This window comes from Micromonospora sp. NPDC047134, assembly GCF_040643455.1.
In the GTDB taxonomy this organism is placed as follows: domain Bacteria; phylum Actinomycetota; class Actinomycetes; order Mycobacteriales; family Micromonosporaceae; genus Micromonospora.
The window spans coordinates 1-56,748 of the sequence record NZ_JBEYUI010000030.1 but is presented as its reverse complement, the minus strand read 5'-3'; the positions used below and the strand labels follow the sequence as shown (position 1 = coordinate 56,748).

General features: G+C 71.1%; 52 protein-coding genes (1 of these 52 only partly in view). 31 read left to right on the top strand and 21 right to left on the bottom strand.

Annotated features, from left to right (window positions below; genetic code table 11):
• On the top strand, positions 1–1,540 hold the 3' portion of the coding sequence (locus ABZ795_RS25800) for an acyl-CoA carboxylase subunit beta (protein ID WP_357532215.1). Its footprint begins 44 nt before the window's first position; the window shows 1,540 of its 1,584 coding nt (coding positions 45–1,584); its start codon lies beyond the left edge, outside the window; the stop codon is at positions 1,538–1,540.
• Between the two features lie 123 nt (positions 1,541–1,663).
• On the opposite strand, the gene ABZ795_RS25795 is transcribed toward ABZ795_RS25800, so the two are convergent.
• From ABZ795_RS25795 to ABZ795_RS25785, 3 genes are all read right to left on the bottom strand, one after another.
• Positions 1,664–2,533, bottom strand: coding sequence for a hypothetical protein (locus ABZ795_RS25795; protein WP_357532214.1), 870 nt, complete (start codon positions 2,531–2,533; stop codon positions 1,664–1,666).
• Positions 2,526–3,026, bottom strand: a complete 501-nt coding sequence (locus ABZ795_RS25790; RefSeq protein ID WP_327022747.1) for a SigE family RNA polymerase sigma factor — start codon at positions 3,024–3,026, stop codon at positions 2,526–2,528. Before ABZ795_RS25790 ends, ABZ795_RS25795 begins: the two co-directional genes overlap by 8 nt.
• 89 nt (positions 3,027–3,115) lie before the next feature.
• A complete protein-coding gene (locus ABZ795_RS25785) occupies positions 3,116–3,859 on the bottom strand; it encodes a M50 family metallopeptidase (protein WP_327022748.1) in 744 nt (247 codons plus the stop codon).
• A 100-nt stretch (positions 3,860–3,959) separates the two neighbouring features.
• Here ABZ795_RS25785 and ABZ795_RS25780 point away from each other — a divergent pair, with 100 nt between their 5' ends.
• A complete protein-coding gene (locus tag ABZ795_RS25780) occupies positions 3,960–4,511 on the top strand; it encodes a Uma2 family endonuclease (RefSeq protein ID WP_357532213.1) in 552 nt (183 codons plus the stop codon).
• A 118-nt stretch (positions 4,512–4,629) separates the two neighbouring features.
• On the top strand, positions 4,630–5,382 hold the full coding sequence (locus ABZ795_RS25775; protein ID WP_357532212.1) for a GH25 family lysozyme: 753 nt from the start codon (positions 4,630–4,632) through the stop codon (positions 5,380–5,382).
• A 75-nt stretch (positions 5,383–5,457) separates the two neighbouring features.
• On the opposite strand, the gene ABZ795_RS25770 is transcribed toward ABZ795_RS25775, so the two are convergent.
• Together ABZ795_RS25770 and ABZ795_RS25765 are read right to left on the bottom strand one after the other, a co-directional pair.
• Positions 5,458–5,685: a hypothetical protein gene (locus tag ABZ795_RS25770; protein ID WP_327022751.1), complete on the bottom strand. Its 228-nt coding sequence runs from the start codon at positions 5,683–5,685 to the stop codon at positions 5,458–5,460.
• 64 nt (positions 5,686–5,749) lie between these two features.
• Positions 5,750–7,906 (bottom strand): protein kinase, encoded by a 2,157-nt coding sequence (locus tag ABZ795_RS25765; protein ID WP_357532211.1) that lies wholly within the window; start codon positions 7,904–7,906, stop codon positions 5,750–5,752.
• A gap of 92 nt (positions 7,907–7,998) precedes the next feature.
• On the opposite strand from ABZ795_RS25765, the gene ABZ795_RS25760 reads away from it, so the two are divergent.
• The 5 genes from ABZ795_RS25760 (at position 7,999) to ABZ795_RS25740 (ending at position 12,713) form a co-directional block, all read left to right on the top strand.
• Positions 7,999–8,211, top strand: a complete 213-nt coding sequence (locus tag ABZ795_RS25760; protein ID WP_357532210.1) for an acyl-CoA carboxylase subunit epsilon — start codon at positions 7,999–8,001, stop codon at positions 8,209–8,211.
• Positions 8,212–8,319: 108 nt separating this feature from the next.
• Positions 8,320–8,781 (top strand): hypothetical protein, encoded by a 462-nt coding sequence (locus tag ABZ795_RS25755; protein ID WP_357532209.1) that lies wholly within the window; start codon positions 8,320–8,322, stop codon positions 8,779–8,781.
• Positions 8,782–10,297: 1,516 nt separating this feature from the next.
• Entirely contained in the window at positions 10,298–11,323 is a 1,026-nt protein-coding gene (locus ABZ795_RS25750) for a S8 family serine peptidase (RefSeq protein WP_357532219.1), read from the top strand.
• A gap of 70 nt (positions 11,324–11,393) precedes the next feature.
• Entirely contained in the window at positions 11,394–12,050 is a 657-nt protein-coding gene (locus tag ABZ795_RS25745; RefSeq protein WP_357532208.1) for a nucleoside triphosphate pyrophosphatase, read from the top strand.
• Between the two features lie 9 nt (positions 12,051–12,059).
• Positions 12,060–12,713 carry an O-methyltransferase gene (locus ABZ795_RS25740; RefSeq protein WP_327022757.1) on the top strand — a complete coding sequence of 218 codons (654 nt, stop codon included), beginning with the start codon at positions 12,060–12,062 and terminating at the stop codon, positions 12,711–12,713.
• A 26-nt stretch (positions 12,714–12,739) separates the two neighbouring features.
• Here the strand turns inward: ABZ795_RS25740 and ABZ795_RS25735 are convergent, their stop codons facing one another.
• The 3 genes from ABZ795_RS25735 to ABZ795_RS25725 all read right to left on the bottom strand — a co-directional run bounded on the left by ABZ795_RS25735 (position 12,740) and on the right by ABZ795_RS25725 (position 14,571).
• Entirely contained in the window at positions 12,740–13,393 is a 654-nt protein-coding gene (locus ABZ795_RS25735; RefSeq protein ID WP_357532207.1) for an NAD(P)-binding domain-containing protein, read from the bottom strand.
• A 93-nt stretch (positions 13,394–13,486) separates the two neighbouring features.
• Positions 13,487–13,879, bottom strand: coding sequence for an ester cyclase (locus ABZ795_RS25730; protein WP_357532206.1), 393 nt, complete (start codon positions 13,877–13,879; stop codon positions 13,487–13,489).
• A 5-nt stretch (positions 13,880–13,884) separates the two neighbouring features.
• Entirely contained in the window at positions 13,885–14,571 is a 687-nt protein-coding gene (locus ABZ795_RS25725) for an SDR family NAD(P)-dependent oxidoreductase (RefSeq protein WP_357532205.1), read from the bottom strand.
• A gap of 104 nt (positions 14,572–14,675) precedes the next feature.
• On the opposite strand from ABZ795_RS25725, the gene ABZ795_RS25720 reads away from it, so the two are divergent.
• Entirely contained in the window at positions 14,676–15,278 is a 603-nt protein-coding gene (locus ABZ795_RS25720) for a TetR/AcrR family transcriptional regulator (RefSeq protein ID WP_357532204.1), read from the top strand.
• A gap of 1 nt (position 15,279) precedes the next feature.
• Here the strand turns inward: ABZ795_RS25720 and ABZ795_RS25715 are convergent, their stop codons facing one another.
• The 3 genes from ABZ795_RS25715 to ABZ795_RS25705 form a co-directional block, all read right to left on the bottom strand.
• A complete protein-coding gene (locus ABZ795_RS25715; RefSeq protein ID WP_357532203.1) occupies positions 15,280–16,470 on the bottom strand; it encodes an MFS transporter in 1,191 nt (396 codons plus the stop codon).
• Positions 16,471–16,601: 131 nt separating this feature from the next.
• Entirely contained in the window at positions 16,602–17,357 is a 756-nt protein-coding gene (locus tag ABZ795_RS25710; RefSeq protein ID WP_327022763.1) for an ABC transporter permease, read from the bottom strand.
• A gap of 17 nt (positions 17,358–17,374) precedes the next feature.
• Positions 17,375–18,334 carry an ATP-binding cassette domain-containing protein gene (locus tag ABZ795_RS25705; protein ID WP_357532202.1) on the bottom strand — a complete coding sequence of 320 codons (960 nt, stop codon included), beginning with the start codon at positions 18,332–18,334 and terminating at the stop codon, positions 17,375–17,377.
• A gap of 183 nt (positions 18,335–18,517) precedes the next feature.
• On the opposite strand from ABZ795_RS25705, the gene ABZ795_RS25700 reads away from it, so the two are divergent.
• Positions 18,518–20,266 (top strand): biotin carboxylase N-terminal domain-containing protein, encoded by a 1,749-nt coding sequence (locus ABZ795_RS25700; protein WP_357532201.1) that lies wholly within the window; start codon positions 18,518–18,520, stop codon positions 20,264–20,266.
• Positions 20,267–20,374: 108 nt separating this feature from the next.
• On the opposite strand, the gene ABZ795_RS25695 is transcribed toward ABZ795_RS25700, so the two are convergent.
• Positions 20,375–21,271, bottom strand: coding sequence for a LysR family transcriptional regulator ArgP (locus ABZ795_RS25695; protein ID WP_357532200.1), 897 nt, complete (start codon positions 21,269–21,271; stop codon positions 20,375–20,377).
• Between the two features lie 70 nt (positions 21,272–21,341).
• Here ABZ795_RS25695 and ABZ795_RS25690 point away from each other — a divergent pair, with 70 nt between their 5' ends.
• The 7 genes from ABZ795_RS25690 (at position 21,342) to ABZ795_RS25660 (ending at position 29,458) form a co-directional block, all read left to right on the top strand.
• Positions 21,342–21,938, top strand: coding sequence for a LysE/ArgO family amino acid transporter (locus ABZ795_RS25690; RefSeq protein WP_357532199.1), 597 nt, complete (start codon positions 21,342–21,344; stop codon positions 21,936–21,938).
• 59 nt (positions 21,939–21,997) lie between these two features.
• Entirely contained in the window at positions 21,998–23,437 is a 1,440-nt protein-coding gene (locus ABZ795_RS25685) for a GuaB1 family IMP dehydrogenase-related protein (RefSeq protein WP_357532198.1), read from the top strand.
• A gap of 57 nt (positions 23,438–23,494) precedes the next feature.
• A complete protein-coding gene (locus ABZ795_RS25680; protein WP_357532197.1) occupies positions 23,495–23,962 on the top strand; it encodes a MarR family winged helix-turn-helix transcriptional regulator in 468 nt (155 codons plus the stop codon).
• A complete protein-coding gene (locus ABZ795_RS25675) occupies positions 23,956–25,689 on the top strand; it encodes an ABC transporter ATP-binding protein (protein ID WP_357532196.1) in 1,734 nt (577 codons plus the stop codon). The genes ABZ795_RS25680 and ABZ795_RS25675 overlap by 7 nt, the downstream gene beginning before the upstream one ends.
• Positions 25,686–27,716: an ABC transporter ATP-binding protein gene (locus tag ABZ795_RS25670; protein WP_357532195.1), complete on the top strand. Its 2,031-nt coding sequence runs from the start codon at positions 25,686–25,688 to the stop codon at positions 27,714–27,716. Before ABZ795_RS25675 ends, ABZ795_RS25670 begins: the two co-directional genes overlap by 4 nt.
• A gap of 290 nt (positions 27,717–28,006) precedes the next feature.
• Positions 28,007–28,621 (top strand): DedA family protein, encoded by a 615-nt coding sequence (locus ABZ795_RS25665; protein WP_357532194.1) that lies wholly within the window; start codon positions 28,007–28,009, stop codon positions 28,619–28,621.
• 117 nt (positions 28,622–28,738) lie between these two features.
• A complete protein-coding gene (locus tag ABZ795_RS25660) occupies positions 28,739–29,458 on the top strand; it encodes a DUF998 domain-containing protein (RefSeq protein ID WP_357532193.1) in 720 nt (239 codons plus the stop codon).
• Here ABZ795_RS25660 and ABZ795_RS25655 read toward each other — a convergent pair.
• Positions 29,415–30,818 carry an NAD(P)H-quinone dehydrogenase gene (locus tag ABZ795_RS25655; protein WP_357532218.1) on the bottom strand — a complete coding sequence of 468 codons (1,404 nt, stop codon included), beginning with the start codon at positions 30,816–30,818 and terminating at the stop codon, positions 29,415–29,417. The genes ABZ795_RS25660 and ABZ795_RS25655 overlap by 44 nt on opposite strands.
• A gap of 106 nt (positions 30,819–30,924) precedes the next feature.
• Here ABZ795_RS25655 and ABZ795_RS25650 point away from each other — a divergent pair, with 106 nt between their 5' ends.
• Positions 30,925–31,380, top strand: coding sequence for a gamma-glutamylcyclotransferase (locus tag ABZ795_RS25650; protein WP_327022773.1), 456 nt, complete (start codon positions 30,925–30,927; stop codon positions 31,378–31,380).
• A gap of 128 nt (positions 31,381–31,508) precedes the next feature.
• Here the strand turns inward: ABZ795_RS25650 and ABZ795_RS25645 are convergent, their stop codons facing one another.
• From ABZ795_RS25645 to ABZ795_RS25635, 3 genes are read right to left on the bottom strand one after another with little or no spacing between them, the layout of a single operon-like run.
• A complete protein-coding gene (locus ABZ795_RS25645) occupies positions 31,509–32,246 on the bottom strand; it encodes a hypothetical protein (RefSeq protein WP_327022774.1) in 738 nt (245 codons plus the stop codon).
• Positions 32,247–32,305: 59 nt separating this feature from the next.
• Complete coding sequence (locus tag ABZ795_RS25640; RefSeq protein WP_357532192.1) at positions 32,306–33,238, bottom strand: hypothetical protein; 933 nt, start codon at positions 33,236–33,238, stop codon at positions 32,306–32,308.
• A gap of 4 nt (positions 33,239–33,242) precedes the next feature.
• Positions 33,243–33,875 (bottom strand): MBL fold metallo-hydrolase, encoded by a 633-nt coding sequence (locus tag ABZ795_RS25635; protein WP_327022776.1) that lies wholly within the window; start codon positions 33,873–33,875, stop codon positions 33,243–33,245.
• A gap of 116 nt (positions 33,876–33,991) precedes the next feature.
• Here ABZ795_RS25635 and ABZ795_RS25630 point away from each other — a divergent pair, with 116 nt between their 5' ends.
• On the top strand, positions 33,992–34,972 hold the full coding sequence (locus tag ABZ795_RS25630) for a DUF4349 domain-containing protein (protein ID WP_357532191.1): 981 nt from the start codon (positions 33,992–33,994) through the stop codon (positions 34,970–34,972).
• Here ABZ795_RS25630 and ABZ795_RS25625 read toward each other — a convergent pair.
• Entirely contained in the window at positions 34,929–36,173 is a 1,245-nt protein-coding gene (locus tag ABZ795_RS25625; protein ID WP_357532190.1) for an amidohydrolase, read from the bottom strand. The two genes, ABZ795_RS25630 and ABZ795_RS25625, sit on opposite strands and share 44 nt — an antisense overlap.
• A 453-nt stretch (positions 36,174–36,626) precedes the next feature.
• A complete protein-coding gene (locus ABZ795_RS25620) occupies positions 36,627–38,210 on the bottom strand; it encodes a methylmalonyl-CoA mutase family protein (RefSeq protein WP_327022779.1) in 1,584 nt (527 codons plus the stop codon).
• Between the two features lie 210 nt (positions 38,211–38,420).
• Between ABZ795_RS25620 and ABZ795_RS25615 the strand changes: the two genes are divergently transcribed.
• Together ABZ795_RS25615 and ABZ795_RS25610 are read left to right on the top strand one after the other, a co-directional pair.
• Positions 38,421–40,481: a protein kinase gene (locus ABZ795_RS25615; RefSeq protein WP_357532189.1), complete on the top strand. Its 2,061-nt coding sequence runs from the start codon at positions 38,421–38,423 to the stop codon at positions 40,479–40,481.
• A 48-nt stretch (positions 40,482–40,529) separates the two neighbouring features.
• On the top strand, positions 40,530–42,194 hold the full coding sequence (locus ABZ795_RS25610; protein WP_357532188.1) for a phospho-sugar mutase: 1,665 nt from the start codon (positions 40,530–40,532) through the stop codon (positions 42,192–42,194).
• A 120-nt stretch (positions 42,195–42,314) separates the two neighbouring features.
• Here ABZ795_RS25610 and upp read toward each other — a convergent pair whose 3' ends face one another.
• Positions 42,315–42,947 (bottom strand): uracil phosphoribosyltransferase, encoded by a 633-nt coding sequence (gene upp / locus ABZ795_RS25605; RefSeq protein WP_327022782.1) that lies wholly within the window; start codon positions 42,945–42,947, stop codon positions 42,315–42,317.
• A gap of 123 nt (positions 42,948–43,070) precedes the next feature.
• Between upp and deoC the strand changes: the two genes are divergently transcribed.
• The 8 genes from deoC to ABZ795_RS25565 all read left to right on the top strand — a co-directional run bounded on the left by deoC (position 43,071) and on the right by ABZ795_RS25565 (position 52,023).
• A complete protein-coding gene (gene deoC, locus ABZ795_RS25600) occupies positions 43,071–44,066 on the top strand; it encodes a deoxyribose-phosphate aldolase (RefSeq protein WP_357532187.1) in 996 nt (331 codons plus the stop codon).
• Positions 44,067–44,075: 9 nt separating this feature from the next.
• Complete coding sequence (locus tag ABZ795_RS25595) at positions 44,076–45,500, top strand: aldehyde dehydrogenase family protein (RefSeq protein ID WP_357532217.1); 1,425 nt, start codon at positions 44,076–44,078, stop codon at positions 45,498–45,500.
• Positions 45,493–46,317, top strand: coding sequence for an aldehyde dehydrogenase family protein (locus ABZ795_RS25590; RefSeq protein WP_357532186.1), 825 nt, complete (start codon positions 45,493–45,495; stop codon positions 46,315–46,317). Before ABZ795_RS25595 ends, ABZ795_RS25590 begins: the two co-directional genes overlap by 8 nt.
• Positions 46,318–46,731: 414 nt before the next feature.
• A complete protein-coding gene (locus ABZ795_RS25585) occupies positions 46,732–47,193 on the top strand; it encodes a BlaI/MecI/CopY family transcriptional regulator (protein WP_357532185.1) in 462 nt (153 codons plus the stop codon).
• 10 nt (positions 47,194–47,203) lie between these two features.
• Positions 47,204–48,109, top strand: a complete 906-nt coding sequence (locus ABZ795_RS25580) for a M56 family metallopeptidase (protein ID WP_327022786.1) — start codon at positions 47,204–47,206, stop codon at positions 48,107–48,109.
• A gap of 212 nt (positions 48,110–48,321) precedes the next feature.
• On the top strand, positions 48,322–49,992 hold the full coding sequence (gene cydD / locus ABZ795_RS25575; protein ID WP_357532184.1) for a thiol reductant ABC exporter subunit CydD: 1,671 nt from the start codon (positions 48,322–48,324) through the stop codon (positions 49,990–49,992).
• The gene (gene cydC / locus ABZ795_RS25570) at positions 49,989–51,761 is read left to right on the top strand and encodes a thiol reductant ABC exporter subunit CydC (protein WP_357532183.1); all 1,773 of its coding nucleotides are present in this window, start codon (positions 49,989–49,991) and stop codon (positions 51,759–51,761) included. Before cydD ends, cydC begins: the two co-directional genes overlap by 4 nt.
• Before the next feature lie 46 nt (positions 51,762–51,807).
• On the top strand, positions 51,808–52,023 hold the full coding sequence (locus ABZ795_RS25565) for a hypothetical protein (protein ID WP_357532182.1): 216 nt from the start codon (positions 51,808–51,810) through the stop codon (positions 52,021–52,023).
• A 38-nt stretch (positions 52,024–52,061) separates the two neighbouring features.
• Here the strand turns inward: ABZ795_RS25565 and ABZ795_RS25560 are convergent, their stop codons facing one another.
• Entirely contained in the window at positions 52,062–52,403 is a 342-nt protein-coding gene (locus ABZ795_RS25560) for a helix-turn-helix transcriptional regulator (protein WP_357532181.1), read from the bottom strand.
• A gap of 115 nt (positions 52,404–52,518) precedes the next feature.
• Between ABZ795_RS25560 and ABZ795_RS25555 the strand changes: the two genes are divergently transcribed.
• Together ABZ795_RS25555 and ABZ795_RS25550 are read left to right on the top strand one after the other, a co-directional pair.
• On the top strand, positions 52,519–53,499 hold the full coding sequence (locus ABZ795_RS25555) for a DNA primase (protein ID WP_327022791.1): 981 nt from the start codon (positions 52,519–52,521) through the stop codon (positions 53,497–53,499).
• 41 nt (positions 53,500–53,540) lie between these two features.
• Positions 53,541–55,907 (top strand): transposase, encoded by a 2,367-nt coding sequence (locus ABZ795_RS25550; protein ID WP_357532180.1) that lies wholly within the window; start codon positions 53,541–53,543, stop codon positions 55,905–55,907.
• A 315-nt stretch (positions 55,908–56,222) separates the two neighbouring features.
• On the opposite strand, the gene ABZ795_RS25545 is transcribed toward ABZ795_RS25550, so the two are convergent.
• On the bottom strand, positions 56,223–56,748 hold a 526-nt coding region (locus ABZ795_RS25545; protein ID WP_357532179.1), incomplete at its 5' end, for an ATP/GTP-binding protein.

Sequence of the window (56,748 nt, the reverse complement as noted above, 5' to 3'; positions counted from 1 at the left end):
GCTGGCGGACCTGGCCCGACGGGTCGACGAGGCGGTGCACGCCGGGTCGGCCCGAGCGGTGGAGAAGCAACACGCCAGGGGTAAGAAGACCGCCCGTGAGCGGATCGAACTCCTGCTCGACGAGGGCTCCTTCGTCGAGTTGGACGAGTTCGCCCGGCACCGGTCCACCAACTTCGGGCTGGACCGCACCCGCCCGTACGGCGACGGGGTGATCACCGGCTACGGCACCATCGACGGCCGGCAGGTCTGCGTGTTCGCCCAGGACTTCACGGTCTTCGGCGGCTCCCTGGGCGAGGTCTTCGGCGAGAAGATCGTCAAGGTGATGGACCTCGCCATGAAGATCGGTTGCCCGGTCATCGGCATCAACGACTCCGGCGGGGCCCGCATCCAGGAGGGTGTGGTCTCCCTCGGCCTCTACGGCGAGATCTTCTTCCGCAACGTACGGGCCAGCGGCGTCATCCCGCAGATCTCCCTGATCATGGGCCCGTGCGCGGGCGGCGCGGTGTACTCCCCCGCGGTCACCGACTTCACCGTGATGGTCGACCAGACCTCGCACATGTTCATCACCGGTCCCGACGTCATCAAGACGGTCACCGGTGAGGACGTCGGCATGGAGGAGCTGGGTGGGGCCCGCACCCACAACAGCCGCAGCGGCAACGCGCACTACCTCGCCAGCGACGAGGAGGACGCGATCGACTACGTCAAGGCCCTGCTGTCCCACCTGCCGTCGAACAACCTCGACGAGCCGCCGGTCTTCCCGGTCGAGGCGGAGCTGGACGTCACCGACGCCGACCGGGAACTGGACACCCTGATCCCGGACTCGGCCAATCAGCCGTACGACATGCACCGGGTCATCGAGCACGTGCTCGACGACGGTGAGTTCGTGGAGGTCCAGCCGCTCTTCGCGCAGAACATGGTGGTCGGCTTCGGTCGGATGGAGGGTCGGCCGGTCGGTGTGGTTGCCAACCAGCCGATGCACTTCGCCGGCACCCTGGACATCGCCGCCAGCGAGAAGGCGGCCCGCTTCGTGCGTACCTGCGACGCCTTCAACATCCCGGTGCTGACCTTCGTGGACGTGCCCGGCTTCCTGCCCGGCACCGGCCAGGAGTGGGACGGCATCATCCGCCGGGGTGCCAAGCTCATCTACGCGTACGCCGAGGCCACCGTGCCGAAGGTCACCGTGATCACCCGCAAGGCGTACGGCGGGGCGTACGACGTGATGGGCTCCAAGCACCTGGGGGCCGATCTCAACTTCGCCTGGCCGACCGCCCAGATCGCGGTGATGGGCGCCCAGGGGGCGGTGAACATCCTCTACCGGCAGGAGCTGGCCGCCGCCGAGGACCCGGCCGCCGTCCGCGCCGAGAAGATCGCCGAGTACGAGGACACCCTGGCCAACCCGTACGTCGCCGCCGAGCGCGGGTACGTCGACGCGGTGATCGCGCCGCACCAGACCCGTACCCAGATCATCCGAGGGCTGCGGGTGCTGCGTACCAAGCGGGAGACCCTGCCGCCGAAGAAGCACGGCAACATCCCGCTCTGACCCCCCTCCCCACCCACCCCAAGCGCTGTTGATCATGAGGTTGGCGGCGGTAGTTGATCTCCACGATGCCGCCAACCTCATGATCAACGCGGCTCGATGGGGGTGGGTGGGTTAGGGAGGGGGTTAGCAGGGGGGGTTGGCGGCGGGGCAGAGGCGGGTGGCGGCGAGGGTGGCGACGCGGCGTAGTTCCGCGTCGGTGGTGTCGCGGCCCAGGGCCAGCACCGTGACCAGGTCGCCGACGCGTACCACGGCTCTCGTGTCCGGGCTGGTCGGTCCCCGGCTCTCCCCGGTGTCCAGGTTGCGGGCGGTCACGACGAGGTGCCTGATCAGCATCCCCTCGTCACCGGCCAGGGCGCGGTCGGTCACCTCCCAGCGGTGCTCCACCTCGGCCCGCGCGATCCGGTCCTCCCATGACACCTCGCCGGTCACCCGCCAGCTGGCACACGGTGCGATCAGCACGTCGAGCCGCTGGAGGAAACCGGCGGCGGTCTCCGGGGCCAGCCGGTAGACGGCCTGATTGAGCACCACGTCGGCCGGCCGGCGGGCACCGTCTGCGCTCGCCCGTAGCAGGGTCTGTGACCGGGAGTACCGGGACACCTCCCAGGCGTCGGTCTGCCCCTGGTCGGTGAGGCAGGCCAGCAGCAACTCGTCGACCCGCACCGGCTCACCGAAGCCCGCATGACTCAGTGGAGGGTCCGTCTTCGTCGTCAGGTCCTCCGGCTGCACCAGCGCCTCGTGGGGGATCTCGGCGTACACCGGCAGCGAGGTCTGCGGCTGGGAGTCCGCCGACTGCGGCGGGGCCGACTGAGGGGCGGCCAGGCGTACCCCGGCGATCGCGGGCCCGGCGGCCAGGAGCACCACCGCGGTCGCCGCGCTCAGCATGGCCCGGCGGCGCCGACGGCGGGCCCGTTCACGCAGTACGGCCGGTTCCGGCCAGCGGACGTCCCGCAACTCGTTGTGGAGCCGCTCGACGAACATCATCTCGTCACGCACCGGGTGCCTCCTCCAGGTCGGTGACGGCGAGCAGTCCGGCGAGCGCGGTACGCCCCCGGGACAGGCGGGCCTTGACCGTGCCGACCGGAGCTGAGGTCTGCCGCGCGACCTCGGCGACCGGCAGGCCGACCAGGTAGTACAACGCGATCGCCACCCGCTGCTCCTCGGGCAGGCGACGCAGGGCGGCGACCACCTCGACGGTCTCCGTCCCCGGCGCGGGAACACTCTCCACCGCGCCGTGTCGCAGGTAGGCCCTAGCCCGGCTGCGCAGACTGCGCCACCGGCTCACCGCCAGCCGGCTGGCCACCACCCGTACCCAGGCCTCGGGGTCGTCGTAACGCCCCACCGTGGACCAGCGTTGCCACGCCCGCACGTACGCCTCCTGGACGGCGTCCTGGGCCTCGCCCAGGTCACCGGTGAGCACGTAGACGAAGCCGAGCAGCCGTTGTCGACTGCCCCGGTAGAACTCGTCGAACCCGTCGACGTCCGGCACCTGCCACCTCCTGCGGGTCGTAGACAACACGCACCAGGAGGCCATGCGGTTGCCGCCAGGCCCCAGGCAGGCCAGGCCGCAGGCTCAGGTCACCAGGTGATGCCCGCTTCGGTCAGCAGCGGGCCGGCCAGCATCAGCCCGCCGACGAGCAGCACGGCACAGTTGGCCAGGCCGAACAGGACGACCCAGAAGAAGGCCGGAAGTCCGGTGATGCCGGCTAGTTGGTCGGCGTCGGAGGCAGGCATCCCCCGCCGGGTACGCAGCCGTTGCAGCTCGATCACCGGGCGTACCCCGCCGAGCAGCAGGAACCACACACTGGTCCAGGCGAAGGCGGCCTGCACCTGCGGGCTGGCGTACCACGAGACGGCGAGCACCACCCCGCCGGTGACCAGCAGCGACAACACCCCGAACAGATTGCGGATCATGACCAGCATGGCCAGCAGGAGGAGCACCGCCAGCCAGAGCAGCAGGGTGATCCGGTTACCGGCCAGCAGCCATGCCCCGCCCAGGCCGACCAGCGGCGGCGCCAGGTAGCCGGCCAGCAGGGTGAGTACCATCCCCGGGCCGGTGGGGCGACCGGCGGAGAGGGTCAGCCCCGAGGTGTCCGAGTGCAGTCGGATGCCGCGCAGTTTGCGTCCGGTGAGCAGCGCGGCCAGGGCGTGACCGCCCTCGTGCGCGATGGTGATCGCGTTGCGGGCGATCCGCCAGGGCAGTCGGGTGCTGACCACCAGCAGCGCGGCCACCCCGGTGAGCAGCACCAGCAGCGGGGGCGGGTCGGGCTGCGCGCCGACCAGGCGGTCCCAGAACTCCGTCATGCCCTCGATCGACACCATGGGGCGCGAGCCTACCGTCCGTGTTCCGGTGTCACTGCCGGGCCAACCGCCCGTATCGTGTGACTGATCGGGTGGCGATCGGATCGGGAGGTGTACGCCGGTGAGCGCAGCCCCTCTGGAACCCCACGTCGGCCTCTGGACGGAGGACGACTACTTCGCCATGGGCGAGACCCATGACCGGATCGAGTTGCTCGACGGGAGCCTGATCGTGAGCCCTGCACCGAGCAAGCGACACCAGCTGGTGTCGTGGAATCTTGTCGCCTCGTTGCGACCAGCGGCACACCCGCACGACCTTCTTGTGTTCGAGGCGGTCAATCTTCGTCTCGGCCCCGACCGGATCGTCATTCCGGATGTGGTCGGGGCGGACACCGACGACGAGGGCACCGTCGTAGAGTCGGCCGAGGTCGCGCTCGTCGGCGAGATCGTCTCGCCGGGCAACGCGGCCGCCGACCGGGTGCTCAAGATGCAGCTCTACGCGATCGCCCAGATTCCCTGGTACCTGCTGGTGGAGCAGGACGGTGACACCCATTCGCTGCGGCTGTACCGGCTCGACGGCGGGCACTACGTCGAGGACCGGGTGGCCAAGGCCGGGGAGACGTTGACTCTCGCCGAGCCGTTCCGGTGGCAGATCGATCCGGCCACCCTGCGCTGATCGCCAGGTGGGCTGACGCCACAAGCCCGACATCGAAAGTTATCTCTACCTCTATTGCCTGACCCAGCGGCCCCACCCAAAGATGGCTGTCAATTGACTGTCGTCTCAGGAGGGCGCCATGGGTCAGGTCAGGTCATCGCTGCGTCGGCTGACCGCCGCCGCACTCACCATGCTCGCCACCGCCGCCGTCGGGCTCGTCGCCACCGCGACCCCCGCCGCGGCGGCCACCGTGCCCGGCATCGACGTCTCGCGGTACCAGGGCACCATCAACTGGACCAGCGTCCGCAACGCCGGCATCCAGTTCGCCTTCATCAAGGCCACCGAGGGTACGAGCTACAAGGACCCGAACTTCAACACCAACTACGTCAACGCGTACCACGCCGGGGTGATCCGGGGGGCGTACCACTTCGCCCGGCCCAACATCTCCTCCGGCGCGGTCCAGGCCAACTACCTGGCCTCCAACGGCGGCGCCTGGTCTGCGGACAGCCGTACCCTGCCTGCCGCCCTGGACCTGGAGGCCAACCCGTACAGCGGCGGCTACTGCTACGGCCTGAGCACCACCGCGATGCGCAACTGGGTGCAGGACTTCCTGAACACCTACCGCTCCCGCACCGGCCGCTACGCGGTCATCTACACCACCACCAGCTTCTGGAACCAGTGCACCGGTAGCTGGAGCGGCCCCTGGAACAACCACCCGGTCTGGATCGCTCGCTGGTCGTCCTCCGTGGGTGCCCTGCCAGCCGGGGCGCCGTTCTGGAGCTTCTGGCAGTACACCGACTCCGGCCGGGTCGCCGGCATCAGCGGAGCCGTGGACCGCAACTACTGGAACGGTGACCGCAGCCGGCTGATCGCCCTGGCCAACAACACCTGACGTACGCCGCGACGGCGGGCCGGGCTCCCCTCACGGACCCCGGCCCGCCGTCGGTGGCGCTCGTCGTCGTGGGGCTCAGGCCCGGCGTCGGGAGGTCAGGACGACCGGCACGGTCATGCCACCACTGCGGGTGACGCTTCCTCGGCGGGTCAGGTGCCAGCCGGTCAGCGCGGCCCCGGCCAGCAGCATCAGGCTCATCAGCATCGCGACTCCGGCGGCGGCGACCAGCAGTACGACGCTGCCGAGCACCGCGAGTGTCCACAGTGCCAGCCGGGATCGGGTGTCCGTTCCTCGGTAAGCCATCTCGGGCCTCCCTTCCGTCGTCGGAGATCAGATACCCCGATCGGCGAAGGGTCATGCCTGTCGATCAGTCCTGACGGTCGGGTACGAACTCCCGGAAGGCGGTCTCGAAGTTCGGCAGCTGGGCTTCCCACTCGCTGTTCGGCACTTCCCAGCGCAGGGCGAAACCCCGGTTGCTGGCGGTGACGAAGCCACGGTTACGGACTCGGAGCTCGACCCCGTTGCGGGTCTGGTACCAGTCCCAGTCGCCGCAGGTCCGCCACTTGCAGTCGAACGACCAGATGTCGATCAGCCGGTAGTTCTGCACGCCCCTGACGTTCCGCCGACCCGGCTCAAGCTCACGCCAGGTGGCAGCCGCGTCCCGCCCCGGGCGATCCGTGCGGTCGATGGTCAACTCGCTGACGCCGTTGGGGTCCCGGTACTTCACCCAGGTGCTGCCGGAACTGCGCCGCCAACCTTCCGGCACGGGCACCTTGAAGCCGACCGGATCGTTGCGCATCGTCCAGCCGGCCGGCAGCCCGCCGCTGGTCGGCTCTGCCGTGCTGGGCGAGACCGAGGGGCTGGGCGGGGCGGCGCTGGTGGGTGGGGCGTCGCTGGTGGGCGGCGGTGCAGCCGGTTCACTGCTCGCCGGGGCCGAGGCTGTCGGGCTGCCGGTCGAACCCTGCGGAGTGCCACCGTCCTTGCCGTCGTCGCCGGTCAGCAGCGGCACCGCCACCACCAGACCGACCACCAGCAGCGCCACCAGAGCGCCGACGAGCAGCCCACGTCGGTTGCGCTCCGAACGCAGGAAGCCCGAGGTGAAGACCGCACCACGGGCCGGTTCCGAGTCTGCCGGAGCCGAGGGCACCTGCACGGTCCCCTGCGGTACGACCCGGGTGGGGTCCCCGGTCGACCCGGAGGTCACCCGACGGGTGGGTTCGGCATCCGCTGCAGCCGCACTGTCGTCGTTGGACGGCGTCGGGTCAGGGGTCGCGGTCGCGCGACCGGCGCCCACCCGATCCGTCGGTCCCGCTTCGACGGAAGTCTCCCCCTCGGACCCGGACCCCTCAGTGGCCTGCGAGCCCGTCGGCTCGACAGCCTCCTCGCCCGCCGCCGAATCGCGCCCCTCCACCTGGGCTGAGCTGCCCGGACCGGAGGCGATCAGAGCGGTAGGTGCGGCGTCCGAACTCGTCGACTCCCCCCGGTCGGAACCGGTGTCGCCGGCGTCCATTCTGGCCGTCGCCGCGGCGTCCACGCCGGTCGATCCGGCGGCCAGCGGCGTACGCGGAGCGGGTGGGCTGACCGGGGCGGACGGCTGTTCCCCGGACGGTCGGGGCGCCGGCACCAACGGCGGGCGGGGCTCCCGCGGACCGTTCGGCCCCGGCCGGCGTACGCCATCCAGCAGTGAGATGGTCCGGACCCGCCGGCCGCTGGCCTTACGCAGCATGCGCTCGGCGGAGTCGGCCGTGATGCGCTCCTGGGGGTCCTTGCGGAGCAGCCCGTTGAGCACGGACTTGAGTGGGCCGGCGTTACGCGGGTGCGGCATCGGCTCGGTGGCCAGCGCGGCCAGGGTGGCGATCGCCGAGGGCCGGGCGAACGGGGACTTGCCCTCCACGGCGGCGTAGAGGGTGGCGCCCAGCGACCACAGGTCGGCCTCCGGCCCGGCGGTGCCGTCGCGGGCCCGTTCCGGCGCGATGTAGGCCGGTGACCCGAGCACCATGCCGGTACGGGTGACGTTCGGGTCCCCCGGGATGGTGGCCAGCCCGAAGTCCGTCAACACCACCCGACCGTCCGTGCCGAGGAGCACGTTGCCGGGCTTGACGTCGCGGTGCATGATGCCGGCCCGGTGCGCCGCCTTCAGGGCGTTCAGCACCCCCAGCCCGATCTCCGCCGCCTGGGCCGGCGACACCGGCCCGTCCTCGGCGAGGGTGTCCTGCAGCGAACGCGACGCGACATACTCCATCACGATCCACGGGTCACCGTCGGTGCGGAGCACGTCGAAGATGCGTACCACGTTGACGTTGTTGAGCCGGGCGATGGCCCGCGCCTCGCGCAGCGAGCGCTCCCGCATCTCGCGGCGCTCGTCGTTGGTCAGACCCGGCGGCGGTACGAGTTCCTTGATGGCGACGTCGCGGTGCAGCACCTCGTCGCGCGCCTTCCACACCCGACCCATGCCGCCCTGACCGAGCGGCGAGATGAGCCGGTACCGGTCGGCGACGAGTTGGGAGGCGGAAGCGTCTGACATCGCTGAGACGGTACCCGGCAGCGCTGAAACCTACACCGTCGGCACGCCATTCTGCGATCAAGGTCAACTTCGGGCCGCGTACGCTGAGTGGCATGTCTGGGGAAGAGCCGCTGTTGCGCATTGTGCGCGGCATACCGACCGCCGAAGAACTGGCCGCGCTGGTGGGTGCGATCGTCGCCCGCCCCCGGTCCGCCGCCGGGCCTGCCCCGGCACCGGTCTCCACCTGGGCGCGCAGCGCTCGCCCGGCAAGCAGGGGCCACCTGCCCGGCCCCGGCGCCTGGCGCGTGTCCAGCCTGCCCCGCTGACCCTCCGGCTTCAACCGGGTTCCAACCGGCCGGGTACGGGGCTGCCGGGGCGGCCTGCACCCATTAACCTCACTCAGGGGAATCGGGCCGTGACGGTTGGGAGGGAACGTGATCCCTGAAGAGGACCGACCTGCGTCCTGGTTGGGCGGCTACCGCACCATCGAGGCGGACATTCGCCAAATGCGGGAATTCGCTGATCAACTCCGTGCCGAGGTGGAGAGCAACTACACCCCGCACCTGCGGTACATCGCCAGCGACATGCTCACCCAGGTGTCCAACCCCGCTGACGCGTTCATCGAGCTGGTGCAGTTCATGCGCGCCCACTGGGAGACCCAGCAGGCCGCCACCAACGCGGTCTGGGGAGTCGGTCACACCACCGGCCACCTGGCGGAAGCCGCCCATCAGGTGGCCCTGCGTTACGGCGACGCCGACGCCTTCTCCGCAGCCCGGGTCGCCGACATCCAACGCGCCCTGGCCAGCCCCGGCATGACCACCACCTCGCCGGCGCCGTCACCCTCATTCGCCGACCCCACCGGCCCCGACCAGCCGGGACCGGTGGTGCTGCCATGAGGGACGTGGGCGTCGGCCGCAGCGGCGGCCTCACCGACTGGTACCTGATGAACGTCGCCGACATGTGGGCCTGCGTGCAGGACCACCAGACCGAACAGCACTGGCGACACGTCGCCGGCTGGCGCAAGGTCTGCGACCTGGCAGGTCAGCACCTCACCAGACTCAAGGCCTACCGCGCAGGCCTGGCCCGTGCCTGGCCGCCGGAGACCAACGCCGCCGCCCGGGCATACGTCACCGAACTGGACAACCTGATCGACCAGGTGCAACGCACCCACGACGCCGCCTCCGCCAACCAGACCGCGCTGTCGGCCGCCACCCAGGCCATCACCAGCACCCGCACCGAACTGAGCAAGATCTACGAGGAGTACGCGGGCAAGCTTCGACAGAAGCGGACCTGGGAGGAGATCGCCGCCGACCCCAAGGCCGCCGCCGGAAGCCGAGCCAGCGAATCCCCGGTGACCGACGCGGACCTGGAACGCCTCAACGTCCGAGCGCGCGGCATCATGTACGGCCTCAGCAGCGAACTCCAACAAGCCCAAGCAATGCTCCGCCAACCCCCTCCAAGCCCACGAGCTGCGATTCAACACAACGATCCCGATGTTTACAGCGCTGGTGGACCTCCTCCCGTCATTCCTCCGATCGTCCCCTTACCAACTGCTGCTACATCCAGAAAGCCCCGACTCCCATCGCCCGAGCAGCGCGCATCAACGCCTAGTGCGCCTACGACAGGCCCAATTCTCGGAGCAGTTGGTCCCGGTCTTACTTCCCCACCAACCAATGGCGCGCCAAACGCTCCGCCCGCTCCGACCACCAGCCCTTCACTTGGCCCTGCCACTGGCCCAACGCCTCTTCCCAGCATTGGTGCCCAGCCAGTAACACCACGCCCAGGTCATACACGCCAGGATCATGCTGGTAGACCAGCCGCAGGTGCCGGATCAAATCCGGCACGAGCGCTGCCATCCGGAGGCCTAATTGGAGGCCAGCCCGCGATGGGCGCCAGTCACCAGCCCGCAACCGTCGGGCCTAAGCGGGTCAATCCGATAGGTGGAATAATTGGCGGCGGCGCTGCGGGTACCGCACCGACTGGCGGAGCTGGATCAAGGCCAGGCAGCGGCAGAGGACTTGCCGGCACACCCGTCATGCCGACCATCGGAAACACGCCGGGCATAGGAATCTCCAGCGCCACGGGGGTGGGTCAACTTTCACGACCGCCCACCTCGCGCTCTAAGGAGGACGACCAGTCACGCCAATGGGATCCGGATAATCCGTGGGCGATAGACCAGGGGGTCAGCCCAGTCGTCAAATCGCCAACTGTTGACGACCATATAGATCCCGGCCCAGCAATCGGCCTCGATCGGTGATCTCCCGGTTCACTCTTCTCCTCGCCGCCCTCTTGACTCTTGCCACAACAACGCCATACCAAGATCCTTCCACTCTCCGCAGAGCAGCAACACTGGCCTCAAGTGAGGGTGCGGATCGGGTACGCGACGACCAGTGGCACCTCCGATACCTCCGCATGGGCGAGGTTCATAAGATCAGCCAAGGGGAAGGGGTCGTCGTCGCCATTCCCGACTCCGGCGTAGCTCCGCACCCTGACCTCCGAGACAACCTGCTATCCGGAACCGATGTCATTCCAAATGGCGCCGGAGATGGTCGACAGGATCAGGATAGCCATGGCACCGCAATGGCCGGACTTGTCGCAGCTCACGGACGACCCAACGCTAAAGGCGCTCTCGGAATAGCCCCGAAAGCCAAGATAATCCCAATATTCAGCACACCACCTCACAAAGACGGCGATCCCGACTCACTCGCAGAGGCGATTGAATTCGCCGTTAGCCGAGGTGTCGACATCATTAGCATTTCAAGCGTAGGCGGCTCAAGCTCTCGACTCGTTCAGGCAGTGGAAATGGCTTTATCCGCAGATATCGTGGTCGTAGCGGGGGCAGGAAATCGACCTAGAGATTCCCAGGTGGGATACCCCGCCTCACATCCAGGCGTTATCGCCGTCGGTGGAGTGGACCGCATCGGCGGGCACGCCGCCGTTGCAGTCACGGGTCCCGAAATAAGCGTTGCCGCACCTGCGGTAGATCTCTACAGCACCAGTTATGGCAACGCTTACTCAAGGGGTACCGGTACGTCTGGGGCTACGGCGATTGTGGCGGGGGCGGCGGCGTTGGTGCGGGCCAAGTATCCCTATCTGCCTGCGGATGAGGTGGCGCACCGGCTGACTGCCACTGCGATCGACAAGGGGCCGCCGGGGCGGGACGACCAGTACGGCTATGGGGTCATCGATCTGGTAGCGGCGCTGACGGCAGACGTACCGCCTAGGGGTTTCGAGTCGGTGCCCGCGGCCTCGCCGGATGCGGCCGGCCCGACCACGACGGCGGCGGACGGGCCGCCAGCCGAGGGTGGGGGTGACGGTGCGGCGGCCGTGCGGGGGTGGGTCACCTTGGGGGTGCTGCTGACGGCGGGTGGGGCCTGGGCTTTGTTCGCTCGCCACCGCCGTAGGTCCGATGATCCCCCACCGCGGATCAGTCGCTGACCGCCTACGACCGGCGACCGGGGGTGGAGGCGGCGGCATGATCGGGTTGGCAACCGGTAACGTCGGCGGGGTGCCTGAAGCCATGCCGATTCGGTTGGTCCTCGCCTCGGCGAGCCCGGCCCGCCGTAAGACCCTGCAAGCCGCCGGCATCGAGCCGGACGTGCTGGTCAGCGGGGTCGACGAGTCAGTTGTCGTGACCGAACGAGCGGAGGATCTCTGTCTGGAGTTGGCCGGGTTGAAGGCGCAGGCGGTGTTGGCCCGGTTGCGGCCCGCCGCTGACCAGCGCACACTCGTGCTGGGCTGCGACTCGGTGCTCGCCTTCGATGGACAGATCCTAGGCAAGCCGACCGATTCTGCCGACGCTATCGCCCGGTGGGAGCGGATGCGTGGGCGCAGCGGGGTGCTGCACAGTGGGCACTGCCTCCTCGATGTCGAGGGGGGTCGGCGGGCGGAGGCGGTGGCCTCCACGGTGGTGCACTTCGCCGACATCGACGATCACGAGATCGCCACGTATGTCCGGTCCGGTGAGCCGCTGGCGGTCGCCGGTGCCTTCACCATCGACGGTCTGGGCGGGCCGTTCGTGGAGCGGATCGAGGGTGATCCGAGCACGGTGATCGGGCTGTCCCTGCCGTTGCTGCGGCGGCTGCTGGCCGAGCTGGACCTGCGGATCACCGATTTGTGGACGAAGGTCGCGCCGGGCAGCCAGTCGATCGAGCCTCTGGGTTAACGTCCGGGCATGACCCGCAAGTCGATTCCGCTCACCGACGAACTGCACGGGTATCTCGTGGCGCACGGCACCCCTCCCGACGAGGTGATCCGTGACCTGGCCGAGGAGACCCTGGCCCTGCTGCCGGAGCGCGCCTCCATGCAGGTGGCCCCCGAGCAGGCCGCCTTCCTGACCTTCCTGACCCGGCTTCTCGGTGCCCGGCAGGCGGTGGAGGTGGGCACCTTCACCGGGTTGTCCGCGCTGGCGATCGCCCGGGGTCTGGTCGACGGCGGGCGGCTGACCTGCTTCGACATCTCCGAGGAGTACACGAGGGTGGCCCGCCGGTACTGGGCCCGGGCGGGGGTGGCCGACCGGATCGATCTGCGGATCGGCCCGGCCGGGGACACCCTGCGGGAGCTGCCGAACGAGAGGTACCTGGACTTCGCCTTCATCGACGCCGACAAGACCGGCTACCCGGTGTACTGGGCCGAGCTGGTGCCCCGGATGCGGCCAGGTGGGGTGATCGCGGTCGACAACGTGCTCCGGCACGGCCGGGTCATCGCCCCGCAGAGCGAGGACGACCGGGCCATCGCCGCCTTCAACGACCAGGTCCTGGCCGATGTACGGGTGGAGGCGGTGATGCTGCCGATCGCCGACGGCCTGACCCTCGCCCGGGTGCACTGACCGCAGCGGCCACCGTCTGGCTGCGGCTAGACCTGAACTGTGCGTCGGGCTCGGGCCAGGTTGAGGGCCAACTCTTCTCGGTTCTGATGTGCGTGCCGGAGCCAGGCAGGTTGGCCCGGTTCGGTGCGCCAGGATTCGTTCAGCGGGCTGTTGTCCACGGTGTCGAAGCCGAACTGGTCGTACAGTCTCGTCACGAGTTCGACAGCTTCGGGATGGTCGCTCGATACCGACAGGGCCAGCCGGTCGGGGGCGCCGGCAGGCCGAGCGGCGGTGAGCAGCCGGGGTGCCTGGATGTGGGTGAACGCCTTGGCGACCTTCGAGGTCGGGAGCTGCTCCTGGCGTAGTTCGTGGACCGTCTTCTCTCCGGAGTCGATGACCGGGAAGTTGCCGTCGCGCCAGGGCATGTAGTTGTTCGTGTCCAGCACGATCTTGCCGGCAAGTTCGTCGACCGGCATGTCGTTGGCGAGTCTGAGGGGTACCGCCACGACGGCGAAGTCCCCGGCCGCGGCGGCGTCCGCGGCGTATGCGGCGCGCGCCGAGGGACCCAGCTCGGCCACGAGACGGTGCAGCGTCCCGGGTGCCCGGGAGTTGGCGATGACGACGTGATAGCCGGTGGCGACTGCCGCACGCGCGATCTGGCTGCCGACTTCGCCGGCACCGATGATTCCGATCGTTGTCATTGCTGGTTCCATTCGTCAGTTGCGAGTAATCGGTGGGGCGAGCCGGGACCGGCCGTTGGTTCGGACGCCCGGCGTCCGGGCGTCCGAACCTGCTCAGGCGGTGAGCTGTCGAAGCAGCTCGGCGGAGTCGTGCAGCGCCGTCATCTGGACGAACCGGCCCTCACTGACCTCGTAGATGGCGTACTCGACGATCTCGAAGGAGGCCCCGGTAGGGGTGACACCTAGCCATTCCTTGACCGGAGTGCCGGTGTTGATCGCGCGTACGGCGATGCGGTTGCGGTCGAACAGCAGTTCCTTGACCTCCCAGTGGAGGTCCGGGACGGCTTCGACGTCCTGTCGCTGGACGGCTAGGACGTCGTCCCGGGTGCCCGGATTGCCATTGAGCAGGACCCGGTCGTTGATGAACTCGTCCATCCCGTCGAACTCGTGGGCGTTGAGGGCGGCCACATAACGCAGGTACCAGGTACGCATTTCTTGGGTTGTCATCTGCATCACCAGTTCAGTTCGCCGTGCTCGTCGGTGAGGGTGCCGGTCGGGCCGTCCGGGTCCAGGGTGGCCAGGCGTACGACCGTCCTGGCGCTTTCGGCGGCCGGTCGTCCGATCCCGAAGGCGGCGGTCAAGTCGGTGGCGGTGGGGCCGGGCTCGATCGCGTTGAATTTGATGCCCGGGTGCCACTTGGCGTACTGGACGGTGAGCATGGTGGCCGCCGACTTCGACGCCGCGTACAGGGTCAACGGCAGGTGGTGTTCCGGCCGATCGGGGTTGTTCACCGCCCAGAAGGAGCCCATGCTGCTGGACACGTTGACGACAACGGGGTTCGAGGATTTTTCCAGCAGCGGCAACGCGGCCTCGGTGACCCGGACGATGCCCACCGCGTTGGTGTCGAACACCTGTCGGGCCTTCGGCCCGTCGATCTCGCCGGCCCCCAGGATGCCGGCGTTGTTGATCAGGACATCCAGGCGACCTTCGGCCGCGTCGATGGCCGCCAGGGCCTCGCGTACGGAGGCGTCGTCGGTGACGTCGAGCTGGACGAACTGGGCGCCCAGGGCTGCCGCCGCTGTCTTGCCCCGTTCCAGGTCGCGGGCGCCCAGGTAGACGCGGTGGCCCAGGTCGCGAAGCTGCTTGGCGGTTTCGAAGCCGATGCCCTTGTTGGCGCCGGTGACCAGTGTGACGGTCATGTCTCTCCTTCTGTACTGATCGGTTGCACATCAACGTAACAGAGTTTTGTACCGATCGGTTGGTGGCTTGGATCACTTCTGTACCAAGCGGTAGACTGCACGGCATGAGCCCGATCGGACGCCCCCGCGCCTTCGACGAGGAGGCCGTCCTCGATCGCGCCACCGAGGTCTTCTGGCGCCACGGCTACGAAGGTGCCTCGCTGAGCGCCCTGACCAGCGCGATGGGCATCAACCGGCCGAGCCTGTACGCCACCTTCGGCAGCAAGGAGCAACTGTTCCAACGGGCCTTCGCCCGCTACCACGAGACCCAGGTGGCCGCCGCCCGTGCCGCGCTCGACCAGCCCAGCGCGTACGCGTCGATCGAGGCCTTTCTGCGCTCAAGCGCCGACGGCCTGACCGCTACCGACCACCCCGCTGGATGCTTGTCCATCCAGGGCGGTCTGGCCTGCTCGCCGGAGAACGCCGGCATCGCCGAGATCCTGGCCGCCGGCCGCGCCGCCACCGAGTCGGCCCTGGAGGAACGCCTGTCCCGGGCCGTGACCGAGGGTGATCTGTTGGAGGACACGGATGTCCGGGCACTCGCCCGATTCGTGATGGCCCTGAGCGAGGGCCACGCGGTGCACGCCGCGGCCGGGGCCAGCCGCGAGGAACTTCACGCCTCGGTCGACATCGCCCTACGGGCCGTGGACACCCTGCACCGCCGGTAGATCACACGGAAGCGGGGGCCGGGGTCGGCAGGGCCCGGCCGAGTCGTACCGCCAGCAGCGCGGCCAACGCGATGAAGCCGGGCACCAGCAGGAAGGCCAGGTGGGTCCCGACCCCGTCGGCCATCCACCCGAGGGCGACCGGCGCGATCCCGAAACCCACAGCCATCGAGTACGCCGACCAGCCCGCCGCCTGATCGGTGGCATCTGCGGCGACGGCCAGGGCCAGGGAGATGGCCAGCGGATAGTGCAGGGCGTTGCCCAGGCCCAGCACCACCAGGCCGACCACCGCCAGCCAGCCGACCGAGGCCACCCAGAAGAGACTGAACCCGGCCAGGGACACCCCCAGGGCGGCCAGCAGGAGGGGTATCGGACGGAACCGGAGGGCCACCCGCCCGCCGAAGATCCGGCCGACGAACATGCCGGCGACGATCGCGGCCACCGCCGCCGAGGCGGCACCGGACGGCATTCCGGCGTGCACCCGCAGCACGTCCGCGGTCCACAGGGACAGGCAGACCTCGATCGAACCGGTGACCGCCATCAGCCCCCAGGCGATCCAGTACGCCCTGGGTAGCCGCCGCCTACCGGCCGCAGGCGGCACCGGCCTCCGGCGGGCTGCTCCGGCGGCGACCTGCGGTGCGCGTACCCGAGGGGTGCGGGTCGCCACCGCGACCAACGCGATCAGGGCGACCACGACGGACAGGCCGGGGCGCCAACCCCAGCCGGCGTTCACGGTGTACCCGATCACCAGCGGGGCGAGGATGCCCATGCCGGCGCAGGCGGCGTTGGCCTCGGCCAGGGCTGCGGGAGCGGCCGGCCCGTGCCGGGTGGTGAGCAGCACGTTCACGCCGCTGACCACCAGCATCCCCGCGGTGGCGATCACCATGACGATGGCGAGGGTGGCCGGTAGCGGGCGGAGCAGGGCCAGCCCGCTGACCCCGACGGCCACCCCGGCCAGCCCCAGCCAGATCGTCGGGCTTCGACCGAATCGCCGGGCGACCGGGGCGAACAGCGCCCCGCCGGCCAGCGCACCGGCCGCCAGGGCGGTGCTGTGCAGGCCGGCGACGGCGGCGCTGGTGCCCTGCTCATCACGCAGCAGGGGCACCACCGGGCCGAACCCGTAGAGGAAGAAACCCCACAGACCTAGTTGGGCGTACGCCAACCAGGTGATCCGGTCGTGACGGAGGCGGGACACCCGCCCAAGCTACAAGCGGGTGCCGCCTGCCCTACCTGCCCTGAGAGCGAACTCTCTCCCTGCTGAGCCGGGGTGTTAAGAAGGGGCCCCTGCTCTACCGCAGGCGTTAATAAGGGGCCCTTCCTTGCACCTCAGCGGACGCTGCGGGCGAACTGGCGGGCCGCCCAGTAGACCCCCGCGGCGGCGAGGATCGCGATGATGGTCAGCCCCTGCCAGACCTTGTCGTTGCCGATGTCCCCGCTGAACAGGGCCCGGGTGCCGTCCACCGCCCAGGAGAAGGGGTTCCACTTGGCGATGCCCTGCAACCAGCCGGGGGCGAAGGCCAGCGGGAGCAGGATGCCGGAGAGCAGCAGCACCGGTTGGGCGACCGTGTTCATCAGCGGGGCCAAGGCGTCCTCGCTCTTGACCTTCAGCGCTACCCCGTAGGAGACCGCCGAGGTCATCAGCGCGATCAGGGCGAGCATCAGGTAGGCCAGCAGCAGGTCGCCGATGAACACCCGCAGCTCGAACAGCAGGGCGAGCAGGGTGATGATCACCGCTTGGACCAGCAGCGACACCACGTCGCGCAGGGAGCGGCCGAGCAGCAGGGCCAGTCGGCTGACCGGGGTCACCCGGGAGCGTTCGATCACCCCGGCACGCAGCTCGGCGATCAGACCGAAGCCCTGGAACAGCCCCCCGAAGATGGCCAGCAGCACCAGCAGACCGGGCACGAAGATCTTGTACGCCTCGGCCTGGGTGGGCGCGTTCAGGGCCGGTTTGAGCAGCGGGGCGAACAGCAGCAGGTACATCACCGGCTGGAAGACGCCGACGAACACCCACACCGGGTTGCGCAGCAGCAGGTTCAGTTGACGCTGGAAGATCAGCCAGGTGTCGCGGGCGAGTTTCATCAGTTCTCCTGGTCGGGTCAGGACTCGCGCAGCGAGCGGCCGGTCTTGGTGAGGAAGACGTCGTCGAGGCTCGGGCGGTGCAGCTCGATCGACCTGAGCTCGATTCCGGCGCTGTCGACCCGGCGCAGGATGCGCGGAATGGCGGTGGCCCCGTCGTCGACGAAGAGGCGCAGGCCGCCTTCCTCAAGCGCTTCCAGCCGGCTGACGTACTCCTCGGCGGCCAGCAGCTTCTCCGCCTCGACGGCGGCGTTGTGGCCCAGGCCGAGCTGCACCACGTCGCCGGAGATCTCCCGCTTGAGCCCGGCGGGGGTCCCCTCGGCGACCACCTCGCCGTGATCCATGATCGCGATGCGGTCGCAGAGGGCGTCGGCCTCGTCCAGGTAGTGGGTGGTGATGAAGACCGTCATGCCGTCCGTGCGCAGCCGGCGGATCTCGTCCCACATGTGCGCCCGGCTCTGCGGGTCCAGGCCGGTGGTCGGCTCGTCCAGGAAGACGATCTTCGGCTCGTGGATGATGCCGAGGGCGATCTCGACCCGGCGACGTTGGCCACCGGAGTAGGTCTTGCACTTGCGGTCGGCGAACTCGGTGAGCTGGAAGGCCTCCAGGGCACGTACCGCCCGGCGCTGCGCCTCGGCCTTCGAGATGCCGTACAGCCGGGCCTGGAGCACCAGCTCCTCCCGACCGGTGGACTCGTCCCAGGTGCTGCCGCCCTGGGCCACGTAGCCGATGCGGCGGCGTACCTCGCCCGGGTCCTTGCGCAGGTCGGCGCCGGCGATGGTGGCCTGGCCCCCGTCCGGCTCGATGAGGGTCGCCAGCATCCGCAGGGTGGTGGTCTTGCCGGCGCCGTTCGGGCCGAGGAACCCGAAGATCTCGCCCGCCGCCACGTCCAGGTCCACCCCGCGTACCGCGTCGACGGTCTTCGTCTCCCGACCGGCCCGGCTGCGGTACGACTTGCGCAGCCCTCTGGTCTCGATCATCGCTTCTCCCCGCTTGAGGCCGCTGTCGGCCACCATCGTCATCGGTAACGAATCACATCGGTACGACACCACGCCGTATCGATAACGGGCCAATCCGTGCGCCATCCCACACTGAGCGCCCGTTAGGTTTGCCGGTTCGGTCGCTAAACTCCCGGTCAGTAACCCCCGGGAGGAGCCACCAAGGTGCGCAAGGTTCTCATCGCCAACCGAGGCGAGATCGCGGTACGCGTGATCCGCGCCTGCCAGGACGCCGGCCTGGGCAGTGTCGCCGTGTACGCGGACTCCGACCGGGACGCCCTGCACGCCACCCTGGCCGACGAGGCGTACGCCCTGGGCGGTGACACCGCGGCGGAGACCTACCTGCGCATCGACAAGATCATCGATGTGGCGGCCCGGTCCGGTGCCGACGCGGTGCACCCCGGCTACGGCTTCCTCGCCGAGAACGCGGACTTCGCCCAGGCGGTCATCGACGCCGGCCTGACCTGGATCGGCCCCACCCCCCAGGCGATCCGCGACCTGGGTGACAAGGTCACCGCCCGGCACATCGCCCAGCGGGCCGGTGCGCCCCTGGTCCCCGGCACCCCCGACCCGGTCGACAGCCCCGACGAGGTGATCGCCTTCGCGGCCGAACACGGCCTGCCGGTGGCCATCAAGGCCGCCTTCGGCGGTGGCGGGCGGGGTCTGAAGGTGGCCCGCACGATGGAGGAGATCCCACAGCTGTTCGAGTCGGCCACCCGGGAGGCGGTCGCCGCCTTCGGCCGGGGCGAATGCTTCGTGGAGCGGTACCTCGACCGGCCCCGCCACGTCGAGGCGCAGGTCCTGGCCGACCAGCACGGGAACGTCATCGTGGTCGGCACCCGGGACTGCTCCTTGCAGCGCCGGCACCAGAAGCTGGTAGAGGAGGCCCCGGCGCCCTTCCTCACCGCCGAGCAGCGGGCCCAGATCCACGACAGCGCCAAGGCCATCTGCCGGGAGGCCGGCTACCACGGTGCCGGCACGGTGGAGTACCTGGTCGGCAACGACGGCACGATCTCCTTCCTGGAGGTCAACACCCGGCTTCAGGTGGAGCACCCGGTCACCGAGGAGACCGCCGGCATCGACCTGGTACGCGAGCAGTTCCGCATCGCCGACGGGGAGAAGCTGCGCTTCACCGAGGACCCGGCGCCGCGCGGGCACTCCATCGAGTTCCGGATCAACGGCGAGGACCCGGGGCGCAACTTCCTGCCCGCCCCCGGCACGGTCACCGCCCTGCGGCTGCCCACCGGCCCCGGCGTACGGGTGGACACCGGCATCTCGGCCGGTGACGTGATCGGCGGCAACTTCGACTCGCTGCTGGCCAAGCTGATCGTCACCGGGGAGACCCGGACGGAGGCGTTGGAACGGGCCCGTCGGGCGCTTGCCGAGATGGTGGTCGAGGGGATGGCCACCGCGCTGCCCTTCCACCGTCTGGTGGTCTGCAATCCCGCCTTCACCGCCGAGCCGTTCACCGTCCACACCCGGTGGATCGAGACCGAGTTCGACAACACCGTGCCACCGTTCACCGGGGTGGCCGACGCGACCGCCGGCCCGGCCGAGCGGGAGACCGTCGTGGTCGAGGTCGGCGGCAAGCGCCTGGAGGTCAGCCTGCCCGCGGGCCTGACCAGCGGTTCGGCCTCCGCCGCCCCGGCCGCCCGCAAGCCCACCCGTCGTGGTGGTGCCGCCGTCAGCGCGGTGGTCGGTGGCGACTCGCTGACCTCCCCCATGCAGGGCACCATCGTCAAGATCGCAGTGGCCGAGGGGGACAGCGTCGCCGAGGGTGACCTGGTGGTGGTGCTGGAGGCGATGAAGATGGAGCAGCCGTTGCACGCCCACAAGGCGGGCACGGTCAGCGGCCTCGCCGCCGAGGTGGGCGCGGTGATCACCGCCGGCGCCGCCATCTGCACCATCGCCTGAGGTGTAAGGAAGGGCCCCCTGTTAACGCCTGGGGTAGTAAAGGGGTCCCCTCCTAACACTGCACGACGTCGCACCGCGCAGCTCAGCGGCCGACGGTCGTGCGGCGGATCAGCGGAGGGTTTCGGCGGCTACCGCGCCCACCGCGGCGGTGAGTGCGGTCAGCACCGGTGAGTCGAGTCGCCAGTGCTGCCAGTACAGCGGGATGTCCACCACCCGGCCCGGGGCCAGGTCGACGCAGCGGCCGGAGTCCAGGTCCTCGTCGGCGATCTGCTCCGGCACCATCCCCCACCCCAGCCCCAGGCGGATGGCGGCGCTGAAGGCGGGCACCGACGGCACGTAGTGCACCGGTGGGTCCAGGTCGTGACCGGCCAGGGCCTTGAGGAAGCGGTACTGGATGCGGTCCTTGCGGTCGAAGACCACCACCGGTGCGGCGGCCAGGGCCGTCGGGGTCAGCCCCTCGGGGAACCATTGTCGTACCGCCGCCGGGGTGGCCAGGGCCCGGTACCGCATCGCGCCGAGTGGGCGTACCCGGCATCCCTGCACCGGCTCCCGCTGGGCGGTCACCGCGGCCATCACCGCTCCCGCGCGCAGCAGTTCGGCGCTGTGATCCTGGTCGTCCTGACGCAGGTCGAAGGAGAGTTCCGGCGAGGCGGGCAACCGCGCCAGGGCGGCCGGGAACCAGGTGGCCAGGGAGTCGGCGTTGACCACGACGGCCACCCGGGTACGACCAGGGTCGCCACCGAGGGGCCCGCGCGCGTCGGCCAGGGCTTCCCGTTCCAGCAACGCTAGCTGTCCGGCCAGGCGGAGCAGGGGACGTCCGGCCTCGGTGGCCTGGCAGGGCCGCTGCCGTCGGACCAGCACCTGCCCGACGGTTTCCTCCAGGGCCTTGATCCGCTGGCTGACCGCCGAGGGGGTGACATGCAGTAGCCGACCGGCCGCCTCGAAGCTGCCCTCCTCGACCACGGCGGCCAGGGTACGGAGCTGGGCGGAGTCCAGACCGGCCATGAAGCTGAGCTTAACCGTGTGAAGAATCTTTAGTTGGACTGATGATCCACTGCACCCCTACGGTCGACCCATGCTCACCTCGGCCGTTGCCGGTTTCACCCTGTCCATCGCCCTCATCGTCGCGATCGGGGCGCAGAACGCCTTCGTGCTCCGCCAGGGCCTGCGCCGGGAACACCTGGTGCCGGTCGTGCTCACCTGCGCGGTGTCGGACGCCCTGCTGATCGGGGTCGGGATCGCCGGGGTGGGTTCGATGGTGACCGGTAGACCGGAGGTGCTCACCGCGATCCGCTGGGGCGGTGCCGCCTTCCTCATCGGGTACGCGATCCTGGCCGCCCGCCGCGCCCTGCGCCCCGGGGCCCTGACCCCCGCGGACCGGCCCCCGGCCCGGCTCGGCGCGACCCTGGCGGCCTGCCTGGCCTTCACCTACCTGAACCCGCACGTGTATCTGGACACCGTGCTGCTGCTCGGCGGCATCGCCCAGCAGCACCAGCACCGCTGGTGGTTCGGGGTGGGAGCCGCTCTGGCCAGTGTGTGCTGGTTCACCGCCCTCGGTGTCGGTGCCTACCGGCTGGCTCCCCTGCTGGCGCGTCCCCGGGTCTGGCAGGCCCTCGACGGCCTGATCGCGGTGGTGATGGTCGTGGTGGCGGCGGCATTGGTGCTGGGCTGAGCGGGTGGTTTCCTCCACCAGCGGCGGCGCGGACGGGCATCGGCGGCAATGATGGCCGGGTGCGTTTCCTCAATGGCACCACCCCGGCGTACGACCTGACCTACAACGATGTCTTCATGGCCCCGGCCCGATCGGAGGTGGCCTCACGGCTCGATGTCGACCTGGCCACCGGCGACGGTACCGGCACCACGATCCCCCTGGTGGTGGCGAACATGACCGCGGTAGCCGGTCGGCGGATGGCCGAGACGGTGGCCCGCCGAGGCGGCATCGCGGTGATTCCCCAGGACATCCCGATCGAGGTGGTGGCCGAGGTGGTCACCTGGGTCAAGCAGCGGCACCTGGTGTACGAGACCGCCATCGCCCTCGGCCCCTCGGACACCGTCGGCGACGCGATCCACCTGCTGCCTAAGCGGGCGTACGGCGCGGTGATTGTGGTCGACGAGGCCGGTCGCCCGATGGGGGTGGTGACCGAGGCGGACACCGTCGGGGTGGATCGCTTCGCCCAGTTGCGCGACGTGATGTCGGCCGAGTTGCACACCGTGCCGGCGGGGGCGGATCCGGGCACCGGATACGACCGGCTCTCCGTCGGGCGACGCCGGTTGGCCCCGGTGGTCGACGAGGAGGGGCGGCTGGTCGGGGTACTCACCCGGCAGGGGGCCCTGCGGGCCACCCTGTACCGGCCGGCGGTGGACGACAAGGGGCAGCTGCGGATCGCGGCGGCGGTGGGAATCAACGGCGACGTGGCCGGTAAGGCGGCGGCGCTGCTGGCGGCCGGGGTGGACACCCTGGTCGTGGACACCGCGCACGGCCACCAGGAGCGGATGATCTCCGCGCTGCGGACGGTGCGCGGGCTGGATCCGGGGGTCCCGGTGGCGGCGGGCAACGTGGTCACTGCCGACGGGGTACGCGATCTGGTGGAGGCCGGCGCAGACATCGTCAAGGTCGGGGTCGGGCCGGGGGCGATGTGCACCACCCGGATGATGACCGGGGTGGGCAGGCCGCAGTTCTCGGCGGTGCTCGACTGCGCTACCGCCGCCCGGGAACTGGGCCGGCACGTCTGGGCCGACGGTGGGGTGCGCCATCCCCGGGACGTGGCCCTGGCCCTGGCCGCCGGGGCCTCCAACGTCATGATCGGCTCCTGGTTCGCCGGCACCTACGAGTCCCCCGGGGACCTCTACACCGACGAGGACGGCCGCCGCTACAAGGAGAGTTTCGGGATGGCCTCCGCGCGGGCGGTCAGCGCCCGCACCAGTGAGGACAGCCCGTACGACCGGGCCCGCAAGGCGATCTTCGAGGAGGGCATCTCCTCGGCCCGGATGTACCTGGATCCGACCCGGCCCGGGGTGGAGGACCTGATCGACGAGATCATCTCCGGGGTACGCAGCGCGTTCACCTACGCCGGTGCGCGTACCCTGCCGGAGTTTCACGACCGGGCCCTGGTCGGGGTGCAGAGCACCGCCGGCTACACCGAGGGGATGCCGTTGCCGACGAGTTGGTGAGTGGCACATCCCCGAAAATACTTTGGCCCCTGACTGTCTGGTATCTAATCTACCGACATGAAACTGGTCCAACTCGGGGACGTGCCGCTGGGCCGCCTCCTGGTGGTCGCCGGGCACCTCACCGGCCAGCGGTGGAACCGCTATCTGGCCGAGGAGCACGGTCTCACCCAGGCCGGGATGGTCGCCCTGATGGCCCTCGCCGAGCACGGGGAACTGCCGCACCGTGCGGTGGCCGAGCTGTGCTTCGTCCGCCCGGCCACCCTCACCGGCATCGTCGACACCCTGGAGCGCGACGGCCTGGTGCAGCGCCGCAGGGACGGCACCGACCGGCGTACCGTCAAATTGACCCTGACCCCGACCGGCCGTGACCGGGTGGACGCCCTGACCGCGATGATCCAGGCGCGCCGCCCCCTCACCTCGGTCGACGCCGACCCGACCAAGGCGGCCGTCATCCGGCAGTTCCTCCTTGAGATCATCGGCCAGGAGGAGCCGGCCGGCAGACCCGCGGGAGATCCGACATGCTGATCCGGCTGCTGGGCGGCAACCTGCGCCCGTACCGACGGCCCCTGGCCATGGTGGTGCTGCTCCAGTTCGTCAGCACCATCGCCTCACTGGCCCTGCCGAGCCTCAACGCCGACATCATCGACCTCGGGGTAGCCCGGGGAGACACCGACTACATCCTGCGTACCGGCGGTTGGATGCTGGCACTCACCGTGGTGCACATCATCTGCCTGATCGCGGCGGTCTACCTGGGTGCCCACATCGCCATGGGCTTCGGCCGGGACCTGCGGGCGGCCCTGTTCGGGCATGTCAACCGCTTCTCCGCCCGGGAGGTGGCCCACTTCGGCGCCCCCTCGCTGATCACCCGCAACACCAATGACGTGCAGCAGGTGCAGATGCTCGTGCTGATGAGCTGCACCATGCTGGTCGCCGCCCCGATCATGAGCGTCGGCGGGGTGGTGATGGCCCTGCGGGAGGATGTCGGGCTCTCCTGGCTGCTGCTGGTCTGCGTACCGGTGCTGGCGATCCTGCTGGGCCTGATCATCCGGCGGATGGTGCCCAGCTTCCGGCTGATGCAGACCCGGATCGACACCATCAACCGGGTGTTGCGGGAACAGATCACCGGCATCCGGGTGGTCCGGGCCTTCGTCCGGGAGCCGTACGAGACGGCCCGGTTCGCCAACGCCAACACCGACCTGACCGCGACCGCCCTGCGTACCGGCCGACTGATGGCGTTGATCTTCCCGGTGGTGATGCTGGTGCTCAACGTCTCCAGCGTCGCGGTGCTCTGGTTCGGCGGTCAGCGGGTCGACGAGGGCGCCATCCAGGTCGGTGCGCTGACCGCCTTCCTGCAATACCTGATGCAGATCCTGATGGCCGTCATGATGGCCACCTTCATGCTGATGATGGTGCCGCGGGCGGCGGTCTGCGCGGAACGGATCACGGAGGTGCTGGACACCGAGTCCTCCGTGCTGCCCGCCCCGGACCCGGTCGTCGAGGTGACCAGCCGAGCCGAGTTGGAACTGCGCCAGGTGCGGTTCCAGTACCCGGGGGCCGCCGAGCCGGTGCTGCGGGACATCTCCTTCCGGGTGACACCGGGCAGCACCACGGCGATCATCGGCAGTACGGGGGCCGGCAAGAGCACCCTGCTCTCGCTGATCCCCCGGCTGATCGACGTGACCTCCGGTGCCGTACTGGTCGACGGGGTCGACGTGCGGCAGCTGGCGCCGGAGCAACTGTGGAACCGGATCGGGCTGGTGCCCCAGCGGCCGTACCTGTTCACCGGCACGGTGGCCAGCAACCTGCGCTACGGCAACCCGCAGGCCACCGACGAGGAACTCTGGACGGCTCTGGAGATCGCCCAGGCCCGGGACTTCGTCGAGGCCATGCCGGAGGGGTTGGCGGCCCCGATCGCCCAGGGCGGCACGAACGTCTCCGGTGGCCAGCGACAGCGGCTGGCGATCGCCCGCGCCCTGGTCCGTCGGCCGGAGATCTACCTCTTCGACGACTCCTTCTCCGCGCTGGACCTCGGCACGGACGCGCGCCTACGGGCGGCCCTGCGGCCGGTCACCGCCGACGCCGCGGTGATCATCGTCGCGCAACGGGTCTCCACCATCATCGACGCCGATCAGATCGTGGTGCTGGAGAACGGCGGTGTGGTCGGCCTGGGCCGACACGAGGACCTGCTGACGGCCTGCCCCACCTACGCCGAGATCGTGGCGTCCCAACGCACCACGGAGGTGCCGGCATGACCGAGCGGCGATCCGGGGCGTCGGCCATCCCCGCCCAGCAGTCGGCCGGCGAGAGTACGCCGAGACGACTGCCCGCCGGGGGTCATCGTGGCGGCCCGCACGGCGGCATGGGCATGGGGATGCCCGCCGAGCGTTCGATGAACTTCGGGCCCAGCGCCCGACGCCTGCTGGGCCGACTGCGTCCGCACCGCCTGCACCTGGCGGCGGTCATCGCGCTGGCGGTGCTGAGCGTCGGGTTCACCGTGATCGGCCCCAAGGTGCTCGGGCACGCCACCGACCTGATCTTCACCGGGGTGATCGGCCAGCAACTTCCGGCCGGCACCAGCGCCGAGCAGGCCGTGGCCGCGGCCCGGGCGGCCGGCAACGACAACTTCGCCGACATGCTCGCCCGGATGGAGGTGGTGCCCGGGGTGGGCATCGACTTCGCCGCCCTGGGCCGGGTGCTGATCTTCGCGTTGGTCCTCTACCTGGCGGCCAGCGTGCTGATGTGGTGGCAGGGGTGGCTGCTCAACGGGGTGGTCCAGCGCACGGTGTTCCAGCTGCGGGCCGACGTCGAGGAGAAGCTGAACCGGCTGCCGTTGCCCTACTTCGACCGGCAGCCGCGCGGGGAACTGCTCAGCCGGGTCACCAACGACATCGACAACATCTCGCAGACCCTCCAGCAGACCCTCAGTCAACTGCTGACCGCCCTGCTCACCGTGGTCGGGGTACTCGGCATGATGTTCTGGATCTCACCGCTGCTGGCCCTGGTGGCGCTGGTCGCGGTGCCGCTGTCGGTGCTGGTGACCGGGCAGATCGCCAAGCGGTCGCAGCGCAAGTTCATCGCCCAGTGGACCCACACCGGCGAGCTGAACGGGCAGATCGAGGAAGCCTTCACCGGCCACGAACTGGTCAAGGTCTTCGGTCGCCAGCGTGAGGTGGAGGCGGCCTTCCACGCCAAGAACGACGAGTTGTTCCAGGCCAGCTTCGGGGCCCAGTTCATCTCCGGGATCATCATGCCGGCGATGTTCTTCATCGGGAACGTCAGCTACGTGGCGATCGCGGTGGTCGGCGGCTTGCAGGTGGCCTCCGGTGCGATGAGCCTCGGCGACGTGCAGGCGTTCATCCAGTACTCCCGCCAGTTCACCCAGCCGCTGACCCAGGTCGCCTCGATGGCCAACCTGCTCCAGTCCGGGGTGGCCTCGGCCGAGCGGGTCTTCGCGGTGCTGGACGCCGAGGAACAGCAACCGGACCCGGCGGTGCCGGCCCGGATCAGCGACCCGCACGGCCGGGTGGAGTTCCACGACGTCTCCTTCCGGTACGACCCGGACAAGCCGCTGATCACCGACCTCTCCCTGGTCGCCGAGCCGGGACACACCGTGGCCATCGTCGGGCCCACCGGGGCCGGCAAGACCACCCTGGTCAACCTGATCATGCGCTTCTACGAGTTGGATGCCGGCCGGATCACCCTCGACGGGGTGGACATCACCACCCTCAGCCGGGACGACCTGCGCGGTCGCATCGGCATGGTCCTTCAGGACGCCTGGCTGTTCGGCGGCACCATCCGGGACAACATCGCCTACGGGCGGCCCGAGGCGACCGAGGAGGAGATCCTCGCCGCCGCCCGGGCCACCTTCGTGGACCGGTTCGTCCGCAGCCTGCCCGACGGCTACGACACCGTGATCGACGAGGAGGGCAGCAACGTCAGCGCGGGTGAGAAGCAGCTCATCACCATCGCCCGGGCCTTCCTGGCCGAGCCCGCACTGTTGATCCTCGACGAGGCGACCAGCTCGGTGGACACCCGTACGGAGGTGCTGCTCCAGCGGGCGATGGCGGCCCTGCGGTCGGAGCGGACCAGTTTCGTCATCGCCCACCGGCTCTCCACCATCCGCGACGCCGACCTGATCCTGATGATGGAGCACGGCCGCATCGTCGAGCAGGGCACCCACACCGAGCTGCTCGCGGCCAAGGGCGCCTATCACCGGCTCTACCAGGCTCAGTTCCAGCAGCCGGTCGGCGGCGAGGACCCGGTGGCCGTGCCCGCTTAGGGTGCCGGGCCGCTGACACGGGACCTGTCAGCGGCCCGGCCACGGCCGACATCGGGAACGGGGGACCCGACGCACACGGGGCCGCGCCGACAACGGTACGCCGCCGGGCGAGATTCCGGCGACCGTCATCGCACACCAGTCGATTTCGATATTCCCCGGTCAAAGCCCTCACCGGCCACACCACCGGCGAGTGTCGCTGGTCACGACGGGGCAGGGTCCGCCATGGTGACCCCGGACACATCGTCAGGCTCGGTACCTGTCCGAACCGCCCACACCACGAGGGGACCACGGTGCCCGACCTACTTACCCAGGTGGCGTCACCTGGCTGGGCATACCTCGTGCTGTTCGTGCTGCTGGTGGTGGACGCCTTCGTACCGGTGGTGCCCACCCAGTTGTTGATGATCACCGGTGGTGCCCTGACGGTGTACGGCGGACTGGACCTGCCGACGGCCATCGGCATCGGTGCTCTCGGGGTGTTCACCGGCGACCTGGCCTGTTACCTGCTCGGCCGCAGCACCTCGCGGCGTCAGCCACCTCGCCCGCAGACCCGGGGGCGGACCCGACGGATCGCCGGGCGCCTGGCGGCCGGCCTGCGCCGGCCCGGCCCCACCGGGTTGCTGCTCTGCCGGTTCGTGCCGGGTGGCCGGATGACGGTCTGCTTCGCCGCCGGTCGGGGCCGGTATCCCCTGCGACTGTTCCTGCCGTACACCGCCCTGGCGGCGACCGGTTGGGCCTCGTACGGGGGTCTGGTCGGGCACCTGGGCGGGGCGGCCCTGACCGGGTCGGCCTGGCGGATGTTGCTGATCGCGGCGGTGGCCGCCGGTGGGTTCGCCCTGACCGGCTGGGCCCTGGCCTCGATCGCCGCCCGGTTCACCCCGGCCCCGGCCGAACTGCCGGCCGACTGACCCGACCGGGCGGTCACCCTGGGGGTGATACCGGAGGGCCTGTCGGGGTGCACCCGGGGTCGGATTTCGGTGCTCGTCCCGGATCCCTCTGGGGTGGGTACGGCGACAGGCTGAACCATGCCTGGAATCCGGAACATCGGTGCACTGGCCCTCGGGGGAATCGCCCTGGCCGCACTGCTGGCCGTCGGCGGCCATCTCGCCGTGCGGGGCCTGGACCCGATGCGCCTGACCGTCAGCGACTACGCCGTCTCCGACTCCGGCGGCGCCATCCACCTGGCGATGGTGACCCTGGCGGTGGCCTCGGCGCTACTCGTACCGGCCCTGCGCCGCCTGGCCGGGCCGGGCGGTCGACTGGGCACGCCGGCCCTGCGCCGCCTGGCCGGGCCGGGCGGTCGACTGGGCACGGCTCAGCTGCTGCTCGCGGTGTGGGCCGGTGGGCTGCTGATCGCCGGTCTGGTGCCGACCAATCCGCCCGGCACCGAGATGGGCACGGCCGCGCACGTGCACCGGTACGCCTCCGTGCTGGCCTTCCTGGCCCTGCCCCTGGTCGGCTGGCTGCTCGCCGCCCACCTGCCCGCCGGAGGCCGTACCGGCCGGTGGTTGCGGATGCTCGCGGTGGCCAGCCTGCTGCTGGCCGCCGCCCAGGTCTGGTCGGCCTATCCCGGTGACCGCGCCCTCTACGGCCTGATCGAACGGGCCCTCATCCTCACCGAGGTCGGCCTGCTCGTGCTGCTGGCCACCGCCCTGCCCACCCCCGCTCGGAGGCGGACAGGGCGACCGCCGGCAAGGCAGGTCACTCCAGTTCGTGCAGCATCAGCTGACGGGCGGCCTCGGTGATCGAGCCGGAGAGGCTGGGGTAGATCGTGATGGTCTGGGCCAGCTCGTTGACGGTCAGGTTGTTCTCCACCGCCATGGTGATGGGCAGGATCAGCTCGCTGGCCTTGGGGGCCACCACGACTCCGCCGATCACCTGGCCGCTGGCCGGACGGCAGAACAGCTTGACGAAGCCGTCGGCCATCTCGTCCATCTTCGCCCGGGCGTTGCCGTCCAGCGCCAGCATCACCTGTCGGGCCGGCACCTTGCCGGCGTCCACCTCGTCCTGCGAGACCCCGACCGTGGCCAGTTCGGGATCGGTGAAGACGTTCGCCGAGACCGTACGCAGCCGCAGCGGCCGCACGGCCTCGCCGAGGGCGTGCCACATGGCGATCCGGCCCTGCATGGCGGCGACGCTGGCCAGCGGCAGCACCCCGGTGCAGTCCCCGGCCGCGTAGATGCCGGGCACGTTGGTACGGGAGACCCGGTCCACCGTCACGTACCCGCCCCGGGCCAGTTCCACGCCGTACTCGGCCAGCCCCAGCGCCTCCGTGTTCGGGATCGAGCCGACCGCGATCAGGGCGTGCGAGCCGTACACCTTGCGGCCGTCGGAGAGCTCGACCTCGACCCCGTCGTCGGTACGGCGGACCCCCTCGGCGCGGGAGTTGTTCAGGATGCTCATGCCCCGGGCCCGGAACACCCGCTCGATGGCCTGGGCGGCGTCGGCGTCCTCGTGCGGCATCACCCGGTCCCGGCTGGAGACCAGGGTGACCTGCACCCCCATGGCCAGGTAGGCGCTGGCGAACTCGGCCCCGGTCACCCCGGAACCGACCACGATCAGGTGCTCCGGCAGCTCCAGCAGGTCGTAGACCTGTCGCCAGGTCAGGATGCGCTCGCCGTCCGGCACGGCGGTGGGCAGCTGACGGGGGGTGGCTCCGGTGGCGATCAGCACCGTCGAGGCGCTGATCGCGTACGCGGCCTCCTCGCCGTGCGGGGTGACGATCACCCGGTGGGTGTGCCCCAGGGTGTCCTCGCCCATCCGGGCCCGCCCGGAGACGAAGGTGACCCCGGCCTTGACCAGCTTGGCGTGGATGTCACTGGACTGGGCCAGGGCCAGCCGCTTGACCCGCTCGTTGACCGTCCGGGCATCGACCGTCACGGCCTCCAGGCCGTCGGAGTGCACCCCGAAGACCTCGGTGTCGCGGTACCCGGTAACCACCTCGGAGCTGGCGATGAAGGTCTTGGAGGGCACGCAGTCGGACAGTACGCAGGCACCCCCGGCACCCCCGTCCTCCACGACGGTGACATCGGCGTCCAACTGGGCCGCCACCAGCGCCGCCTCGTAGCCCGCCGGCCCTCCGCCGATGATCACGATCCGGCTCACCACGACCGCCCCTCGTCCATGCTCACAGTGACTTTCTTCTCCCCGGTACGTGCGACACGCACCGTCGTATTCTCCCCCGAGCGTCCGCCGGGCTATCGTCATCGCCGTGCGTCATTACGCCGCCTACGGCTCGAACCTGGACCCTGCTCGGATGCGCGCCTACTGCCCGCATTCGCCGATGGTGGGCATCGGCTGGCTGGAGGGCTGGCGCCTGACCTTCGCCGGTGAGGATGTCATCGGCTGGGAAGGCGCGGTCAGCACGGTGGTCGAATCGCCCGGCGACCGGGTCTTCGTGGCGCTCTACGACATCCATCCGTACGACGCGGCCCAGCTCGACGAGATCGAGGGGGTCACGGCCGGCACCTACCGGAAGCTGACCGTCCGGGTGTCGACCCTGGACGGCGAGGTGACCGCCTGGGTGTACGTGTTCGACGGCTACGAGGGCGGGCTGCCCACCTCGTGGTATCTGTCCGAGATCGCGAACGCCGCCGAGAAGGCGGGCGCGCCGGACGACTACGTCCTCGAACTGCGGTCCCGCCCCACCGGCACCGCTTCGGCGTAGCGCGTCTCCCACACCCTCAGTCTGCTACCGGCCGCCGACACGGCGGGCGTCGACCCCGGAAAGCCGGGTGATCTGTCCCGGTCAGCCCCGCTTTCTCCCCCGGTAGGTAGGAACCCCGGGCCGCACGGTCAGTGTTCGGTGTGGGTCCGGGCTGCGGCCAGCAGTTCCACCAGTTCCGCGCCGCCGGCCGGACCTAGGGCCACGAAGGCGGGTGCCGCCAGGCGGTTGGTCACCGCTTCGGCCCACAGCCGCCGCCGCACCAGCGGCCCGACCGGGGGGTACGGCGGCGGCCACCCGCAGGCGATCGCCCCGCTCTCCCCTTCCGGCCCGGCCAGCACCGCCTCCAGCGGGGTCATCCCGCTGGCCCGTACCGCCACCAGATGGGCACCGGTGAAGTGCTCCCGCAGCAGGCGCAGCCCGGCGGCCAGCCGGGCGGCCGGGGTGACGGCCGGGGAGGGCATGGCCCGCCAGGCCGCGAACAGTGGCATGGCGCTGGCGTCGGCCGCCGCCACGGCCCGCTCCACCAGGTCGACCAGCCGGTCCAGGCGGGGCAGGTCGGCCAGCCGGTCCTCGCCCCAACGGCAGCACTCGGCCAGGCTGGCGGCGGCCACCTCCAGCGGGCGTACCGTCCGGGCGGCCCCCTCCCAGCCGTCGGCCACCGCGTCCGGGGCGATGAAGCCGAGGGCCGCGGCGGCCGTCTCGGCCCGGACGTCCCCCAGGGCACCGGCCCGGCCGGTGATGTAGAAGGCCCAGCCCGAGATGCCGAGCAGCCGGGCCCGTCGCAGGGTGCTGGGACATCGCCCGTACGCCTCACCCAGGGCGAGCACCGCCGGCTTGCTGGCCGCCGCCACCTGTTCCGGCGTCATCCCCGGCCACCCGAGGGTCCGTCCGTCAGGGTGGGCGCCGATGGTCCGTCCATGGGACATCAGTCTGCCGCCCCACCGCCGGACCCGGCATCCTCCTCCTCGGCGTCCAACGCCTCGACCGCGGCTTCGACCTCACCGGTGCGGCGGCGGGCCGCCCCGGCGGCCCGTTCGGCCGCCCGGCGGGCCAGCCGGGCCCGGCTGAGTTCCTGCTCGGCCACCGCCCGACGGCGCTCCAACTCGGCCAACTCCGCTTCCAGCCGGTCCAGGGCGGCGGTGCCGTCCCGCTCGGCCGCCGCCGCGGCCGCCAACTCCTCCTCGGCCCGGTCCTGGTCGGTACGGGCCCGGCCAAGCTCCTTGGCCAGAGCCCGACGGCGGCGCTCGCGCTCCGCGCGGGCCGCCCGCTGGGCCTGTTCGGCCCGCAGCGCCCCGCCCTGGGCGGGCTGTTGCCGCGGGGGTACGGCCGGCGGCTCCTGCCCACCGGTCACCAGGCGCAGTTGGGGCCGGGGCACCTCCCCGAACCCGGCGTAGTGGGCGGAGCGCAGCAGCCGACCGGAGCGGATCTGCTCGGCCACCTGAGCGTCGGACAGGGCGGCGTTCAGGGTCGCCTCGACCTCGGCCAACGGCAGCTTCCCGCTCGACGGGGCCCCCTCGACCTCGGCGGCCAGCCGGCGTACCTCGGTGACCAGGGCGGCCACCACGGCCCGCCGCTGCGCGGACAACTCCCGCAGGCGCGGGCCGCGCAGCTCCCGCTGCGCGGCCCGCAGTGCCTCGGCCAGCTGCACCAGGTCGGCCACCAACTCGGGCCGCTCCAGGGCCAGCAGGTTCACCAGCCAGGCGGCTACGGTGGGCCGCCGCAGTCGGGCGATCTCCCGGGCGGCACCCGGATCTCCGGCACGGCGGGCCTGGGCCACGGCAGCGTCCCGGGCCGCGACGAACCGGTCCGGCGGCGTCCGGTAGAGCTGCTCGACGAGATCGGGCGCCGATTCGGGCATCGGCTCAGCCGTCGATCCGGCTGCCCGGCTCGAGCCGTCGGTACTCGCTGCCCGACAGGGCGGTGTACTGCCGGTCGAGCACCATCAGGCCGTTCGCGTTGAGCAGGCCCTCGTGCAGGGCGAAGACCCGACGCGGGGCGACCGCGCGGATGAAGTCGACCACCTCGGAGAACTTCGACCAGGGTGCGTGGATCGGCGCGAAGAGGGTGTCCACCTGCACGTCATCGGGCACGAAGAGGGCGTCGCCCGGGTGGTAGACGACCTCGTTGAACAGGTACCCGATGTTGTCGATCACCGGGATGTCGGGGTGGATCACGGCGTGTCGACCGCCGTAGGCACGTACCGGCACCCCGGCGGCGGTGAAGGAGTCCCCGGGGCGTACCGGGCGCAGCGCCTCGGCCGCCTCCCCCAACATGCCGGACAGCGACTCCGGGCCGTGGATGACGAAGGGGCGCCGCTCCAACTGCCGGTTGACCGCCTCGGCATCCAGGTGGTCGGTGTGCTCGTGGGTGATCAGCACCGCGTCGGCGCCGTCCAGCGCCACTGCCGATTCGCTGAATATGCCCGGATCGACGACCAGCACCGCCCCGTCGTGCTCGATCCGCACGCACGAGTGCGCGTACTTGGTGATCCGCATCGTGATGCCTCCCATACCGAATCGTGATGTCTCCAGCGCAGTCTGCCGGAACCCGTCAGGTGAGGCGGCACGTCCCACCTATCGCCCCACTGCGGGTCCAGGAAAGGGGAACGGGGATGGAACTGCGAGGAGCGCGCCGAGCCGCCACTGCGGCGGTGGGCGCCTTACTGGCCCTGCTGATGCTCGCCGGGTGCAGCAGCGGTGACTCGGGTGGCCACGACTCGGCCGCCTCCGACGAGCGGGCCGCCGGACCGGCCATGGCCGAACGGGAGGCGGCCGGTGAGCCGGCCCCGGGGGGAGCCGGTGCGGCGACGGACACTCGGGTCGAGCAACGCGCCATCATCTACACCGGATCGCTGGAGGTCCGGGTGGACGATGTGGAGGTCGCGGCCCGGGAGGCCGTGGCGGTGGCGACCCGAGCCGGTGGCTTCGTCGGCGGTGACCGGCGCCGCAGCGCGGCGGCGGACGCGGTCGCGGAGTTGGAGCTACGGGTGCCGGCCGACCGGTTCCATCCGGTGGTGGAGGAACTGGCCCGGCTGGGCAGCCAGCAACGCCGGACGATCGAGACCCAGGACGTCACCGAGGAGACCATCGACCTGGACGCCCGGATCGCCACCCAGCGGGCCCGGGTGGACAGCGCCCGGCGGCTGTTGGCCCAGGCCGACTCGATAGGCGACCTGATCAGCCTGGAGAACGAGCTGGGACGCCGAGAGGCCGACCTGGCCTCGCTGGAGGCCAAGAAGCGGCGACTGGCCGACCTGACCGCCCTGTCGACGATCACCGTCTCCCTGGCCGGTCCGAACGCGAGCACCGAGGAGGACGATCAGCTCGGCTTCCTGACCGGGCTCAGCGGCGGCTGGAAAGTCTTCCTGACCTCGATGACCGTGCTGGTCACCGTGCTCGGCGCGGTCCTGCCATGGCTGCTGGTGTTCGGCGTACCGCTGGGGTTGCTCTGGTGGTGGCGCCGGCGGCGGCGCGGCCACCGGCCCACCGAGCCGCCGCTGGTGGCGCCGGTCGGGGCACCGCCACCGCCGGGAGTGACCGGGGGTGGGGTCAGCGCAGCGCCGCCAGTGCCTGGAGCGCGGTCTGCACCATGAGCCGTACCCCGGCCGGGATGGCCCGCTCGTCCACGTCGAAGGAGGGCCGGTGCAGGTCCACGTTGGGACCGGCCCGGCCGACCCCGAGTCGGGCCAGGGCTCCGGGGACGTACTCCAGATACCAGGAGAAGTCCTCACCGCCCATGCTCTGCGGGGTCTCCGCGACCCCCTCCGGGCCGAGGGCGGCGATGGTCGCCGCGGTCAGCACGCTGATCGCCTGAGCGTCGTTGCTGACCGGCGGACGGCCGCGCAGGTACTCGATGTCGACCGTGGCTCCGGTGGGGGCCAAGACGTCCCGGACCACCTGGGTGACGATGTCCGGGGCACCGTGCCAGGTGTCCCGGTCCATCACCCGCAGGGTGCCGGAGGCGGAGGCCTCGGAGGGGATGACGTTGTACTGGGTGCCGGCGGAGGCGTGGCCGAAGACCAGCAGCAGGCCGCTGTTCGCCGGCACCCGGCGGCTGACCAGGGCGGGTACCTCGGTGACCAGCCGACCCAGGGCGTCGACCAGGTCGACCGTCAGGTGTGGACGAGCGGTGTGGCCGCCCGGCCCGGTCAGCCGTACGGTGACGTTGTCGGCGGCGGCCGTGATCGGGCCTACCCGCAGGCCGATCCGGCCCACCGGCAGGCTCGGGTCGCAGTGCAGCGCGAAGATCTGCACCACGTCCTCCAGGCCGCCGGCCTCGATCACCTCCAGCGAGCCGCAGGGCAGGATCTCCTCGGCGGGCTGGAAGATCAGCCGGACCCGGCCCGGCAGCTCGCCCTGGTCGGCGAGCTGGGCCAGCATCATGCCGACGCCGAGCATGACCGTGGTGTGCACGTCGTGACCGCAGGCGTGGCAGACCCCGTCCACTGTGGAGCGGTACGGGACCTCCTTGGCGTCGGCCAGCGGCAGCGCGTCGATGTCGGCGCGCAGGGCGACCACCGGGCCGTCCGGGCGGCCGTTGATGTCGCAGATGACCCCGTTGCCCTTGGGCAACAGGCGCGGGCTGAGCCCGGCCAGGGAGAGTTCCCGGGCGATCAGGGCGGCGGTCTCGAACTCCTCGCCGGACAGCTCCGGATGCGAGTGGAGGTGACGGCGGGTGGCGATCAGGCCCGGCACCCGCAGCGCGAGCAGGTGGTCCAGCTCGGCGGGCAGGGGCTGACCACCGGGCGGCGGAACCAGCTGCTCGCCGGTGGGCATCGTCAACGCAGTCGTCACGTCGAAATCTCGATCACTAGAGATGGATGGATCATCGGGGACAGCAGACAGGGTAGACCTTCGATGGTAACTCTGCGCAACTTCGTTCCGGTGATGGTCGGACCGCACAGCGTCACGTATGCCCTGCTGAGAGCCCCCGGAGCGGAGTGAGACAGCAGGTAGATCGCCGTTGAACGACCTCATCCGCCCCCCACCTCCTACAACCTGTAACCGGCTAACCGAGCCGAAAATCCCTCCACGGGTTTTCCGAATTGTCGCATTAGTCGCTCGATCAACTGACCCTACGACAATTACCCGACCACAGCCGGCGATGAGCGCACCGTGGCACGTTCACACGTACGGTCGCCCCCCGACCGGACACGGTGTGCGGCAGAGATCAGCCGGGAGGGCCCGCCGGAGGCCTGCCGAACGGCATACCCCGCCCGGCGGCCCTCCACGCAGCGCTACGGAAAGTCAGAACCGGTCGGTCGGCTGGTAACGGCCCCACACCTCGCGCAGGGCCCCGCACACCTCACCGACGGTGGCCCGCAGCCGCAGCGCCTCCTTCATCGGGTACAGCACATTGGCGCTGCCCTTGGCGGCATCCTGGAGGTCCGTCAGGGCCTGCTGCACGGCGGCGTTGTCCCGCTCGGCGCGCAGCTTGGCCAGCCGCTCGGCCTGGGCCGCCTCGATAGCCGGGTCCACCCGCAGCGGCTCGTACGGCTCCTCGGCGTCGACCGTGAACCGGTTGAGCCCGACCACCACCCGCTCCCCCGAGTCGATCTCCTGGGCGATCCGGTACGCGGACTGCTCGATCTCCCGCTTCTGGAAGCCCGCCTCGATCGCCTCCACGGACGAGCCGTGCTCGAAGACCCGAGCCATCAGGGCGTCCGCCGCCGCCTCGATCTCCGAGGTCATCGCCTCCACCACGTACGACCCGGCGAAGGGGTCGACCGTGGCGGTCAGGTCCGTCTCGTACGCCAGCACCTGCTGGGTCCGCAGGGCCAGCCGGGCCGCCTTCTCGGTGGGCAGGGCGATCGCCTCGTCGAAGCTGTTGGTGTGCAGCGACTGGGTGCCGCCGAGCACCGCCCCGAGCCCCTGCACGGCCACCCGGACCAGGTTCACCTCAGGCTGCTGGGCGGTCAGCTGCACCCCCGCGGTCTGGGTGTGGAACCGCAGCATCATCGACTTGGGGTTCTTCGCCCCGAACTCGTCGCGCATCAGTCGGGCCCAGATCCGCCGGGCCGCCCGGAACTTGGCGACCTCCTCCAGCAGGGTGGTCCGGGCTACGAAGAAGAACGACAGGCGGGGGGCGAAGTCGTCCACAGCCAGCCCGGCGGCGATCGCGGCCCGGACGTACTCGACGCCGTTGGCCAGCGTGAAGGCGATCTCCTGCACGGGGGAGGCCCCGGCCTCGGCCATGTGGTAGCCCGAGATGGAGATGGTGTTCCACTTCGGCACCTCGGACCGGCAGTAGCCGAAGGTGTCCGCGACCAGCCGCAGGGAGGGCTTCGGCGGGAAGATGTAGGTCCCCCGGGCGATGTACTCCTTGAGGATGTCGTTCTGGATGGTGCCGTTCAGGGCAGCGCCCGGCACCCCGTTCTCCTCGGCGACCAACTGGTAGAGCAGCAGCAGCACCGAACCGGGGGCGTTGATCGTCATCGAGGTGGAGACCTGGTCCAGCGGGATGCCGTCGAACAGCAGCCGCATGTCCTCGATCGAGTCGATGGCCACCCCGACCTTGCCCACCTCGCCGGAGGCGATCGGGTCGTCGGAGTCGTACCCCATCTGGGTGGGCAGGTCGAAGGCGACCGAGAGACCCATCGTCCCGGCCCGCAACAACTGGTGGTACCGCGCGTTGGACTCGGTGGCGGTGCCGAAACCGGCATACTGGCGCATGGTCCACGGGCGAGAGGTGTACATCGTGGGGTAGACCCCACGGGTGTACGGATACTGGCCCGGGGTGCCCAGTCGGGAATCCAGGTCACCGGGAAGGTCGTCCGCCGTGTAGACGTCCTTGACAGGGAAACCGGATTCGCTCAACCGCCGTTCACTCATCACCGGATGGTAGGCCGAACAGGCCGATCAGCGGGGTGAGGGGGGACACACATTCCCAGGTCGAAAGCGCAATGACGAGAGGTGAGGGGCCACACACGTACCGTTCGGTACGGTAAACGTCCGTCGCGGCGGGTTTCGCATCGGGCGTCTGAACCAGCAAGATAGGGGGGTTGTGTCCCAGCCCTCTCGACTTCCCCCGGTGGCTTTTCTGTGACTCAGATCCCAACGTGGAGCGGCGGACCAGTCAGCACTCCCACCAATGGACGCGCGACACCCGGCACCCTCATCGGTGACCGCTACTCGCTGCGATCGGCGGTGGGCAACGGTGGCATGGGCACGGTCTGGCGAGCCACAGACACGCTGCTGCGCCGCGACGTGGCCGTCAAGGAGGTCGTCCTCCCGCCGGGGCTGGCCCCCAGTGACCGCGACGCGATGTACGAACGCACTCTGCGTGAGGCCCGCGCCGCCGCCGCCATCGCCCACCCGGCCGTCGTGCAGGTGTACGACGTGGTGACCGAGGCGGGTCGGCCCTGGATCGTGATGGAGCTGCTGGACGCCCGCAGCCTCGCCGACATGGTGATCGAGGACGGGCCGATCGCCCAGCGGGTGGTCGCCAAGATCGGCATTGCCCTGCTCGGCGCCCTGGAGGTGGCCCACGCGATCGGTGTGCTGCACCGCGACGTCAAGCCGGCCAACGTGCTGATCTGCTCCGACGGGCGCTGCGTGCTCACCGACTTCGGGGTGGCCCGGATGCCCACCGACGTGCAGCTCACCACGCCGGGCATGGTGCTCGGCTCACCGCACTTCATCTCGCCCGAGCGGGCCATGGGGCAGGAGTTCGGGCCGCCCAGCGACCTGTTCTCCCTCGGCGTGACCCTCTACACGGCGGTGGAGGGTCGACCCCCCTTCGACCGCGGTGACCCCATCGAGACCATGCACGCCGTGGTCGAGGACCCGCCGGCCCCGCCGCAGCGCAGCGGCCCGCTGACCCGGGTGCTGATGGGCCTGTTGGAGAAGGATCCGGCCCGCCGACTCGACGTGCACACCGCCCGCGCCATGCTGCGTGAGCTGCTCGCCGGCCCGCTCAGCAGCAACGCCGCCGCGGTCAACTCGATGACCGACCCGTACTCCGTGATGCAGATGCCGCAGCCCGCGGCGATCAGCGCCCCGCCCACCCCGGCCAAGGACAAGCCCTCCGGCCAGATCGGCGGCTCGGCGATGCTGGCCCCCGGCGAGTCACTGACCGACCGGCTGGCCGCGCTGCGCCGGGGCGAGCGCCCCGGTCAGGTCACCCCGATCAGCGCCACCGCGTCGGAGGCGACCAGCGCCGACGCCCTGGCCCGACCGGCCCCGCACGGCCTGATGTCCCCGCCCCCGGTCGGCCGCACCTACGGCGGGGCCGACGCCACCCAACACTTCGGCGCGGCGGAGGCGACGCAACGGTTCGGCGGGGCGGACGCCACCCAGCGGATCGGCGCGGACGCCACCCAGCAGGTCGGGCCGATGGCCTTCGGGTATGGCGGCGGGGCACCGGAGGCCACCCAGCGGGTCGGCGGTGACTACGGCGGCCAGTGGCCGGCCGCGCCCAGCCAGCCGTACGGTGCCCGGCCTACCCCCGCCGGCGGCAGCCCGATGGACAAGGCGAAGGCAGCCGGCACCCAACTGGTCGGCACCGTCAAGGGCTGGCCGCGCAAGATGCAGCTCGCCGCAGCCGGCGGCCTGGCGCTGATCCTGCTGATCGGCATCGTGGCGCTCTCCGGCGGCGAGGACTCGTCGCCGACCACCCCGGTCGCCGACCCCTCCCCCTCCGTCGACGCCGGACCGGGCATCGAGATGCAGGAGCACTCGGGGCGCGGGGTGCAGGTGCTGGTGCCCAAGGGCTGGAAGAAGGCCACCGGCGGCCTCTACGTCGACTACACCGATCCCGAGGACAGCGGCCGACGGGTACGCATCCTCAACGAGGAATGGCGTGGCGACTCGACCCGCTGGGCGGAGGTCGCCGAGAACGGCCTGAAGACCCGGTCGACCAGCTGCGCCAAGCCGTACAACCAGATCTCGATGGAGCAGAAGGAGCTGGCCGGCAAGCCGTCGGCCGAGTTCGAATACACCTGCGGCAAGGGCGACAGCATGCGGCACGGGATCTGGCAGGGGGTGGCCCACGAGGGCCGGATGTACTCCTTCTACCTGACCGCGACGGACTCCCGCTTCGAGGAGAGCAAGCCGATCTACGAGGAGATGGTGAAGTCGTTCCAGCTCACCAACGCCGGCTGAGTCGGGGCGAGGGTCCGTGGTGATCCGCCGTCGTGCTATCAAGAGCCAATGGCGGCGGACACCGAAGACCTTGACAGCATTCGCGAGCGGGCCGAGCGTTGGCTCGCCGACGATCCGGACCCGGCCGACCGGGCGGAACTACAGACGGTGCTCGACGATCTTCCGGCCAGCGCCCCGGAGCTGGCCGACCGGTTCGCCGGACCGCTGACCTTCGGCACCGCCGGGCTCCGTGGCCCGCTGCGCGCCGGCCCGAACGGGATGAACCTCGCCGTGGTCACCCAGGCCGCCGCCGGGCTGGTCGCCTGGCTGGCGGCCCAGGGTGGCACCGGCCCCCTGGTCATCGGGTACGACGCCCGTCACCGTTCCCGCGAGTTCGCCGAGCGGACCGCCCAGGTGGCCACCGGGGCGGGACGGCCCGCCCTGCTGCTCCCCCGACCCCTGCCCACCCCGGTGCTCGCCTACGCGGTCCGGCAACTCGGGGCGGTGGCCGGGGTGATGGTCACAGCCAGCCACAACCCGCCCCAGGACAACGGCTACAAGGTCTACCTCGGCGCCGAGTTGGGTGGCCCACTGGGCGCCGGGGCACAGATCGTCCCTCCGGCCGACGCCGGCATCGAGGCCGCCATCCGGGCGGTCGGCCCACTCGCCGAGGTGCCGCTGGGCCCGCCTGGCCAGCTCCTCGGTGACGACCTGGTCGCCGGGTACGTGGCCCACGCGGTCGAGGTGCTGCCGGCGTACGGTCCACGCGAGCTGCGGGTGGCGTACACCCCTCTGCACGGTGTCGGTGCGGCCGTACTCACCGCGGCCTTCGCCGCCGCCGGGTTCCCGGTGCCCGGGGTGGTGCCCGACCAGGCCGAACCGGACCCGGACTTCCCGACCGTCAGCTTCCCCAACCCGGAGGAGCCCGGCGCGGTGGACCTGCTGGTCGCGCTCGCCGAATCGACCGATGCCGACCTGGCCATCGCCAACGACCCCGACGCCGACCGCTGCGCCGTGGCCGTACGCAGCGAGCAGGGTTGGCGGATGCTGCGGGGCGACGAGGTGGGGGTGCTGCTCGCCGACCATCTGATGCGGCGCGGGGTGACCGGCCTGTACGCCACCACCATCGTGTCCTCGTCGCTGCTGCGGGCCATGTGTACCGCCCGGAACCTGCCGTACGACGAGACGTTGACCGGGTTCAAATGGATCGTCCGGGCCGGTGGCGGGGCCGACCCGCTGGTCTTCGGCTACGAGGAGGCCCTCGGCTACTGCGTGGCCCCCGAGCACGTCCGGGACAAGGACGGCATCACCGCCGCCCTGACGGTCGCCGAGTTGGCCGCCGGCCTCAAAGCACAGGGTCGTACCCTCACCGACCGGCTGGACGAGCTGGCCGCCGAGTTCGGCGTGCACCACACCGACCAACTCTCCGTACGCGTCGACGATCTGCGCCTGATCGCCGACGCGATGGCCCGGATCCGCGCCACCACCCCGACCACCCTGCTCGGCCACCCGATCACCGAGGCACAGGACCTGCTCCCCGAGGCGGACGTGGTCATCCTGCGTACCGACACCGCCCGGGTGGTGATCCGCCCCTCCGGCACCGAACCCAAACTCAAGGCGTACCTGGAGGTGGTGGAGCCAGTAACGAACGGCGAGGTAGCTGCAGCCCGCTCCCGCGCCGCCCTGGCGGTTTCGGCGCTCCGCACCGAAACCGCCACCGCCCTAGGCATCTAACCCCCCCCCCGGCCCCCCTATTCACCCCGTTGATCATGAGGTTGACGGCAGCGTAGAGATCAACGACTGCCGCTAACCTCATGATCAACGCGCGTAGAAAGGGGGAGGCCAGGGGGTGGGTTAGAAGCGGGGCATGCCGCCGAATTGGCGGTCGCCGGCGTCGCCCAGGCCGGGGACGATGAACTTGCTGTCGTTGAGGCCCTGGTCGATGGAGGCGGTTACCAGGCGTAGGGGCAGGTTGGAGCGCTTGAGGCGCTCGATGCCGGCCGGGGCGGCCAGTACGCAGAGCACGGTGATGTCGGTGCAGCCGCGCTCGGCCAGCAGTCGGCAGCAGTGCTCCAGGGAGCCGCCGGTGGCCAGCATCGGGTCCAGGACCAGCACCGGCAGGCCGGTCAGGTCCCGGGGCAGCGACTCCATGTAGGCGCGCGGCTCGAAGGTCTCCTCGTCACGGGCCAGGCCGACGAAGCCCATGGATGACTCCGGCAGCAGCCCCAGCGCAGCGTCGGCCATGCCGAGGCCCGCTCGCAGCACCGGCACCAGCAGCGGGGGGTTGGCCAGCCGGGTGCCCTCGGTGGCGGTCACCGGGGTCTGCACCGGGTAGTGCTCGATCGGGAAGGAGCGCGCCGCCTCGTACACCAGCATGGTGGTGAGTTCGTGCAGGGCCGCCCGGAAGGAGGAGGAATCGGTCCGTTCGTCCCGCATGACGGTCAGCCGAGACTGGGCGAGCGGGTGGTCAATGACGTGTACGTCCACGATCGCTCAACCTACCCGGCGCCGGGGGCGGCGCGGGGGTCACCGGCGCTACCAGCGATCCCGCTCACCGATGGAGTGCATTGGTCAAGATCACTAGCCGGCCCTCTGCGTAGACTTCGGGACATGACGGCGACAGCGACGTCGGCCCGCTCGGACCTTACCGAGCTGGGACGATCCGAGACCGCTCTGCGTACCTTCCTGCATGGTCTTCCTGGGGTGGACCAGGTCGGGGCAGAGCAGCGGGCGGCCCAACTCGGCACCCGCTCCATCAAGACCACCGCCAAGGCCCAGGCCATCGACCTGGCTATCCGAATGGTCGACCTGACCACGCTGGAAGGCGCGGACACCCCGGGCAAGGTACGCGCCCTGGCCGCCAAGGCGCTGCGCCCCGACCCGGCCGACCCCACCTGCCCGCATGTCGGCGCGGTCTGCGTCTACCCCTCGATGGTCCCGTACGCGGCCGAGGTGCTGCGCGGGTCCGGGCGGCCATCCGGCGGACCGGGACAGGCAGACGGCGTTGTACACCTGGCCAGCGTGGCCACGGCCTTCCCGTCCGGGCAGGCACCGCTGGAGGTCAAGCTCGCCGACACCCGGGCAGCCGTCGAGGCCGGCGCGGACGAGATCGACATGGTGATCAACCGGGGAGCCTTCCTGACCGGCCGCTACACCGAGGTCTACGACGAGATCGTCGCGGTCAAGGAAGCCTGCGGGGACGCCCACCTCAAGGTGATCCTGGAGACCGGCGAGTTGGGCACGTACGACAATGTGCGCCGCGCCTCCTGGCTGGCGATGCTGGCCGGCGGCGACTTCATCAAGACCTCCACCGGGAAGGTTCCGGTCGCCGCCACCCTGCCGGTGACCCTGGTGATGCTGGAGGCGGTCCGGGACTTCCGCGCCGCCACCGGGCGGCAGGTGGGCGTCAAGCCCGCCGGTGGCATCCGGACCACCAAGGACGCCATCAAGTACCTGGTCATGGTCAACGAGACCGTCGGGCCGGACTGGCTGCACCCGGACTGGTTCCGTTTCGGCGCCTCCAGCCTGCTCAACGATCTGCTGATGCAGCGCACCAAGCTGACCACCGGCGTCTACGCCGGCCCCGACTACTTCACCCTGGACTGACACATGGGTCTGTTTGAATACGCCCCGGCGCCCGAATCGCGCGCGGTCGTCGACATCAAGCCGTCCTACGGCCTGTTCATCGACGGCGAGTTCGTCGACGGCGAGGATCGCAACAAGACGATCAACCCCGCCTCCGAGGAGGTGCTCGCCGAGGTCACCTGGGGCGGCGCCGAGGACGTGGACCGCGCGGTCCGTGCCGCCCGGAAGGCGTACGACAAGGTCTGGGGTCCGATGCCGGGCCGGGACCGGGCCAAGTACCTGTACCGGATCGCCCGGATCATCCAGGAACGCTCCCGCGAGCTGGCCGTGCTGGAGTCCCTGGACAACGGCAAACCGATCAAGGAGTCCCGGGACGTCGACCTGCCGCTGGTCGCCGCGCACTTCTTCTACTACGCCGGCTGGGCCGACAAGCTGAACCACGCCGGGTTCGGCCCGAACCCGCAGCCGCTCGGGGTGGCCGCCCAGGTCATCCCGTGGAACTTCCCGCTGCTGATGCTGGCCTGGAAGATCGCCCCGGCCCTGGCCGCCGGTAACACCGTGGTGCTCAAGCCGGCCGAGACCACCCCGCTGACCGCGCTGCTGTTCGCCGAGATCTGCCAGCAGGCCGACCTGCCGCCCGGCGTGGTCAACATCGTCACCGGTGCCGGCGAGACCGGGCGGGCGTTGGTCGAGCACGAGGGCGTGGACAAGGTCGCCTTCACCGGCTCCACCGAGGTCGGTAGGGCCATCGCCCGGTCGGTGGCCGGCAGCCGCAAGAAGCTCACCCTGGAGTTGGGCGGCAAGGCCGCCAACATCGTCTTCGACGACGCCCCGGTCGACCAGGCCGTCGAGGGCATCGTCAACGGCATCTTCTTCAACCAGGGGCACGTCTGCTGCGCCGGTTCCCGGCTGCTGGTCCAGGAGTCCGTCGCCGAGCAGGTGCTGGAGTCGCTCAAGCGCCGGATGGCCCAGCTGCGGGTCGGTGACCCGCTGGACAAGAACACCGACATCGGGGCGATCAACTCGGCCGCCCAACTGGCCCGGATCCGGGCACTGACCGAGGCCGGGGCCGCCGAGGGGGCCGAGCAGTGGTCGCCGTCGTGCGAGCTGCCCGAGCGGGGCTTCTGGTTCGCGCCGACCATCTTCACCGGGGTCACCCAGGCACACCGGATCGCCCGCGAGGAGATCTTCGGCCCGGTGCTGTCCGTGCTCACCTTCCGCACCCCGGCCGAGGCCGTGGAGAAGGCCAACAACACGCCGTACGGGCTGTCGGCCGGGATCTGGACCGAGAAGGGTTCCCGGATCCTGTGGACGGCTGACCGGCTGCGCGCCGGAGTGGTCTGGGCCAACACGTTCAACAAGTTCGACCCGACCTCGCCGTTCGGCGGCTACAAGGAGTCGGGCTACGGTCGCGAGGGCGGCCGGCACGGGCTGGAGGCGTACCTCAATGTCTGAGCGGATCGCGGTACGCAAGACGTACAAGCTCTTCATCGGCGGGAAGTTCCCGCGTAGCGAGTCGGGACGGTCGTATCTCGTGCAATCCGCGAACGTGTCGCTGGCCTCCCGCAAGGACGCGCGGGACGCCGTGATCGCCGCCCGCGCCGCTGTGAAGGGCTGGGCCGGGGCCACCGCGTACAACCGGGGTCAGATCCTCTACCGGGTCGCCGAGATGCTGGAGGGCCGCCGCGAACAGTTCATGGCCCTGGGCGTACCGGCCGACGAGGTCGATGCCGCGACGGACCGCTGGGTCTGGTACGCGGGCTGGGCGGACAAACTGCCCCAGGTGTACGGCGGCGCCAACCCGGTCGCCGGGCCCTACTTCAACCTCTCCGCCCCCGAGCCGACCGGGGTGGTGGCGGTGGTGGCCCCGGAGGCACCCGCCCTGCTGGGCCTGGTCAGCGTGATCGCCCCGGCGATCGTCACCGGCAACACCGTGGTGGTGGCCGCCTCCCCGACCGCCCCACTGGCCGCGGTGACCCTGGCCGAGGTGCTGGCCACCTCCGACCTGCCGGGCGGGGTGGTCAACATCCTCACCGGTCGGCTGTCCGAGACCGTGCCCACCCTGGCCGCGCACATGGACGTCAACGCGATCGACCTGAGTGGGGTCACCGACGCCGAACTGGCCGCTGAGCTGGAGGTGAAGGCGGCGGAGAACCTCAAGCGGGTGCTCCGATCGGTGTCGGCTGATCACGACTGGACTGCCGATCCCGGGGTGGGGCGGATGACTGCGCTGGTGGAGACGAAGACGGTGTGGCATCCGAAGGGGGTCTGATTCTGGGGGTTTCCGGGGGGGGGGAGCCCACCGGCTCCGGGCGGTCAGGCTTGATCCCTGCGCGGGTGGGCTCCGCCTTCGCGCGCAAAAACGCCGAAGTTGCGGTGTGCGGGCTGGATTGATACCGCAACTTCGGCGTACTTGCTAGGCCTGTTCGCCGCGATGCCGACCACAGGGACCCCACTTGTCGGAGTTGGCCCGGCGGTCGCGGAACTGGGCAGAAGCTGCTGGATGGGCGCTCGGTCGATATCGCAACAACGCCGAAGTTGCAGCATGCGCGCCCTGTCGACACCGCAACAACGGCGTACTTGCACTCGCCGGGCGGGGTGGCAGGGCGGGCGGTGGGGTCAGCAAGCGTGGGATGGGGGTGGTTGGGGCGGACGGGGGGTCTACTACGGGGGGTAGGATTTTGGGGTGACTCGGCTGGGTGATCTTGAGCGTGCGGTGATGGACGTGTTGTGGGACACGGTGCCCGCCAGGTCGGACGGGGTCACGGTGCGCGAGGTGGCCGATGCCCTGGCCGGGCGCGAGCTGGCGTACACGACGGTGATGACGGTGCTCGATCGACTCGCCGGCAAGGGCATGGTGCAGCGCGAACGGGAGGGCCGGGCCTGGCGCTATCGCGCGACGGCCAGCCGGGAGGCGCACATCGCCCAGCTCATGCTCGACGCCCTCGATCTCGGCGGCAGCCGGGACGCGGCGCTGGTCCGGTTCGCCCGTTCGGTCACCGGCACGGAGGCGGACGTGCTGCGCGCCGCTCTGGCGGCGGAGGCCACCGCGAACCCGGCGGCTGAGGAAGTCGGCGGTCTGACCGACCGGATCGAGGTGCCGCCGGTCGACCGGGCGAGCCGCCCGGGCGAGAGCGCGGAGCGGTAGGGGCGACGTCGTGGCCTACGCTCTGCACTTCACCGCCGCGATGCTGGCCTGTTGGCTGCTCGCGCAGGTTCTGGCCCGTTCCACCTGGACCTGGCGTAGCCCCGGGGTGGCGATCCTCTGCTGGCAGGCGATCGGCCTGGGCGCCGGGCTGTCCGCGATGGGGATGCCGATCGCGCTCGGTCTGGCGCCGTACCAGATGGGCACCGGCAGCGCCCTGCTGGCGCTGGCCAGGGATCTGTGGCACAGCACCCTGCCGGCCGGTCTGGGCGTGCTGCACCTGGGCCTGGTGGGCATCGGCTTCGGCATCGGTGCGGTGCTGCTGACCACGACGGTACGCAGCATCCACGGCACGGTACGGGCCCAGCGTCGGCACCGGGAGTTGCTGACTCTGGTGGCGCGGCGGGATCCGGCGGTGCCCGGAGCACTCGTGCTCGACCATCCGAGTGCGGCCGCGTACTGCCTGCCGGGGGTACGCCCCCGGGTGGTGGTCAGCGCCGGGGCACTGGACCTGCTCGATCCGGCGGAACTGGAGGCGGTGCTGGCCCACGAGCGGGCCCACGCCCAGGAGCGGCACGATCTGGTGCTGCTGCCCTTCACCGCGCTGTGTCGGGCGCTGCCCTGGCTGCGCTGGGTCCGTCAGGCGCACGAGCGGGTCGGCCTGCTGGTCGAGATGCGCGCGGACGACAAGGCCCGGGAACAGCACGCGGACGCCCCGCTGGCCGGTGCCCTGCGCCGGTTCGCCGCCGCCGGTGACCGGATCACCCCGGCCGGCACCCTGGGCCTGGGAGATCGGGATCTGGACGTACGGATGCAGCGGCTGCTGGTCGTCGGACGCCCGCCCCGACTGCTCGGCGCTGCCGCGCTGGCGGTCACCGGCACCGCCGCCTACCTGCCGATCGGCCTCTTCCTGAGCTGAGCGCCGCACCGCCTGACCGGGAGCACCCCCGGCCGAGCACCTCGCAGCAGCAGTGCGGCGTCACTGACCGTGACCAACGCCGCAGCCAGCGCCCCGACCCTGCGTCTGTTGGGCTGGCTCGCAGTACCGTTGCTGCCGGCACTACTAGGCTTTCAGGCGATGTGCTGGTGGATTTTCCGAGGACGAACCGAGGGTAGGGCGCTGGTGTACTGGTGAACCGCCGGCCCTTCGACCCGCGTCTGCTGCGCCGGGTCCCCGCCGCCCGGGGTGACCTGGCCCTGCTGGGGTTGCTCGGGGTACTCGCCGCCGGGTTGGTCGTGGCACAGGCCACCGCCCTGGCCACCCTGCTGGCCGCCGCCTTCACCGGTGAACTGAACCGTCCCGCCCTGGCCGGCTTCGTCGCCGCCGTGGCGGCCCGCTCGGTGCTGGTCTGGGCACAGGGCACGGTGTCGGCGCGGCTGGCCGCCACGGTCAAGGCGGCGTTGCGGTCCGATCTGCTCGGCGCGGTCGCCCGACACGGCCCCGGCTGGGTGGCCGGCCAGCGGGCCGGTCAACTGGCCACCCTCGCCGGTCGCGGGCTGGACGCCCTGGACGCCTACTTCACCGGCTACCTACCGCAACTGGTACTCAGCGTCACCGTGCCGGTCGCCGTGCTCGGCCGGATCTTCCTGGCCGACTGGAGTTCGGCCGTGATCATCGCGCTGACCCTGCCGCTGATTCCGATCTTCGGGGCCCTGCTCGGTTGGCAGGCCCAGGCCGCCACCGAACGCCAGTGGCGTCGGCTGTCCCGACTCGGCGGACATTTCCTGGACATGGTGGCCGGGCTGCCCACCCTGCGCGCCTTCGGCCGGGCGAAGGCCCAGACCGAGGCGGTACGCCGAATGGCCGACGGCCACCGGGTAGCCACCATGAAGACCCTGCGGATCGCCTTCCTCTCCGCCCTGGTGCTCGAACTGGTCGCCACCCTGTCCGTGGCCCTGGTCGCGGTGCCGGTGGGCATCCGGTTGCTCGGCGGCGGGCTGACCCTGCAGATCGCGCTGCTGGTGCTGCTGCTGACCCCGGAGGCGTACCTGCCGCTGCGGGCGGCCGGCAGCCGGTTCCACGCCAGCATCGAGGGGCTCACCGCCCTGGACGAGGCCTTCACCCTGACCGGCACCGCGCCGGCTCCGGCGACCCGCCCCGGGGTGTCGCCGGACGGGCGCGGCGAGATCAGGTTCGAGTCGGTGACGGTCGCCTACGACCGTACGGTGGCCCTGCGGGAGGTCTCGCTGACCATCCGGCCCGGGGAGCGGATCGCGATCATCGGGCCCAGCGGCGCCGGCAAGAGCACCCTGCTGGGCCTGCTGCTCGGCTTCGTCACCCCGACCCGTGGCCGGGTCACCGTGGGCGGGGTGGACCTCGCCGAGGCCGACCTCGACGGCTGGCGTCGGCAGGTGGCCTGGGTGCCGCAGCGCGCCCACCTGTTCGCCGCCTCCCTGGCCGACAACATCCGCCTCGGCACCCCCGAGGCATCCGCTACCGCTGTCGAGAAGGCGGTCACCGACGCCGCCCTGGACGAGGTGATCGCCGCCCTGCCCGACGGCCTGGACACCCTGCTAGGTGAGCGGGGGCACGGCCTGTCCAGCGGGCAGCGGCAGCGGGTCGCCCTGGCCCGGGCCTTCCTGCGGGACGCCCCCGTGGTGCTGCTCGACGAACCCACCGCCCGGCTGGACTCCGCCGCCGAGGCAGCGGTGTTGTCGGCCACCCACCGGCTGGTGGCCGGTCGTACCGCCCTGCTGGTCGCGCACCGGCCCGCCCTGCTCGCCGACGCCGACCGCATCCTGCGGGTCGAGGAGGGCCGGGTGACCGAGTTGACCCCCCAGCCGACCGGGGAGGGCCGATGAGCGCAGACGGATCCGTGCGCACCGGCAGCGCGATGCCGGAGTTGGTGGTGCTGCGGCTGGCCCGGCCGTACCTGAATCGACTGATCGGTGCCGGCCTGCTGGCAGCGGTCACCGAGTTCGCCGCGCTGGCCCTGATGGCCACGGCCACCTGGCTGTTGATGGCGGCTGCCGGTCAGCCGCCGCTGGACCGGCTGACGGTAGCGATCGTCGCGGTACGGGCCCTGGCCGTCAGCCGGGGGGTGTTGCGCTACACCGAACGGCTGGCCGGCCACGACGCGGTGCTGCGGCTCGTCACCGATGTCCGGACCCGGGTCTTCGCCACCCTGGCCGCCCGGCGCGGCGCGCCACCGCGCACCGGCGACGCGCTGAGCCGGCTGGTCTCCGACGTGGAGGCCGTGCAGGACCTGCTGTTGCGGGTCGTCGTGCCGGGTGCGGCGGCCGGTCTGGTTAGCCTGCTGGCGGTCGGGCTTACCGCCCTAGTCTCGCCCTCGGCCGCCCTGGTGCTGGCCGCCGGGCTGCTGGTGGCCGGGGTTGCCCTGCCGGCGCTGGCCACCGTATTGACCCGGCGAGCCGCCGACGAGGTGGCGCCGCTGCGGGGTGCGCTGGCCGCCGACGCGGTCGACCTGACCCACGGCGCGGCCGACCTGGCCGCCTTCGGTGCGACCGGGACCGCCCTCGACGCGGCGCGGCGCCGCGCCGGTCAGCTGGCCCGGCTGGAACGTCGACTGGCCGTACGCGGCTTCGCCGTGGACGCCGCCGGGGTGCTGGTGGCCGGGCTGACCGCCGGTGCGGTGGTGTACGTGGCCCTGGGCGCCGGAGTGAACGGGGTACTCATCGGTGTGCTGGCGGTCGGCACCCTGGCCGCCGTGGAGATCGCCCTGGCCCTGGTCGGTGCGGCCCGGCAGTGGACCGCCCTCCGGGCCGGCCTGGCCCGGGTCGCCGCCCTCATCACCGACACCGAGCCCGCCCCCGGCATCCCGGCAACAGGCGCCGACGCCGGGGGCAGCACTCCTGACCTGCGGTTCGACCAGGTGACCGTGCGGTACCGCGAAGGCGCGCCCGCCGCCCTGGACGCCTTCGATCTCGACCTGCCGGCGGGGCGACGGGTGGCCGTGGTCGGACCGAGCGGCGCGGGCAAGAGCACCCTGGCGGCGGTGCTGACCGGTGCGGTGCGCCCGGACGGGGGTCGGGTCACCCTGGACGGGCGTGACCTCGGCGAGTACCCGCCCGAGGAGTTGCCGGGGGTGGTCGGCGGGCTGCTCGCCGAGGCGTACGTCTTCCACGCCACGGTCCGGGAGAACCTGCTGCTGGGTCGTCCCGGCGCTGACGAGCTGGCGCTTTTCGCCGCCGCCGAGGCGGCCGGTCTGGCCGACTGGGTCCGGGACCAGCCGGAGGGTTGGGAGACCGTGGTCGGCGAGGAGGGCGCGCAACTGTCCGGCGGTCAGCGGCAGCGTCTCGCCCTGGCCCGGGCCCTGCTCGCCGCCCCGGCCGTGCTGGTGCTCGACGAGCCGACCGAGGGGCTGGACCCGGTCGCCGCGGACGAGGTACTGGCCGGTGCCCTGGCCGCCGTTCCCGCCGGGCACTCCGTGTTGGTGATCTCCCATCGGCTGAGCGGTCTCGCCGGGCTGGACGAGATCGTGGTGCTGGACGCGGGACGGATCGTCCAGTGTGGCCGGCACGCGGAGCTGATCGCCATCCCCGGCTGGTACCGGGACCAGTGGCGGTTGCAGCAGGCTGCTGAGCACGGCTATCTGGCGGTTTCCGGCTGACCCGAGGGCATTTCCCGGACGGCGGGACGGCCGTCCGGCTGGCAGCATGAAGCCCTGCCGGTCGGTGATGACGTTCTGGTCGAGGAGCACCTGCGCCAGTTGGCCGCCCGGCTGCACGGGCTGGTCGATCGTGTTGTGGGACGCGGCCCTCACCTGGCCACCAATGATCGTCGGGATGGTGGTCGCGGCGGCGGCGCATCTCTGGCTGGGCCGGGCCGCGCACACCTGGCTGCTTGCCGCCCGACGGTTGGCCACCCGGTAGTGGTGTCTCACCCCCACCTTCCAGATGACTCGCAGTGATCAGCCCGATGCCGCCGAGGGCGGGTTGGCCTCCAGGACCCGCCCGACGGTCGCGGTGAATTCGCGCCACCCCGCTCGCTGCTCGGCCAGGGTGCGTCGGCCGGCGTCGGTCAGCTCGTACGTCCGCCGCTCTCGACCGTTGACGGTGCTCCAGACGCTGGCCACGTGCCCGGCCCGCTCCAGCCGACGCAACGCCGGGTAGACCGTGCCGGTGGGCAGATCCAGCCGGCCGTCGCTGCGGGCCCGCAGCGCCTCGATGATGGCGTAGCCGTGCAGGGCGCCCCGCTCCAGCACGGCGAGCAGCAGAAAGTCGAGGTGACCGTGCAGCGCCTGGGCGTTCATGCGTAGAAACGCTACTTGTTGGACGACACCCCCGCCACCGGGGCGGGCACCGGTCACCCAGCGCAGCCAACTAGGGTATGTGCCCAGAGTCACTCGCCGGCACCCGCGCCGGTGGGTGGGCAGCCCGACGCACACGGAGGTCACCGTGGCCCGCCAGTCGCCTCAACGGCCGGACGCCGACGAGCCCGAGCTCGATGACACGACCGGCCCCGCCGAGCCGGACGCCACCGACGAGTCGGAGGCCACCACCGCCGCCGATTCCGGTGCATCCCGCGCCCTCTGGGAGGAGCTGCGGATCGACCCGGTGGAGATCGCCCTGCCTGCCGGCACCGGTTTCACCCTGCGGGCGTACCGGCCGGCCAATGAGCTGACCCCGACCGATGTCGCCGAGCGTGACGCCGACGACCCCTTCCTGGCCCGCCGCCAGGTGGTCGAGGCCGAGGAGGACGACGACGATGAGGTCGTCATCCTCGACGAGGAGATCGCCCGCGAGTTCGCCGAGAGCGAGGACGAGGAGAAGCGGGCCAAGGCCGGCGACTCCGACGCCAAGGACTCCGACGAGGACGACAAGGAAGACTCCGACGCCAAGGCCACCGACGAGGCCGGCGACGAGGAGGTGCCGATCTTCCTCAGTCACCGGGGACGGCTGCTGCTGTTCAAGACCCCCGAGTCGCTGGTGAGCTTCGTTCGCTCCGGGGCCCCGAACGACCTTTCTCAGCTGGACAGCTGGAATGAATTGTCCGAACGGGTGGAGCCGGCCGACATCGCGCCCCGCGACGAGGACATCTACGAGCTCGACCTCGTGGTGGAGAACCTGCGCGGTGGGCACGACACCTGGGACCCGACCCTGCTCATCGAGGCCGGCGAGGTAGCCCGGGACCTGTCGTACGCGCTGCGTCTGCCCGCCGTGCTCGACATGCTCTCCGCCGGCTCCAGCCTCGATGACCTGGACGAAGCGTTGCGGGCCTCCGCCAATGGCGGAATCGGCGGTTTCCTGGGGCGTCGCCGGTTGAAGAAAATCGGGGCACAAACCGCAAGTCTCGGCTGGCGGACGATTGTCGGAAAGATCTCTGCGGTCGTGGACTGGCGCGACTGAGCCACACCAGGGAGCATCAGTCTCTGGCAGAGCTAAGCCCTGTGTCCCGGGAGGAGGACGACGCCGTGGCGCTCGTGCGCGTGTACTGCGGTCTGGCCTCGGCGGATCCGGCCGACCGACCGGCCTCGGCCGGATCGACGCTTACGTCCGCTGTGGTCGACGACGCGGGCCGGCTGCTGCACGTCTGCGAGGTCGGCGACGACCCGGCGGGCTACGCCCGGCTGGTCACCCTGCTCGTGGACCGCTCCGGCGGGCCGAGCGGAGCGGCCATCGCCGCTGACACCGACGACCACACCGTCACCTCACTGCTCAGCGCCGCTGGCCGTCCGTTGGCGATCGCGGACGACGACTCGGTGGACGACTTCGCCGAGCGGTTCGCCGACGACGACTCCATCGAGGAGATGCAGTCTCCCCCGGCGGTACGGCGGGCGGTCGGCCTGGCTCGTGCCCTGCAGGCCGGCGCCCTGTCGGCCGTCACCCTGCCGGCCCCCCGGGACCTGGCCGGCTACAAGCAGATACTTTCCGCGCACGCCGCGCTGACCAGTGGTCGACACTCTGCCGCGGTGGCCCTGCGTGAGGTGCTGCGTGAGCTGTACCCGGCCGCCCTGCGGGCCTTCCCGGACCCGGCGGAGTCGATCCCCCTGGCGGTGCTGGAGGCCCTGCCCGAGCCGAGCATGCTCACCGATGCCGGTCGGGACGCCGCCGTCACGGCCGACGCCGTAGCCGCCCAGCTCGCCGCCGACGGGGTGGGCGACCCGGCCGCGATCGACGAGGCGGTCACCGCGCTGCGGGTGGCCATCTCCGAGACCCCCCGCCGGTCCACGGTCAACCGGGCCCTGACCTCGGCCGCCGCCGAGACCATCCGGCAGACGGTCGCCAGTGTGCGGGCCTGTGACGCCGGCTGCGAGGCGCTGGTCGGGGCACTGCACGCCCGCACCAGCGGCCCGGCCCAGGCCACCAGCCCGACCCAGGCCACCGGCCGTCGGGCCGCCGCCCGGCGCGGCGAGCCGGTCGGGGAACTGGCCACCGCCGCCAGCGCAGCCGGCCTGCGTGCCGTACGCCCCACCGGCCCGGAGCCGGCCGGCGGACGCCGCGCCCGGCCCGAGCCCCTGCCGGGCAACGTCGCACCGCCGGCACCCCGGCCGACGGGTCCGCCGCCGGTGGCACCGGCCCCGGTCACCCCACCGCCGGTCGCACCGCCGCCGGTCACCCCGGCCCCGATCGCGCCAGCCGCGGTAGCCGGACCTCCCGTCTCGGCGCCGCCCGCGCGTCCCGAGTCCGCCGGATCCCGGATCGAGGGGCCCTCGAACCGGCCGATCTCCACCCCACCCCCGCCGCCCGGGATCACTCCGATCGCGCCGGCGCCACGCGGCTCGATCCCGCCCGCCGAGGCCGGCGAGCCGTTCCGGCCGACCCTGACCACCGCGGCGATCAACAGCGCTCGGGCGGAACGGCAACGCACCGTCATCCCGCCTCGGCCGAAGACCAACGCGGCCCCGCCGGCCCCGACGCCGGGATTCAGCCCCACCGACCTCAACGTGCCGGTGCCGACGCCCCGTCCTGGGCAGGAGCCGCCGGCCGCACCCGGGTCGCGCGCCAACTGGCCGTTGGTCAACAACCCGGAGAACCCCACCGACACCCCGGCCCGCAATCCCGGCGGGTACGACGACCGCAACCGGGACGTCGGCGCCGAGGCCGGGCCGGAACTGACCCCGGAACGCCGGGTGACCCCACCCTGGCTCGCCGACGACCTGCCGCCGGAGCCTCCGGTGCTGCGGCTCGTCGAGCCGCCGCCGCTGGCCGACCGCGCCTTGCGTAACCCGGAAGAGTCCTCCCTGGACAACCCGCCGCTGCGGCTGGTGGACCGGGCCAGGGAGGAGCAGCGCGGGCACCTGGCCGAACGGCTTGACTCGCCGCCACTGCCGTCGCGCCGACCGGCCCCGCCGATCGAGCACCGGCCCTCGCCGATCTCCGACGAGGGCGACGGTGACCTGCTGATCTTCGCGCAGGCCAAGTCGGCCTGGTTCGTCGGGCACGGCGAGGACGCCGATCTGAACTGGTCGAGCAAGGCCGACACCGGCTGGCAGGCCGCCGAGCAGGCCGCCCGCCCGGCGGTGGGTGCCGCGACGGACGCCGGTCTGCCCAAGCGCGTACCGCAGGCCAACCTGGTGCCCGGCTCCCCGCTGCGCGAGGAGCGTCCACTGCGGATCGTGCGGGACGCGGCCAGCCTGGCCGAGAACACCACCGGCTACTTCCGTGGCTGGCGTCGGGGCCAGGAGATCGGCGGGTTCGCCGTCGGTGGGCGGCCGGGCCGGGAAGCGGCCGGGGGTTGGGACTTCAGCCGGGACACCGGCGACCGCGACGACGATCGGGAGTACGAGTACCGCTCCGCCGGCTACCGTTCCTGACCGTCTCGGTTCCTGGTCCCGCCTCGGTCCCTGACCAGTAGGTGATCCCGCCCGGCCCGCCGCTGGAGGGTGCACCCGGGCCTGCCACACCCGCCGGAGGATTCACGCGGGCCGCCACAGTGGCCGGAGCCGTCCGAACCGGCGACAGTGATGGTTCTTCCTCCGCCCGGGCCCTCCGCGCTCTCAGATGGACGCTCACCGGGTCGACATGACCGGGTGGCCGGAGCGGGGCGGCCCAGGCCCGGATTCGGCTGCGCACAGCAACCAGCGCCCGGTGTCGGCCGGAGCCGTCACCGGGCGCTGCGAAGCGAGGTGTCAGGCCGGGGCCACGGCCCGCGAGCGGCGCATGGTGAGCACGTACTCGACGAGGGAGATCAGCACGTGCTTCGTCGACTCCCGGTTCCGGGCGTCACAGGCCACGACCGGTACATCGTTGGAGATCGCGAGAGCCTCGCGGACATCCTGGGGGTCGTGGTACTGCATTCCGTCGAAACAGTTGATGGCCACCAGGTAGGGCAGCCGCCGATGCTCGAAGAAGTCGATCGCCGCGAAGCAGTCGGCCAGCCGCCGGGTGTCCACCAGGACCACCGCGCCGATCGCGCCCCGGACCAGCTCATCCCACATGAACCAGAAGCGGGTCTGACCCGGCGTACCGAACAGGTACAGGATCAGGTCACGATCGATCGAGATACGGCCGAAGTCCATGGCCACCGTGGTGGTCGTCTTCCCCGGCACCTGCCGGGTGTCGTCGACGCCCACCCCGGCGGAAGTCATGATGGCCTCGGTGGTCAGCGGCGTGATCTCCGAGACCGAACCGACCAGCGTCGTCTTGCCGACGCCG

Bases quoted from the DNA above. Each gene is read 5' to 3' on its own strand.
- ABZ795_RS25760 (WP_357532210.1), top strand. From the start codon at position 7,999: ATGTCTGGGGAAGAGCCGCTGTTGCGCATTGTGCGCGGCATACCGACC.
- ABZ795_RS25565 (WP_357532182.1), top strand. From the start codon at position 51,808: ATGAAGCCCTGCCGGTCGGTGATGACGTTCTGGTCGAGGAGCACCTGC.
- ABZ795_RS25640 (WP_357532192.1), bottom strand. From the start codon at position 33,238: ATGCCCGAATCGGCGCCCGATCTCGTCGAGCAGCTCTACCGGACGCCG.
- ABZ795_RS25765 (WP_357532211.1), bottom strand. From the start codon at position 7,906: ATGTCAGACGCTTCCGCCTCCCAACTCGTCGCCGACCGGTACCGGCTC.
- ABZ795_RS25630 (WP_357532191.1), top strand. From the start codon at position 33,992: ATGGAACTGCGAGGAGCGCGCCGAGCCGCCACTGCGGCGGTGGGCGCC.
- ABZ795_RS25610 (WP_357532188.1), top strand. From the start codon at position 40,530: ATGGCGGCGGACACCGAAGACCTTGACAGCATTCGCGAGCGGGCCGAG.
- ABZ795_RS25730 (WP_357532206.1), bottom strand. From the start codon at position 13,879: ATGACAACCCAAGAAATGCGTACCTGGTACCTGCGTTATGTGGCCGCC.
- ABZ795_RS25750 (WP_357532219.1), top strand. From the start codon at position 10,298: ATGGGCGAGGTTCATAAGATCAGCCAAGGGGAAGGGGTCGTCGTCGCC.
- ABZ795_RS25725 (WP_357532205.1), bottom strand. From the start codon at position 14,571: ATGACCGTCACACTGGTCACCGGCGCCAACAAGGGCATCGGCTTCGAA.
- ABZ795_RS25675 (WP_357532196.1), top strand. From the start codon at position 23,956: ATGCTGATCCGGCTGCTGGGCGGCAACCTGCGCCCGTACCGACGGCCC.
- ABZ795_RS25620 (WP_327022779.1), bottom strand. From the start codon at position 38,210: ATGAGTGAACGGCGGTTGAGCGAATCCGGTTTCCCTGTCAAGGACGTC.
- ABZ795_RS25740 (WP_327022757.1), top strand. From the start codon at position 12,060: ATGACCCGCAAGTCGATTCCGCTCACCGACGAACTGCACGGGTATCTC.
- ABZ795_RS25660 (WP_357532193.1), top strand. From the start codon at position 28,739: ATGCCTGGAATCCGGAACATCGGTGCACTGGCCCTCGGGGGAATCGCC.
- ABZ795_RS25635 (WP_327022776.1), bottom strand. From the start codon at position 33,875: ATGCGGATCACCAAGTACGCGCACTCGTGCGTGCGGATCGAGCACGAC.
- ABZ795_RS25710 (WP_327022763.1), bottom strand. From the start codon at position 17,357: ATGAAACTCGCCCGCGACACCTGGCTGATCTTCCAGCGTCAACTGAAC.
- deoC (WP_357532187.1), top strand. From the start codon at position 43,071: ATGACGGCGACAGCGACGTCGGCCCGCTCGGACCTTACCGAGCTGGGA.
- ABZ795_RS25690 (WP_357532199.1), top strand. From the start codon at position 21,342: ATGCTCACCTCGGCCGTTGCCGGTTTCACCCTGTCCATCGCCCTCATC.
- ABZ795_RS25770 (WP_327022751.1), bottom strand. From the start codon at position 5,685: ATGGCTTACCGAGGAACGGACACCCGATCCCGGCTGGCACTGTGGACA.
- ABZ795_RS25705 (WP_357532202.1), bottom strand. From the start codon at position 18,334: ATGATCGAGACCAGAGGGCTGCGCAAGTCGTACCGCAGCCGGGCCGGT.
- cydC (WP_357532183.1), top strand. From the start codon at position 49,989: ATGAGCGCAGACGGATCCGTGCGCACCGGCAGCGCGATGCCGGAGTTG.
- ABZ795_RS25785 (WP_327022748.1), bottom strand. From the start codon at position 3,859: ATGGTGTCGATCGAGGGCATGACGGAGTTCTGGGACCGCCTGGTCGGC.
- ABZ795_RS25560 (WP_357532181.1), bottom strand. From the start codon at position 52,403: ATGAACGCCCAGGCGCTGCACGGTCACCTCGACTTTCTGCTGCTCGCC.
- ABZ795_RS25775 (WP_357532212.1), top strand. From the start codon at position 4,630: ATGGGTCAGGTCAGGTCATCGCTGCGTCGGCTGACCGCCGCCGCACTC.
- ABZ795_RS25645 (WP_327022774.1), bottom strand. From the start codon at position 32,246: ATGACGCCGGAACAGGTGGCGGCGGCCAGCAAGCCGGCGGTGCTCGCC.
- ABZ795_RS25670 (WP_357532195.1), top strand. From the start codon at position 25,686: ATGACCGAGCGGCGATCCGGGGCGTCGGCCATCCCCGCCCAGCAGTCG.
- ABZ795_RS25735 (WP_357532207.1), bottom strand. From the start codon at position 13,393: ATGACAACGATCGGAATCATCGGTGCCGGCGAAGTCGGCAGCCAGATC.
- ABZ795_RS25720 (WP_357532204.1), top strand. From the start codon at position 14,676: ATGAGCCCGATCGGACGCCCCCGCGCCTTCGACGAGGAGGCCGTCCTC.
- ABZ795_RS25680 (WP_357532197.1), top strand. From the start codon at position 23,495: ATGAAACTGGTCCAACTCGGGGACGTGCCGCTGGGCCGCCTCCTGGTG.
- ABZ795_RS25590 (WP_357532186.1), top strand. From the start codon at position 45,493: ATGTCTGAGCGGATCGCGGTACGCAAGACGTACAAGCTCTTCATCGGC.
- ABZ795_RS25695 (WP_357532200.1), bottom strand. From the start codon at position 21,271: ATGGCCGGTCTGGACTCCGCCCAGCTCCGTACCCTGGCCGCCGTGGTC.